The organism is Gimesia algae (assembly GCF_007746795.1).
In the GTDB taxonomy this organism is placed as follows: Bacteria; Planctomycetota; Planctomycetia; order Planctomycetales; family Planctomycetaceae; genus Gimesia; species Gimesia algae.
In genome coordinates, this window is record NZ_CP036343.1 from 2,097,869 (window position 1) to 2,155,539 (window position 57,671).

At 50.9% G+C, this 57,671-nt stretch carries 54 protein-coding genes (1 of these 54 cut by a window edge); 26 read left to right on the forward strand and 28 right to left on the reverse strand.

The window, feature by feature from the left end:
• The first annotated feature begins 259 nt into the window (after positions 1-259).
• The 4 genes from Pan161_RS07590 to Pan161_RS31280 all read left to right on the forward strand — a co-directional run bounded on the left by Pan161_RS07590 (position 260) and on the right by Pan161_RS31280 (position 3,178).
• A complete protein-coding gene (locus Pan161_RS07590) occupies positions 260-1,279 on the forward strand; it encodes a leucine-rich repeat domain-containing protein (RefSeq protein ID WP_145225554.1) in 1,020 nt (339 codons plus the stop codon).
• Between the two features lie 72 nt (positions 1,280-1,351).
• Positions 1,352-2,035, forward strand: a complete 684-nt coding sequence (locus Pan161_RS07595) for a transposase (protein WP_145225556.1) — start codon at positions 1,352-1,354, stop codon at positions 2,033-2,035.
• 110 nt (positions 2,036-2,145) lie between these two features.
• The gene (locus Pan161_RS07600) at positions 2,146-2,439 is read left to right on the forward strand and encodes a hypothetical protein (RefSeq protein ID WP_145225559.1); all 294 of its coding nucleotides are present in this window, start codon (positions 2,146-2,148) and stop codon (positions 2,437-2,439) included.
• A gap of 133 nt (positions 2,440-2,572) precedes the next feature.
• Positions 2,573-3,178: a DUF1294 domain-containing protein gene (locus tag Pan161_RS31280; protein ID WP_145225561.1), complete on the forward strand. Its 606-nt coding sequence runs from the start codon at positions 2,573-2,575 to the stop codon at positions 3,176-3,178.
• A gap of 47 nt (positions 3,179-3,225) precedes the next feature.
• Here Pan161_RS31280 and Pan161_RS07610 read toward each other — a convergent pair whose 3' ends face one another.
• Complete coding sequence (locus Pan161_RS07610) at positions 3,226-3,615, reverse strand: hypothetical protein (RefSeq protein WP_145225563.1); 390 nt, start codon at positions 3,613-3,615, stop codon at positions 3,226-3,228.
• Positions 3,616-3,807: 192 nt separating this feature from the next.
• Positions 3,808-3,972: a hypothetical protein gene (locus tag Pan161_RS30465; RefSeq protein WP_197995752.1), complete on the reverse strand. Its 165-nt coding sequence runs from the start codon at positions 3,970-3,972 to the stop codon at positions 3,808-3,810.
• A gap of 377 nt (positions 3,973-4,349) precedes the next feature.
• On the opposite strand from Pan161_RS30465, the gene Pan161_RS07615 reads away from it, so the two are divergent.
• Entirely contained in the window at positions 4,350-4,949 is a 600-nt protein-coding gene (locus Pan161_RS07615) for a hypothetical protein (RefSeq protein WP_145225565.1), read from the forward strand.
• A 42-nt stretch (positions 4,950-4,991) separates the two neighbouring features.
• Positions 4,992-6,452 (forward strand): outer membrane protein assembly factor BamB family protein, encoded by a 1,461-nt coding sequence (locus tag Pan161_RS07620; protein WP_145225567.1) that lies wholly within the window; start codon positions 4,992-4,994, stop codon positions 6,450-6,452.
• Positions 6,453-6,707: 255 nt separating this feature from the next.
• Here Pan161_RS07620 and Pan161_RS07625 read toward each other — a convergent pair whose 3' ends face one another.
• On the reverse strand, positions 6,708-8,066 hold the full coding sequence (locus tag Pan161_RS07625; RefSeq protein WP_145225569.1) for an alkyl/aryl-sulfatase: 1,359 nt from the start codon (positions 8,064-8,066) through the stop codon (positions 6,708-6,710).
• 257 nt (positions 8,067-8,323) lie between these two features.
• On the opposite strand from Pan161_RS07625, the gene Pan161_RS07630 reads away from it, so the two are divergent.
• Entirely contained in the window at positions 8,324-8,827 is a 504-nt protein-coding gene (locus tag Pan161_RS07630) for a MarR family winged helix-turn-helix transcriptional regulator (protein WP_197995753.1), read from the forward strand.
• A 177-nt stretch (positions 8,828-9,004) separates the two neighbouring features.
• Positions 9,005-9,424 carry a hypothetical protein gene (locus Pan161_RS07635; protein WP_145225573.1) on the forward strand — a complete coding sequence of 140 codons (420 nt, stop codon included), beginning with the start codon at positions 9,005-9,007 and terminating at the stop codon, positions 9,422-9,424.
• A gap of 78 nt (positions 9,425-9,502) precedes the next feature.
• Here Pan161_RS07635 and Pan161_RS07640 read toward each other — a convergent pair whose 3' ends face one another.
• The 7 genes from Pan161_RS07640 to ppsA all read right to left on the reverse strand — a co-directional run bounded on the left by Pan161_RS07640 (position 9,503) and on the right by ppsA (position 21,018).
• The gene (locus tag Pan161_RS07640) at positions 9,503-10,522 is read right to left on the reverse strand and encodes a hypothetical protein (protein ID WP_145225575.1); all 1,020 of its coding nucleotides are present in this window, start codon (positions 10,520-10,522) and stop codon (positions 9,503-9,505) included.
• A 150-nt stretch (positions 10,523-10,672) separates the two neighbouring features.
• Positions 10,673-13,030, reverse strand: coding sequence for a PAS domain S-box protein (locus Pan161_RS07645; protein ID WP_145225577.1), 2,358 nt, complete (start codon positions 13,028-13,030; stop codon positions 10,673-10,675).
• Positions 13,031-13,199: 169 nt separating this feature from the next.
• A complete protein-coding gene (locus tag Pan161_RS07650; RefSeq protein WP_197995754.1) occupies positions 13,200-14,153 on the reverse strand; it encodes an amidohydrolase family protein in 954 nt (317 codons plus the stop codon).
• 149 nt (positions 14,154-14,302) lie between these two features.
• Complete coding sequence (locus Pan161_RS07655) at positions 14,303-16,996, reverse strand: bifunctional acetate--CoA ligase family protein/GNAT family N-acetyltransferase (RefSeq protein ID WP_145225579.1); 2,694 nt, start codon at positions 16,994-16,996, stop codon at positions 14,303-14,305.
• A gap of 52 nt (positions 16,997-17,048) precedes the next feature.
• Complete coding sequence (locus tag Pan161_RS07660) at positions 17,049-17,981, reverse strand: histone deacetylase family protein (RefSeq protein WP_145225580.1); 933 nt, start codon at positions 17,979-17,981, stop codon at positions 17,049-17,051.
• 95 nt (positions 17,982-18,076) lie between these two features.
• Entirely contained in the window at positions 18,077-18,574 is a 498-nt protein-coding gene (locus Pan161_RS07665) for a hemerythrin domain-containing protein (protein ID WP_145225583.1), read from the reverse strand.
• A 23-nt stretch (positions 18,575-18,597) separates the two neighbouring features.
• Positions 18,598-21,018 carry a phosphoenolpyruvate synthase gene (ppsA, locus tag Pan161_RS07670; protein ID WP_145225585.1) on the reverse strand — a complete coding sequence of 807 codons (2,421 nt, stop codon included), beginning with the start codon at positions 21,016-21,018 and terminating at the stop codon, positions 18,598-18,600.
• A 355-nt stretch (positions 21,019-21,373) separates the two neighbouring features.
• On the opposite strand from ppsA, the gene atpD reads away from it, so the two are divergent.
• Genes atpD through Pan161_RS07720 form a run of 10 tightly spaced genes read left to right on the forward strand, consistent with a single transcriptional unit; the run spans position 21,374 to position 28,692 of the window.
• Positions 21,374-22,789, forward strand: coding sequence for a F0F1 ATP synthase subunit beta (gene atpD / locus Pan161_RS07675; protein ID WP_197995756.1), 1,416 nt, complete (start codon positions 21,374-21,376; stop codon positions 22,787-22,789).
• Positions 22,786-23,181: a F0F1 ATP synthase subunit epsilon gene (locus Pan161_RS07680; RefSeq protein WP_145225587.1), complete on the forward strand. Its 396-nt coding sequence runs from the start codon at positions 22,786-22,788 to the stop codon at positions 23,179-23,181. Before atpD ends, Pan161_RS07680 begins: the two co-directional genes overlap by 4 nt.
• Positions 23,174-23,530, forward strand: coding sequence for an AtpZ/AtpI family protein (locus Pan161_RS07685; protein WP_145225589.1), 357 nt, complete (start codon positions 23,174-23,176; stop codon positions 23,528-23,530). The genes Pan161_RS07680 and Pan161_RS07685 overlap by 8 nt, the downstream gene beginning before the upstream one ends.
• Positions 23,527-23,844 (forward strand): ATP synthase subunit I, encoded by a 318-nt coding sequence (locus tag Pan161_RS07690; RefSeq protein ID WP_145225591.1) that lies wholly within the window; start codon positions 23,527-23,529, stop codon positions 23,842-23,844. The genes Pan161_RS07685 and Pan161_RS07690 overlap by 4 nt, the downstream gene beginning before the upstream one ends.
• Entirely contained in the window at positions 23,845-24,552 is a 708-nt protein-coding gene (locus Pan161_RS07695; protein ID WP_145225593.1) for a F0F1 ATP synthase subunit A, read from the forward strand.
• Positions 24,553-24,563: 11 nt separating this feature from the next.
• Positions 24,564-24,842 (forward strand): F0F1 ATP synthase subunit C, encoded by a 279-nt coding sequence (locus Pan161_RS07700; protein ID WP_145225595.1) that lies wholly within the window; start codon positions 24,564-24,566, stop codon positions 24,840-24,842.
• 30 nt (positions 24,843-24,872) lie between these two features.
• A complete protein-coding gene (locus Pan161_RS07705; protein WP_145225597.1) occupies positions 24,873-25,670 on the forward strand; it encodes a F0F1 ATP synthase subunit delta in 798 nt (265 codons plus the stop codon).
• A 33-nt stretch (positions 25,671-25,703) separates the two neighbouring features.
• A complete protein-coding gene (locus Pan161_RS07710) occupies positions 25,704-27,248 on the forward strand; it encodes an alternate F1F0 ATPase, F1 subunit alpha (protein WP_145225599.1) in 1,545 nt (514 codons plus the stop codon).
• A gap of 4 nt (positions 27,249-27,252) precedes the next feature.
• Positions 27,253-28,140, forward strand: coding sequence for a F0F1 ATP synthase subunit gamma (locus Pan161_RS07715; protein WP_145225601.1), 888 nt, complete (start codon positions 27,253-27,255; stop codon positions 28,138-28,140).
• A 45-nt stretch (positions 28,141-28,185) separates the two neighbouring features.
• On the forward strand, positions 28,186-28,692 hold the full coding sequence (locus Pan161_RS07720) for a CBS domain-containing protein (RefSeq protein ID WP_145225603.1): 507 nt from the start codon (positions 28,186-28,188) through the stop codon (positions 28,690-28,692).
• Between the two features lie 26 nt (positions 28,693-28,718).
• Here Pan161_RS07720 and hypE read toward each other — a convergent pair whose 3' ends face one another.
• The 12 genes from hypE to Pan161_RS07780 are packed head-to-tail and all read right to left on the reverse strand — an operon-like array spanning position 28,719 to position 39,579.
• Positions 28,719-29,774 carry a hydrogenase expression/formation protein HypE gene (gene hypE, locus Pan161_RS07725; RefSeq protein ID WP_145232544.1) on the reverse strand — a complete coding sequence of 352 codons (1,056 nt, stop codon included), beginning with the start codon at positions 29,772-29,774 and terminating at the stop codon, positions 28,719-28,721.
• Between the two features lie 59 nt (positions 29,775-29,833).
• Positions 29,834-30,919 (reverse strand): hydrogenase formation protein HypD, encoded by a 1,086-nt coding sequence (gene hypD, locus Pan161_RS07730; RefSeq protein WP_145225605.1) that lies wholly within the window; start codon positions 30,917-30,919, stop codon positions 29,834-29,836.
• Positions 30,916-31,191: a HypC/HybG/HupF family hydrogenase formation chaperone gene (locus Pan161_RS07735; RefSeq protein ID WP_145225607.1), complete on the reverse strand. Its 276-nt coding sequence runs from the start codon at positions 31,189-31,191 to the stop codon at positions 30,916-30,918. The genes hypD and Pan161_RS07735 overlap by 4 nt, the downstream gene beginning before the upstream one ends.
• Positions 31,182-33,524: a carbamoyltransferase HypF gene (gene hypF, locus Pan161_RS07740; RefSeq protein ID WP_197995758.1), complete on the reverse strand. Its 2,343-nt coding sequence runs from the start codon at positions 33,522-33,524 to the stop codon at positions 31,182-31,184. The genes Pan161_RS07735 and hypF overlap by 10 nt, the downstream gene beginning before the upstream one ends.
• A complete protein-coding gene (hypB, locus tag Pan161_RS07745) occupies positions 33,457-34,146 on the reverse strand; it encodes a hydrogenase nickel incorporation protein HypB (protein ID WP_145225611.1) in 690 nt (229 codons plus the stop codon). The genes hypF and hypB overlap by 68 nt, the downstream gene beginning before the upstream one ends.
• Positions 34,143-34,514: a hydrogenase maturation nickel metallochaperone HypA/HybF gene (locus Pan161_RS07750; protein ID WP_197995759.1), complete on the reverse strand. Its 372-nt coding sequence runs from the start codon at positions 34,512-34,514 to the stop codon at positions 34,143-34,145. The genes hypB and Pan161_RS07750 overlap by 4 nt, the downstream gene beginning before the upstream one ends.
• Positions 34,507-34,989 carry a hydrogenase maturation protease gene (locus Pan161_RS07755; RefSeq protein ID WP_197995760.1) on the reverse strand — a complete coding sequence of 161 codons (483 nt, stop codon included), beginning with the start codon at positions 34,987-34,989 and terminating at the stop codon, positions 34,507-34,509. Before Pan161_RS07755 ends, Pan161_RS07750 begins: the two co-directional genes overlap by 8 nt.
• Positions 34,990-35,012: 23 nt before the next feature.
• Entirely contained in the window at positions 35,013-36,305 is a 1,293-nt protein-coding gene (locus Pan161_RS07760; protein ID WP_145225617.1) for a Ni/Fe hydrogenase subunit alpha, read from the reverse strand.
• Positions 36,305-37,099: an NADH-quinone oxidoreductase subunit B family protein gene (locus Pan161_RS07765; RefSeq protein ID WP_145225619.1), complete on the reverse strand. Its 795-nt coding sequence runs from the start codon at positions 37,097-37,099 to the stop codon at positions 36,305-36,307. The genes Pan161_RS07760 and Pan161_RS07765 overlap by 1 nt, the downstream gene beginning before the upstream one ends.
• On the reverse strand, positions 37,096-37,962 hold the full coding sequence (locus tag Pan161_RS07770) for an FAD/NAD(P)-binding protein (protein WP_145225621.1): 867 nt from the start codon (positions 37,960-37,962) through the stop codon (positions 37,096-37,098). Before Pan161_RS07770 ends, Pan161_RS07765 begins: the two co-directional genes overlap by 4 nt.
• A complete protein-coding gene (locus Pan161_RS07775) occupies positions 37,959-39,083 on the reverse strand; it encodes a 4Fe-4S dicluster domain-containing protein (protein ID WP_145225623.1) in 1,125 nt (374 codons plus the stop codon). The genes Pan161_RS07770 and Pan161_RS07775 overlap by 4 nt, the downstream gene beginning before the upstream one ends.
• Positions 39,076-39,579 carry a cyclic nucleotide-binding domain-containing protein gene (locus tag Pan161_RS07780; protein ID WP_145225625.1) on the reverse strand — a complete coding sequence of 168 codons (504 nt, stop codon included), beginning with the start codon at positions 39,577-39,579 and terminating at the stop codon, positions 39,076-39,078. Before Pan161_RS07780 ends, Pan161_RS07775 begins: the two co-directional genes overlap by 8 nt.
• Before the next feature lie 356 nt (positions 39,580-39,935).
• On the opposite strand from Pan161_RS07780, the gene Pan161_RS07785 reads away from it, so the two are divergent.
• Entirely contained in the window at positions 39,936-41,096 is a 1,161-nt protein-coding gene (locus Pan161_RS07785; RefSeq protein ID WP_145225627.1) for a baeRF3 domain-containing protein, read from the forward strand.
• A gap of 61 nt (positions 41,097-41,157) precedes the next feature.
• Here Pan161_RS07785 and Pan161_RS07790 read toward each other — a convergent pair whose 3' ends face one another.
• The 3 genes from Pan161_RS07790 to Pan161_RS07800 form a co-directional block, all read right to left on the reverse strand.
• Positions 41,158-41,856: a Sir2 family NAD-dependent protein deacetylase gene (locus Pan161_RS07790; protein WP_232103655.1), complete on the reverse strand. Its 699-nt coding sequence runs from the start codon at positions 41,854-41,856 to the stop codon at positions 41,158-41,160.
• A 99-nt stretch (positions 41,857-41,955) separates the two neighbouring features.
• Positions 41,956-42,369, reverse strand: a complete 414-nt coding sequence (locus tag Pan161_RS07795; RefSeq protein ID WP_232103656.1) for a hypothetical protein — start codon at positions 42,367-42,369, stop codon at positions 41,956-41,958.
• 9 nt (positions 42,370-42,378) lie between these two features.
• A complete protein-coding gene (locus Pan161_RS07800; RefSeq protein WP_145225631.1) occupies positions 42,379-45,000 on the reverse strand; it encodes a right-handed parallel beta-helix repeat-containing protein in 2,622 nt (873 codons plus the stop codon).
• 302 nt (positions 45,001-45,302) lie between these two features.
• On the opposite strand from Pan161_RS07800, the gene Pan161_RS07805 reads away from it, so the two are divergent.
• Positions 45,303-45,512, forward strand: a complete 210-nt coding sequence (locus Pan161_RS07805) for a hypothetical protein (protein WP_145225633.1) — start codon at positions 45,303-45,305, stop codon at positions 45,510-45,512.
• Here Pan161_RS07805 and Pan161_RS07810 read toward each other — a convergent pair.
• On the reverse strand, positions 45,497-45,811 hold the full coding sequence (locus Pan161_RS07810; protein WP_145225635.1) for a toxin-antitoxin system YwqK family antitoxin: 315 nt from the start codon (positions 45,809-45,811) through the stop codon (positions 45,497-45,499). The genes Pan161_RS07805 and Pan161_RS07810 overlap by 16 nt on opposite strands.
• A gap of 657 nt (positions 45,812-46,468) precedes the next feature.
• Between Pan161_RS07810 and Pan161_RS07815 the strand changes: the two genes are divergently transcribed.
• The 4 genes from Pan161_RS07815 (at position 46,469) to Pan161_RS07830 (ending at position 53,082) form a co-directional block, all read left to right on the forward strand.
• Entirely contained in the window at positions 46,469-47,035 is a 567-nt protein-coding gene (locus tag Pan161_RS07815) for an RNA polymerase sigma factor (RefSeq protein WP_145225637.1), read from the forward strand.
• Positions 47,036-47,145: 110 nt separating this feature from the next.
• Positions 47,146-51,276, forward strand: a complete 4,131-nt coding sequence (locus Pan161_RS07820; RefSeq protein ID WP_145225640.1) for a protein kinase domain-containing protein — start codon at positions 47,146-47,148, stop codon at positions 51,274-51,276.
• 200 nt (positions 51,277-51,476) lie between these two features.
• Positions 51,477-51,848 (forward strand): STAS domain-containing protein, encoded by a 372-nt coding sequence (locus tag Pan161_RS07825; protein WP_145225641.1) that lies wholly within the window; start codon positions 51,477-51,479, stop codon positions 51,846-51,848.
• 298 nt (positions 51,849-52,146) lie between these two features.
• Positions 52,147-53,082, forward strand: a complete 936-nt coding sequence (locus Pan161_RS07830) for an SMP-30/gluconolactonase/LRE family protein (protein ID WP_145225643.1) — start codon at positions 52,147-52,149, stop codon at positions 53,080-53,082.
• Between the two features lie 63 nt (positions 53,083-53,145).
• Here the strand turns inward: Pan161_RS07830 and Pan161_RS07835 are convergent, their stop codons facing one another.
• Entirely contained in the window at positions 53,146-54,192 is a 1,047-nt protein-coding gene (locus tag Pan161_RS07835) for a hypothetical protein (RefSeq protein WP_145225645.1), read from the reverse strand.
• 173 nt (positions 54,193-54,365) lie between these two features.
• The gene (locus Pan161_RS07840) at positions 54,366-55,616 is read right to left on the reverse strand and encodes a mandelate racemase/muconate lactonizing enzyme family protein (RefSeq protein WP_145225647.1); all 1,251 of its coding nucleotides are present in this window, start codon (positions 55,614-55,616) and stop codon (positions 54,366-54,368) included.
• Positions 55,617-56,002: 386 nt separating this feature from the next.
• Here Pan161_RS07840 and Pan161_RS07845 point away from each other — a divergent pair, with 386 nt between their 5' ends.
• Positions 56,003-57,358, forward strand: a complete 1,356-nt coding sequence (locus tag Pan161_RS07845; RefSeq protein WP_145225650.1) for a DUF1501 domain-containing protein — start codon at positions 56,003-56,005, stop codon at positions 57,356-57,358.
• Between the two features lie 232 nt (positions 57,359-57,590).
• Positions 57,591-57,671, forward strand: partial view of a hypothetical protein gene (locus Pan161_RS07850; protein WP_145225652.1) — the 5' end (the start) only. The gene runs 1,281 nt beyond the window's last position; 81 of the gene's 1,362 nt are visible here — the first part of the coding sequence; it begins with the start codon at positions 57,591-57,593; its stop codon lies beyond the right edge, outside the window.

A 57,671-nucleotide genomic window follows, 5' to 3' on the forward strand; every position in this document is an offset into this window, starting at 1 on the left:
AACCCAGAGCCAATAAACGCCGAACCAAAGTGCTGGCTTTGCTGAAGCAACCAAGATACCATTACCATCAACAAAGAAAAGCAACTGTATGAACGCAAACTCTTTCACAACAACAGGCAGTGCCATTCGTTCCTGACACCTTTTTTAATTCGAAGGTGTGAAGTGAAGTTCACGAACATTTCATCCCTGGCGCGCCAGGGATGACTTTAAGTTGGATCTCTAACATTCCAACTGGTACAAGGTTGGGGGCAAGGTCACAATGAAATTAAAGCACAAACCAAAGACTCTTGCCATTCTTTGTGTTTTATTCTCTTTGGTTTTACTCGTTTTCACTTTTAGCTCAAGCATGTTTTCCTACCTAAAGCGTGTCAGAGTTGTAGAAAATTTGACCTCACTTTATAGCATGGGAGCTGTTGAAGAAGAAGGATCTGATTCTTTACCCAGACATTATCTCGTTTATACTCCCAAAACTGGATTACTGAGTCGCCTAAAAATAATGTCACCCATCGGAATGGCTGATACCGTTTCACAGATATCATATGATATTGAGTCTTCAGAAAAAGCCCTTCCAGAGTCGATCGACACTTTTACTGAGGTACAATCTCTTACGCTAAGTAATATTAGCCTCACTTCAAGAGAGGCATTGATTATAGGAAAGTTAAATAATATTTCATCGATCACATTTTATAACTGTGATTTATCAATCCAATTTTGCAGCAACTTTCCAAGTAAGAATAAATTATCCGAAATTAGAATCTACGAATCAACAGCCAGTCCTAGTAGTATGTCCGCCTTATTACGTCGCACCCCTGATTTGAGCACTCTTTCCATTAGTAAGAATAATCAAACATCTGAATTACTAAAGAATGCTCAAGCGCTACCTCTTGAATCATTAAGTCTAAGACGATGCTCAATTGACCAAGAATCTCTATTGTTGATCAGTAAAATTCAAACACTCAAACACTTAGACTTAAGAGACAACAAGTTACCGACTCGCAGTTTCGAATTTCTAGCGACTCTTCCTAAAATATGGGGTATTGATATAAGGAAAACGACATTTTCTCCCAATGAATTAGCTGATCTTTCAACTTCAGAATCACTTACAGCGATTTGGATAAGCGGGCAAAAAATAACCACAAATGATTTGAATTCACTTTTTAAAATCAGAACCCTCCAACAGATAACTGCCGTACTTCCCACTAAAGAGCCTCATCCAAAATCTCACAAAGACGTAAAGGTTATTATTAGGAGATATGATTATGACACTGCTAATGAATAAAAAACGGACAAAATAAGGTGTCAGGAACCTTATATTGACAATTCAGCGAGAGTCCGCTAGTATTCTCTGATTATGGGACGACCAAAACGCGCTGCCCAGGCAGGATATATTTATCATGTGCTGAACCGAGCAAATGCCCGGATGACGATATTTGAGACGGACGAAGACTACGCCGCATTCGAGCGGATCTTGTCGGAAGCGGTCGAGCAGTTCCAAATGCGGCTGCTCAGTTATTGCTTGATGCCCAACCATTGGCATCTGGTCGTTTATCCGAGTGAAGACGGCCAGCTCTCCCGCTTCACAGGCTGGCTCACGTTGACTCATACTCAACGCTGGCACGCCCATCGCAAGAGCACCGGCTCCGGCCACGTTTACCAGGGACGGTTCAAATCATTCCCGATCCAGGAGGACGAGCACTTCTATACGGTGTGCCGTTATGTCGAACGAAATGCGTTAACGGCGAAACTGGTAAAGCGGGCTGAGGACTGGCGTTGGGGCAGCCTGTATCACTGGAATCAGGGAACAACCGAACCGCAGCCTCTGCTATCTCCCTGGCCACAGAGACGCAAACCGGGCTGGCTTGAACATGTTAACCAGTGTCTGACTGATCGCGAAGCACAGGCACTGACACGCAGTATCCAGCGCGGCGCCCCGTTTGGAGATAAAGAGTGGACCGAAAAAACAGTCCAACAACTAGACCTGGGAAGTACTTTAAAACCCCGAGGCAGGCCTCGAAAAGCAGATAAAGGTTCCTGACACCTTTTATCCTCACAAAAAAAGTCGCTGCGGAATTAATGAAACAATTCCCTGCGGAGAAATGAAATGGTAAAGATACAGAGCAGGATTAACGCGAAAAGTTTTCAAAGATGGCAAGAATACAGGATGAGTTCTTAGATAAGAGTGTGATAGACGGGTTCCCCCCCATTCTGAATCCTGTGGATGCGATAGCTCTCGTTCGAAGCTGTCGAACAAGAAAAGCGAAGGTTTTAGGAATCGATGGCTTTCATATTATTGACAGCAAAATGCAACCTGATATGGCAGAGAGTATCGATTATTCTACTAATCGAAAGATTGTAAGTGACTGCTGGACTGAGGCAGAGCATTTTCTACAAGCAAGAATCAAGAGCGAATTGGTTTTTGAAGTCGTTGTCGATGAGTAAAGGGGCTGCGTGGAGAAAAAGGTGCCAGGAACCTTATTTTTAAGGTTCCTGACACCTTTTATCCTCCCCTCCTTTTATCCTCCAGCAATTCATCGCCACTCAGCCGACAGACCATCATGAAAAAGTAATTGAAATGCGTTTACAGGGAAAAATCAGGGAATGGGATGATGAAAAGGGCTTTGGCTTTATCTCATCTCAAGACGACGGCAGTTCGGTTTTTGTGCACATCAGTGCCTTCCCCCGTACGGCACGACGGCCGCAGGCAGGTGATCCTGTTTCGTACGAAATGGCCCACGAGGAGAACGGGAAAGTCAGAGCAGAGAACGTCCGTTTTTCAGATCAGTCGGTTGGCAAACGTCTGCGCAGCGCGCCTGCGGTTTCATTTACGGTACTGTTTGTCATTTTTTTATTGGTCTCTGTCTATTTCCATCGCATCTCCTGGCTGGTACTGGCGGGATACTTCGTCGTGAGCTGTATCACCTTCATCGCCTACGCCTGGGATAAATCTGCGGCACAACGGGGAAAGTGGCGGACAGCAGAATCGACCTTACACGTCATGGCACTGCTGGGTGGCTGGCCCGGCGCGCTGGCAGCACAACGCCTGCTGCGACATAAATCCAGCAAGCAGAAATTCCTGGTTGTGTTCTGGCTGACCGTATTCCTGAATGTGGCAGCAGTCGGTTACTTCGTGTGGAGTGGAAATACAGATTTGATCAATCAACTAATCAATACGTTTTAGAAAAGAATAAATGAGTCGCTGCCCCCTTATATCTGCAAAGATATTGGTCAGATTGAAATCCGCTCGTTGACCCAGGTTCCGAAGTACATGAAACCGTGTCCGCCGTATGGTTTTGCCAGATTCGCGATGTCCACGGCATGTTGACGGTCGGCGACTTCCACAGACACGGCGCAATGTCCCTGCTTCAACTCTCGGATGCCGGTTTGGATGATGCTATCCTCGGAATCTGAGAAGAAGAACCGATGTTCCTGCATCCGTTCCAGGAGGTGAATGCCGTCTTCGCCATAAAGCCAGGTAACCTCCGTTTCGGAATAACCGGCAACCCGCAAAGTATCCGCAAATGATTCAAACTTAACTTTACCATTTAAAAAGCCGATCACCTTACCGGCGGGCCCAGTCAAAGTTTGTCCGTGGTCAACCATCGGTTCACGTGTCATGAGTCTGTTCCTGTTTTAGAAGGTTTCATCGACGGGCCGTTCAATGTCCATCGACTGATCGTGATCGCATTTAATCGTCAAGTCCCAGCGGGTGTGTGGAAATACTTGATCATCGACGAGCAGGAACTCCTGCCTGGCGATTTGGTGATATTCGGTTTCACTCCTTTGTCTACCTGCAGAGGATTGAATCCGTTACTGGCTCTTCTGGTTGCAGTAACACCGGGGATTCAAATCAATGTAAAGCAACTGCAATGCCAGACGATATTTTTCCCGCTGTTTTATGTAGAGCACAAAAGAAATATAAGAACCTCCAATGATCGAAATGCTCTGTCCGGCAGGCTGTTTCATTCTTTCCATTATCAACGCTCCACAACGCTATCAGTAACATGTGTAGGAGACTCTATTTCCATAAACAGATCGACTGTGAGTCGATGACGAATAGAATAAGGGCAGCGATGTTTTCCGCGCGAGAAAATAACCGTTTGACGTTCCCATAAGCGAAACAATGGCAGTCTGTTTGTCTCGCTGATCGCTGCGCCCTCACATTGATCGATGAACTGACGATGCGATAAATCACGGTTTCAGGTCTCTTATTTATTGAATCCAGATCCCTTTATGCACACCATTACAATTTCCACTTTACAATCCACTTCCTGTGAAACAAAATTGCACTAAACAGCTCAAAAGGATCAGCGACTTTTTTATTTCATGCCAGTTTCTGATAGACTTCATCCATGCCTGGAACCAAACGAATTTGTGCTGACGGGGAGGTGTTTCATGCCCTCAACCGGTCCGTTGCGCGGCTCACACTGTTTGAGAATCCCGATGACTACGCCGCATTCATGCCGGTCGTGGATGAGACGTGGCAGAAGATTCCCTTGACGATTTATGCCATGTCCATGATGCCCAATCGCAGGCACACGCATTACGAAACCGGCGGCAGCGGATTCCTCTACCAGGGACGCTTCAATTCGTTTCCAATTCAGACAGACGAACATCTGCTGACGGTCATCGGTTACGTCGAACGTAATCCCTTGCGGGCGAATCTCGTCAACAGAGCTGAGGAGTGGTTCTACGGGTCTGCCTGGTTAAGACATAAGAAGCAGACCACACCAGAGTGGTTGAAGACACCGAAAAAACCAACACTACCACGAAACTGGCGGTCACTGGTGAATAAACCACAGACCGACGCAGAACTAGAAGCCGTCAGAAAAAGCATCGTAGGCAGCACACCTTACGGCTCGGAGAAATCGATCAGCAATACGGCAGCACGGCTCTCTCTGGAAAGCACCACCCGCCCCCGCGGCAGACCCCGTGTAATCATAGAATCCTGACCACTTTAGCATACTCACAACATCTTACCAAGGTTAGAAAAAATGCGATTCATTTGTTTTTTCCAGGTGGTGGTACTTCTCGTTGTTTTCGGAACAAATTTCTCAACTTGTTGTGCGCAACAAGAAGATTTTTCCATTGGTAACATCAGAGCTCCCACATTGCATCTAGGCCAGGATACCAAAGCCATTAAATGGAAACGGAAAGTTGGCGATTATTGCTCTGATGTTTTGGTTGGTTCGAAACAAGTCATCATCTTTGGCAATAACACACTCCAACAACAAGTTCAAAATACGAAAGTACCAAACGGTACAGCCGTTGCCTGCTTTGATCGCAAGACTTCTCAACTGCAATGGATTTCCTCTTTCAAACGAGTAAAATTTTGGCCTTCCGATTTGCCGAATACATCGATTCGAACTTTCTCGCATTTAGACGACAAGCAATTGACGTTCATATCGAACAGGTCAACGTTAGTCTGTTTTGATGTCGTTGGTTTTAAAAACGGAGATGATGGAAAAATCATCGAAACTCGTAAACCAGATCCAACTAAAGGGGATCTACTTTGGGAAATTGATCTAAAAAATGAGCTTCATGTGGAAAGAAGAGAACTAATCGACACTGCGAGTCGAATCGGTGGAGTCATTTTACACGAAGGAATCTATTATGTCGTAACAGGTCATGGAGCTGATTACACGAGCGAGGGGACTCTCGCTCCCGTTTTCATGGCAGTAGATGCGAATAACGGAAATATTGTATGGTCGAAATCAGATCTCAAAATGGGAGCGGCATCTGGACATTTTGCTGCCCCCTCGATGATTAAACAGTTGCAGCGAACATTAGTGGTTTTTCCTGGAGGCGATTGTAGTGTCTATGCATACGACATTGATGGCATGAAACTGGCATGGAAACTGGACTGCAACAACAGAAATTCTACGGTTGAATTTAAGACTGGGAACCAATTACGCTTTTTTTCTCCGCCGACGATTTTGGGCAATACGATGTTGGTGACAACAGCTCAAAGCCCAGAATTAGGGGGCAATCAACATTCGGTCGCCGCTTACAGTTTAGGTGAAAATGGAGAACCGAAGCTGAAATGGCGTTGGGATCCATCGAGCTTTCAAGGGACCTACGCACCGATCGTGGTGAATGACCGTGTCGCTTTTGTGAAAGACGTTTCTGGTAGTCTGTTCGCAATCAACATTGACACCGGCAAAACGCTTTGGCACTTTGATTCTGAAGATGACCAATCATCGAGTTCGATACTTTCGAGCGTTGCGGTTCGTAGCCAGGACGAGAATCGCACTTTCATGCCTCTCAACGAAAGCCTCTACGTCATTTCGCAAGCAGGAACACCAAAATGTACGTTAGAGATTAATTTTCCCGGATCGTCGTCAGTACTAACAACGCCGCGGGTAGACAACGACGAACTGTTTGTTGTTGCCGGCGATGCACTTTACTGCTTGTCGATTTCAGAGTTATTGAAATACGAAACCCCAAAAAAGTAAAAACACTTGGGATAGTGGAGAAACTCAAATGGATCATAAAAGACGTGAAATTAACCAAGGCTGTGTGTGATACTGATTTTTTTCGATACCACGATTAACAGCCGGTTGATTAAAAGAGTTAGACTGTGTCCCGTTTTACTGTAGCGTCTCCAGGGCCATTTGGACCGAGTATCATAGATTGTGAGACGCTATGGTTAAATGTGATGCACTCTAGCGACCGGCGCCCCACCGAGGGTGTGCCAGTCGCTGCCCCCTTTATTCTTTCGATTTCGTCTTTTCATGCAATTCGCGCGCCACAGTCAGGTAGTAGTTGCGTGCGGTGGCGTTGACCATGTTGCGGGCGAGCTTTGTCAGCGCGTCGGCTTTGATCTGTTTCGCCGCCGGGTTGTTCTTGTCGAGTGCCAATAAATAGTCGGCAAGTTGCGCGGCCCACTGATTGTCGTCTGCGGCCAATGCGTCACGGGCCGACGCCAATAGCTTGTCTGTTCCTCCGGCCAACTTTGCGACACGCTCTGCTTCTGATTGCGGCGAGAGTCGAAACAGGTTGGAGGGGTTGCCGTCGAACCAGCCCAGGTATCCATTGAAAACACTGCGGACGCCCCATTCTGGATGACCGTAAAAGGGCTGTAAATAGTCTTTACTGGCAAGCTTTTCGGGAAGCTGCACGTATTCAACCAGCTCGTCGGGCGTCATTCCCTTGTTCATTCCTTCCACGGTTTTGTCGTGAATGAATTGAACGGCATCGCGGTAGTCGTTGAGCACCTGTTTAACCTTGTCGGCTCCGAGTATCGGATTGGTGTGACCACCCACGAGGGCAGCAGCAGCAGCGTTGTCAGCGAGTTTACCCAGGCTCTCCGCCCACAGGCGCACACTGCGATTGGGAGTCCCTCGAATCGCGTACAAATTGGGAAACGAACGGTAAAAGTTATCTCCGGCGAACAGCACTTTCCCAGTGGGATCCCAGACAAACAGTTGATCGTTTGTCTCACCAGGTGATGAGACGAGTTCCAGTTCCACCCCGGCGACTTTAATTGTTGTCCGATCACCTTCAAGGAAGTGCGTCGGTTTGGTCGCATCACCCGAGGCGAACGCCTGGCCGCCCCGTTTGGGATAACGGACCGGCGCGACTCCGTTGTTAATTCGTTGATCAGGCGGCAATTTGAACCCGGCCTGTCTTGCACCACGGAGACTTTGAAAAGTGACGCCACCAGCGATCAGTGGACCCGCTTCGCTGCCAAAGTTTTTGTGAGCCCAGATCTGTGGACGTTCGTTTCCGATGAATGCTGCCGCCCCGCCGGTGTGATCGCCGTGCGAGTGTGTAAAGATAATCGCCTTGACGGGCTTATCGGTCAGCTTGCGGAACTCTACCATAATGCGGTTGGCGTCACCGACCATCATGCCCGTGTCAATAATGATGACGCCGTCATCGCCGACAATCATCGAAACGTTGGAGACACTGAAACCGACCGCCGTGTAAATATTGTCGGCTACTTTGATGACCTGCTCATCAAATTGCTTTGACTGCTCAGTCAGTTTTTGAGTCGCCGCGTTGTCTTGAGCGAATAGCTGGGCCGTCATGAGTAAAAATACAATCGGAAAGTACCATTGCCTCATTATGTATTCCTTTGAGTAAAGTGAGAGATCGTATGCGGGGTAAATCGCGAGAATCCGGGAACATCTCCGGTTTCCGCTGACCTCAACGACAAACAGGATCATGTTTCGTGATCGAATCGTTTCCATTTCGTGCGCCGAGATAGACAGGACTTGTCACAGCACATGTTATGTGTATAATACACGCATCAACAAGAACGTCAACCCCGTGTAGAGTTTTGCACGAAATATTACTCTTTGCCCCTATATTGAGAACACATATGAAGCAGCAGGAACGCCCTGGATTTTTGATCAGCCGTCTGGCCTATCTGTTTCGTCTGCGAATCGAAGCTTTGCTGGCGGAAAACGATTGTGAACTTTCAGCGGAAGAATCAGCTCTGTTGATGGTGCTGGTTGAGTCTGGACAGCCACTACGGCGCGGAGAATTCGCAGAAATCATGCTGCGCGACAAGACCACAATCACACGTCAGCTGGACGGATTGGTTGCAAAAGGGCTTGTACAACGAAAGCAGGATCCAAGTGACGGTCGCGCGTTTTTGATCTACCCGACCTCCAAAGGGACGCGGCAGATTAATAAGATCCTGCCCGCTGCCAAGGCGTTACGGGATAGTTTGAAGCAGGGATTGACGGCGGAAGAATGGGAGATCGGCATGAAAGCCATGCGTCAGATGAAAGATAATTTGATAGCGATGGATTCAAAAAAAGTGACACCAACGCCGCAGCGCGTGCGTCAACCGGAACATACTGACAAATCAACTTCGTAAACTTGACGCGCAGAGAACTGCATCGTCTATGCAGGAACTCCCCGCCAGTCGATTACGAATTGAATAAGAAAGAGCAGTTGCTGGCGGAGTAATCTGCCAGCTGAATAACAGACCACAGTAACGATTTGATTTTGGAGCAGCCACCAGTTGCTATAGGAACGAAAGGCAGACAGATCCATGAGCGAACCCACTCCACGTGCAAAACACGTTCGACATCCAAAACTTGCGACCCCCGCGCGGTTCCTGTTCGCCTTATTCCTGGTGTCGACAGGCCTGATGACGATGATGTTCGGCGTTCAGGGCTACCCACTCCCTGATGATCCATCACCATTCAGCGATTTCATGAAAGCACTGGACGACACCGGCTACATCATCTTCTGGGTGGGACTGGTCAAGTTCATTGCCGGCAGTCTGTTGTTCGCCCGTCGTACAACACCGTTAGCGTTGCTGATCGCCCTGCCCTATACCGTCAACATCCTGCTGTACTGCATTTTTATCGCCAACCAGTACCTGCTGCTGGGGATTCCCGACTTTCTTTGCAACGCGTTTCTCATCTACGCATGGTTCGACTGGTACAAAGGCTGCTTTGAAGATTGACGCCTGGCAGTCTGCATTTTAGCCTCTCGAAGGAATACCACTGGGAACAGATGATTTCTGCCCTTTTTCTTTTACTCTTTAGCGTTTGAGATCTTCTGGAATTTCATATTGGCCGACCTTGGAATCATGCTTTCGCAGGGCATCCATAATCGCCTTGTAGATATAGGGATTATTTTCCAGCGCCCGCGCATTATCTTCCGTCCATGTTTCATATTTCAAATCCTTGAACGCGACATCGTCCAACTTGCCGAGTTCGACAAGGATGTCTCGCATGACTTCCCCCCCTTGAAGAAAACGGTCCCTGAGGACGAGTGTCCCGTCCGCGTAGCGCAGCGTTGACAGTTTTTTCCCGAGCATTTTTCCAGTGAGAAAACCATCACGGTCTGTATGAGCGGCAATCGGGTTCCACAAAACATGCTCGGACTCAGACTTCATTTTAGCCAGTCGCTGGAGGTGCAGAGGTATTTGCGGCCATGGCCCCCGGGGAGAGTATTTGACATCTCCCAGCCCGTCCTTTCCAGTTCCATGTTCCGACCAGCGCGCCATCCCCTCAAGATACCAGGCGTTCTTGAAATACGTTGTGCCATATTGAATGAGGTGGAATGTTTCATGGGTGGGAGTGACGTTTTTAGTAGGGTCGAGCTGGCTGGAGATCGACATCACGATAGCGCGGTCTGTTGGTTTGCCCTCGGGAATTTTCCGGGCCCGTTGCGCACGTGAAAATGCCACTCCGTTGAGGCCTGACATCTCCTTACGGTCACGGATGCTGACCTGAATGCAATTGACTCCCTTGTAGCGCTCGCTCTCAAATGGATCTGGAAATTTCAGGACATGGCAGAACAGTTGATGTGCGGCCCAGACCTGTTTCGCCACGTTTTCAACCTGATCCGATACACCGTTTTTATCAATGTCGACAGGCGAGACTGCGCCGGGCCCCTCCTTGACGTAGAAGACCCGGATGTCGTCATAGACGTAATGTTCCTTCAGATCAGTCTTCTGTGGCTGCTGGGCAGATGTGATCGCAGTAGAAGTAAACGCACCCAGAAGAATAGTGAGTGCAATCATACGACTGTGTGTGTGACTACGATTGTGTCTCATCGGAGCAGACCTTTCGGTAAACGACCAGACTGGCCGAGTTGGCGGACCAACAGAGTCTCCACTGACGCACTAAGAGGTGTTATCAAAAATATAATGTAATCGAAAAAATGATGTTGTCAAACAGAATCGCTCGGTTGACTCATCAACTGATCACGCATGCGTCCGGCGAATTGTGCTGGAGATCAACAAGCCTTCTTCCAGTTCGATGGGATTGAGGCTGATTTCCGCCGGGAATTCGGAACCGTCTTTGTGCAGACCAGACAGGTTCAGCTTGGCATCGAGAGGACGAAAACTGGGGGAGTTTGCATAACGCTCAAATTTTTCAGGGTGTCCTTCCCGAAAACGCGGGGGGATGAGAACTTCAATTTCCTGACCAAGCAATTCCTGGCGCTGGTAACCGAAGAGCCGCTCGGCCTGGAAGTTGACGAATTCGATTTGACGCTGTCGGTTCACAACCACCATCGCATCTGGAGCCGAATCCAGCAACGCTTGAATTTTGTTCTGCTCTTTCATCCGTAGTGTCGTATCACGGACTGCGCATGAGACAAGCAGGCCCTGTTCCGTCTTGACGGGACTCAGACTGATTTCGACCGGGAAGATTGCCCCATCCTTCCGCTCTGCAAACAAATTTAAACCAGAAGCCATCGGCCGGGCACTCGCCTGTTGAATGAAGCTTGCCACTTTTTGCGGATGTTCTGCACGAAACTGTTTCGGGACAAGGTACTCAATTTGGTTGCCCAGTAATTCGGACCGATCGTATCCAAACAGTTTCTCTAACTGTGCGTTCACAAGCACGATCGTTCCCGACTCATTCACCACCACCATGGCATCCGGGGCAGATTCCAGTAGATCATGAAAGGTCTGTTCTGTGCGTTTGCGTTCGGTGATGTCTCGCCCGACGAGATAAATCGATGATTCTCCTGGGATCAATTTAGCATTCCACAGAATCCAGATTGAATTGTGGCTGCCCTCCTTGTGCCGACATTTGTATTCGATTTCGGTCAATGATTCTCCTGAAAGGATACGCTCATGATTTTTCTTAGCTCTCGGATGTTCCGAGGGTTCGATCAACTCCCAAACGGACTTACCCTGAAGTTCCTCAGTGGTCCAGCCCAGAACAGACTCCCACGCAGGATTGGTCAAGGCCAACCGCCCGCCCGCATCCAGGATGGCGAGCAGATCAAGAGACAGGTTGAAGAAACGCTCGCGTTCCTGTTCGGTGCGTTTACGTTCTGCCCGCTCGGCAATCCAGGATTGAATTTCATCCCCAATCTCAATGGCGGACTGTTGCCGATCTTCGCGTTTTTTGGACAACCCGCGCATGCAGATCTGTTCGAGTTCACGCGGCAAGCCATCAACCGACTCCGAAGGGGGCTGCGGTTGATCGTGGATGACGCTCTCCAGGACTGCGATGATGCTGGTTCCCATAAACGGGGGTTGCCCGACAAGAATCTCATACAATATCGCAGCGAGCCCGTAGACATCACTACGTAGATCAACCATCGCGATTTCACCCCGCGCCTGTTCGGGCGACATATAAGCAGGGGTCCCCAGTTTTTCTCCCTGCATGGTATGTGAGGATGTGACACTGTCATCAGGATTACTGATGACGGTCGCGTCGAATTCTGAGACAACAGTTTCGTTAACCGGTTCAACTTCTTCAAGATGTTTGGCCAGGCCCCAGTCGAGTACCGCGACCTCTCCAAAATCGCCGACAATCACGTTTTCCGTTTTTAAATCACGATGAATAATCTGTTTGGAGTGGGCATAGGCGATGGTATTACAGATGCTGACAAATTGATTGAGTAAATGCACTAACCGACTGGTCACCCCGGTCTGATTCTCCTTGATTCGCCATTCATGATAATTTCGGATCTCTTCGGAGAAGGTCCGCCCGCGTACGAACTTCATGGTATAATAGCTGCGTTTGCCATCGTCGACATAGTCATAGACGGGAACAGTGCCTGGATGAGTCAGTTGTGCCGTGATCCGCGCTTCACGAAAGAATCGCTGACGGTTCATTTCGGAGTGAGCCTGATCTGCTTTCAGTTCTTTCAAGGCAATTTCGCGATCGAGCACTTTATCATGCGCAAGCCAGACGTGACCGATCCCGCCAGACGAATGTAAACCACGCCGCGTAATCCGATCTTCAGAAATGTCGGTTGGTGATATCTGAACAGCTGAGGTGAAACGTGGTCCTTGCGATACCCCACTGAGGGTAGTCTGAATCTCTTCGTCCCCCAGACTTTCCAAAGCCGATTTCAGACCTTCCGGCATACTCGACAGCGATTTTCTGACGTCACCGCCGGTTTTTTCAAGTCGTCGTTTGAGCAGATACTCGACGTGATCCCGGTCATCCTCGATGAGCCAGCCCTGCTCCACGAGAATGTCAGCCAGAGAGGACTCTTTTCGTGATCCCCAGAGCGTGCACGCATCGACAAACTGCCGCATGCTGATCAGATCGCTCTGCATGGCAATCAAACCGAAAAGTAAATTATGATCTGTCATCTTTGCAGCCTAAGTGTGTCAGGAGGGGATGAAAGTTGTCAGAGAGCCTTCATTGTAGCGTCCTGTCCCCTCTGACTCACCTGGGTGAGCATCCATATATTACTGCATCCAGATCAAAAATGGCCTGGCACTTTCCTAAGCTCGGCAGGATTTTCCTTGAATGGGAATACTACGCCGTCCCGTTCAAGGCACGTTCGGCATTGTGATAGAATATGTCCTGAAGTGTCGCTTCGTCTTTCACCATCCGCAGTAGAAACTGCTGCAGACGTGTGCTGTAACACACTCCGTTAAAGTTGCCGCCGCGACCGTCAGAACAGGGACAGTCGCTGCCAAACAGCAACTGTTTGGGGTGCCGTTCCAGAAAGCCAGCTGTAAAATCTTCATCGCGGGAGAGCGCAGTGAACCCGCTGCCCGCTGACATGTCCGCATACAGATTGGGATACTCCCCCAGCAGATGGTCCAGCAGACCGCCGGGCTTGACGGGGCCTCGTGGATAAAGCGTTTTGTCAGGCGATGGTACATCGGCACTGATGTGGGACCAGAAGGACTGCGCATGTCCAATGATCCGCACCCGCTGATATTTTTTCAGATAGGTTTCCAGATGTTTTTCGATTCCCTGGTTGAAGCCGTTTTTATCGTCCTGGAAATGAACAGTGATCGGCCAGTTCAGCTCGTCGCACTCCGCAATCACGGCTTCCACACGACGGTCATTTAAAGGCAGATGTTCTTTCTGCTCTCCAATTCCCCGACAACCCAGCAGATGATACGCGCGAATCCGCTCAATCACCTCAGCCTGGCGGATGTCCGTCTGACAAAAGGGAATCAGACGATCCGGGTATTTATGGAAGGCATGCAGGACGGTCTCCGTACGCAGCAGCACGCCTCCCTCGCCCGTCTCCAGAGGCAGAATGAACGCCTTGGCCGTGCCGGTCGCGTCCATATGCTTAATCGTATCTTCAATCGATCTGTCTTTATGATTGATATGCAGGTGGCAGTCCAGCTTTTTATATTGATTCGCGTCTCGCACTGGTTCTGCCGCCTCATTTGATTTGAATGCGGCACTGTAGCAGGCCGCTCCTGTCGCAAGCAGAAATCCGCGTCTCGATAAATTCTGGTTACTCATTCCAAGCCCTTTTTATTCTGGTTGTCGCTGCGCTGGCACGAAGTCTTGTAACGTCGTCTGCTTCATTTCCCCGACTTCAGAGCTCTGCAGTCGACAGCATGTGAAGGTCTGATAAATTGTAAGCTCTGCGCCTTACCAGATCCAGAATCTTAATCCGAATCCAGATTTTTCATCAGCAGGACCGTATCCGTCGAATCCGAATCCTCTTTGATAAAGCCGCGGTTCCGAAATAATTCCAGCATGCGACGGTTCTCCGGAGCCGTTTCGGCAACCATGCGTTTCACTCCCCAGGTACGACAAACTTCCAGACAGTAATCGGTCAACATCGAGCCCAGCCCCAGTCCCTGCCAGTGATCTCCGACCAGCACTGCGTACTCCGCTTCCCGATGATCTGCGTCGGCCACCATGCGTCCCACGCCAATTAACTGTCCGCTGGGATCTTCCACTCTCTCGGCGACAATCGCAATTTCGCGGTCGTAATCAATAAAACAGAATCGGGTTGCCATATCATGTGTTGTGCTTTGAAAAGTAAACCGGAACCGTGCTCGAATGGATTCAGGGGAACAGCCTCGTAGAAGTTCATGCCATTTATCCTCGTCCTCGGGTTGAATCGGCCGCAATCGCACCCGGGTACCATCCTTGAGCGTAATTGTTTTCGTAAATTCTTCCGGATAAGGTCGGATTGCCAGATGCGAATAAGGGCAAGACGAATTCACACTCAGTCCGCGATCAACAACAATCCGTGCGTCAAGTGCCATCGCACCCTCGGGGGTCACCATCAGAGGATTGATATCCAGTTCCACGATTTCCGGTAAATCCGCAACGAAGTAGGACAGTCGGATTAACACCTGGATCAACTGATCCAGGTTCACAGCAGGACGACCACGATAACCATTCAATAAAGGCCAGGAACGCAGCGACTCCAGCGCGTGTCGCGCCAGTCGTTCATTCAAGGGAGGCAGTTCCAACGCACGATCCTGATACAATTCGGCAGAGGTTCCCCCTGCCCCGACCAGCAGGACCATTCCAAATACAGGGTCCCGTTTAACTCCCAAAATCAGCTCATGCCCTTCCGGCTCGGAAACCATCCTTTGGACAGTCACTCCCTCCGCATTCGCATCCGGTCGTGCTTCTTTCACGCGCTGCATGATGCGATTATAGGCTTCACTTATTTCACGATCATCGTACAGATCCAGTTCGACTCCCCCCACATCCGTTTTGTGGGTAATCTGTTCGGAGAATACTTTGAGTACAACCGGCAGGCCCATTTTTTGTGACAGATCCACAGCTTCTGCGGCACTGCGGGCCAGGACTGTTGGGTTCACCGGGATCCCATAGGCTTCGAGGAGTGATTTTGAAGTACACTCAGAGAGGATCTCGTGTCCTTCCTGCAACGCGGCGTCAGCCAACTCCCGCAGACGCTGGCGATCCAGCGAATACTGGACTGGCATCGCCCGCGGAGTTTCATAGAGGAACTCACGATTCCGGGCATAGGTCACCAGATACATAAATGCCCGCACTGCCTGCTCGGGAGTGTTGTAGGTGGGAATGCCGGCGGCAGTCATTCGTGTTATTCCTTCCTGAACTTTCCCACCTCCCATCCAGGAAGTGAGCACTGGTTTCGATGTTGACTTCGCAGCTTTGATGACCACATCGGCGGCTCCTGCCGGATCAGTCATCGCCTGAGGAGACAGTACAACCAGTACCCCATCCACCTGTGAATCAGTGAGTACGATTTCCAGCGCGTTGCCAAATCGTTCCGGCAGCGCATCTCCCAGAATATCCAGCGGATTCCCATGAGACCAGGCAGGTGGTAATACCGTATTGAGCCGTTCAATGGTTGCTTCTGAAAGCGTTGCCAAAACCCCATCTCGCTCCAGCAGCGCATCGGTGGCCATGACACCAGGACCGCCGGCATTGGTGACAATCGCCAGTCGTTCGCCCCGTGGAGGTCGTTGTCGCGCGAGTAATTCGGCACAGTCAAACAGGTCATCGAGTTCAAAAACACGTACGATCCCGGCACGAGCAAATGCCGCTTCATAAACAGCATCCACGCCTGCCATCGCGCCCGTATGTGATGACGCTGCCTTGGCAGACTGCTGAAAACGCCCCGCTTTGTACGCAATAATCGGTTTGTGTTTAGTAAACGCCCGCGCCGCCGACATGAACTGACGTGCTTCGGTAATCGACTCAACATACAGGATGATTGACTTCGTTAGCGGATCCAGCGCAAAGTAGTCGATCAAGTCAGCGATACCGACGTCCAGCATATTCCCCACGGAGACGAAATGCGAAAAACCAACCTTTTCCTGCAACGCCCAATCCAGGACCGCAGTGCACAGCGCTCCTGACTGTGAGATGAAGGCAATATTTCCGGTGAGGGGCATGTCTGTGGCAAAACTGGCATTTAGATTGAAGTAGGGAGCCATGATTCCCAGGCAGTTCGGACCAATAATTCGCATCCCTGAGAACTGTCTGGCGATACTCAAGACCTGCTGTTCCAGCTGGCTGCCTGCGGCACCTGTTTCACGAAAACCGGCCGACAGAATCACAATCCCCCGGATTCCTGCAGTCCCACACTGCTGTATCACTTCGGGAATCGTTTGTGCTGGAGTACAGATCACAGCCAGATCGACGGGTTCAGGCAGTTCCAACACAGATTGATAACAGGGAGACTCGCCGAACCGGGTATGCCGGGGATTGACAGGATAGATTTCTCCGGCAAATCCGCCTGTCATCAGGTTCTGAAATACAGTCTGTCCGACACTCAGTGAACGTTGACTGGCTCCCACGACGGCAATCCGACGGGGACGAAATATCTTATCAAGGTTCCGAATGGGCATGGAAAATTATCTCTGCTGTTTTCTAATCTACCTGAACTGCAATTGTTAATATTCAGGCAGATGCCATTTCCAGTAAATGATGTTCAATACTTTCTGCCAGCGCGCCGGGATTGTATCCCCCTTCCAGAACACTCACGACACGGCCATGGGCGTGAATGTCTGCGATCTCGAGGACGACCCGGGTCAGTCTGGCATAATCTTCACTCTCCAGACCCAACGATCCGATCGGGTCGTCTTTATGAGCATCGAAGCCGGCACTGATCAGCACGAGTTGGGGTCTGATACGCGCAGCCAGTTTTTCAACGCCCGCTGTGAACAACTCAATATATTGTTCCCGGGACGTGCCAGAGTCGACCGGTATGTTCATGGTTGTCCCCAATCCTTTCCCGGCACCTGTTTCAACAGCAGTTCCCGTATTCTGGTAAAAGGACGAACGATGAATCGACAGGAATCCGACCTGACCATCTTCCCAGAAGATTTCCTGCGTGCCATCTCCGTGATGCACATCCCAGTCAATAATCAGAACCCGGTTCAACCCGAGCTCCTCAATCGCCAGACGCGCACCGACGGCCACGCTGTTAAACAGACAAAATCCTAACGCCGATTCAGATGCCGCATGATGTCCGGGTGGTCGTACCAGGCAGAAGGCCCGCTCTGCTTTACCCTTTACGATCTGCTCCACTGCATCACAGGCAGCCCCGACTGCCATTCGCGCCACGCCATAAGACTCAGGGCACACAACAGTATCTTCTGAGATATGCCCACCACCCTGTGCACAGAACTCTTTCACAAAACGAATGTACTGCCGCGTATGTACACGTTCCAGTACGGCATCTGAAACTTCAACCCACGACCGCTGCCGACAATGGCCGTGCATGGCAATCTGACTGGCACGCCTCATTGCTGGCATAATACGGGGGGCGTTTTCCGGAAGATCTCCTGTTTCATGTTTCAGAAACACAGGGTCCGAGTAGAGAATGGTCATGTACAGATCACTTACGTATCAGATTTCAATCGTCATCAAGACGCGACACAAGGAAGCAGTGTGAGAAGTCAACAGTTCAGCCTGCATCTGTTTGGTCATGATGACGAGTCGGGAGAGGATTTTTCAAACGCTTCGCGGACATGTTGGATTTCCTCATTTTCATTAATCCGCAGTTCAGCCAACAATTCCTGCAACTCCTGTAAGGCTTCATTCCAGTTTTGAAACGGAGGCTCTGACTGCTTTAAACGTGCACTGAAATCGTCGATCCGCGTCAGAAATTCTTTATGCTTTTCTCGAAAATCCGGGACCATAATACAGAAGCCGGGCGATTCATCCATGACCGGTTTAAAATACCCCTCCTGCTCCTCATCACGGAAATGCTTGGAGAGCAGATCCCGTAAACCTTCCATGCGGGTTCCCATTTCACCATATTTGGGTAAACCACGTTCATCCAGTTCTCTCCACCAGTCATTCAGTTCCTTAATGTGCACCAGTATCTGTTCATGACCATCCAGAAGATACCGCAAATGCTCGTGTGAATTTTTTTTTGTATCCTCAACACTCTCTGGCTTCCTTCGATCTCGATGTTCCATATCAAACTGTCTCTTTCTATGTCTTAAACAGATTTACATGATGCCAGGTCTGATTCTACTTCCGCGATACGCGTTACCGTTTTGATAACGGCGTCTGGATTCAGTGAGATACTGTCGATCCCCTGCTTCACCAGAAATTCCGCGATTTCGGGGTAATCACTGGGAGCCTGGCCACAAATACCAATCTTTTTCCCCGCGGCTTTCACGCGCTGAATGGCACTCGCGAGCGACTCCATCACGGCCGGATCCCGTTCATCAAAAATCGACGCGACGACTTCGGAATCACGGTCAACGCCGAGTGTCAACTGAGTCAGATCATTAGAACCGATCGAAAATCCATCGAAGATTTCAGCGAATGCTTCCGCCTGAATGACATTACTGGGAATTTCACACATGATATAAATTTCCAGCCCGTCTTTCCCCCTGTGTAAACCATGCCGGGCCATTTCTTCCAGTACTTTTCTGCCTTCCGCTACGGTACGACAGAAGGGAATCATCAGTTTCATATTCGTCAGTCCCATCGTTTCACGCACCTTGCGCATCGCCTGACACTCAAGCGCAAATGCGTCCCGGTAACGGGGATGATAATAACGCGATGCCCCTCGGAAACCGATCATCGGATTCTCTTCGTCGGGCTCGAATTGAGCACCGCCGATCAGGTTGGCATATTCATTCGTCTTAAAGTCACTCATCCGCACGATTACTTCACGTGGATAAAACGCAGCAGCAATCATACCGACCCCTTGCGCCAGTGTGTCCACAAAAAATGCCGGTTTATCTGTGTAGCCGGGAGTCAGTCGATCGATTTCCGACTTTAGAATCGGATCTTTTAACTGGTTATATTCCAGCAATGCCATCGGATGGATTCGAATGAATGAGTTGATAATGAATTCCATTCGCGCCAGTCCCACGCCATCACTGGGAAGCAGGGAAAGCCGAAATGCTTCGTTTGGATTCCCTACGATCATTTTCACGCTGGTCCTGGTTTCCGGTAAGCGATCCAGGTTGACTTCCTGAATTTCGTAATCCAGTTGTCCGTCATACACATAGCCAGTATCGCCTTCGGCACAGCAGACAGTTACCTGTTGACCTGACAGGATAGCAGTGGTGGCTGTTTCTGCGCCCACAATTGCCGGTACCCCCAGTTCCCGGCTGATTATGGCCGCATGACAGGTCCGCCCCCCGCGATTGGTAATGATGGCAGATGCGATTTTCATCACCGGTTCCCAGTCCGGATCGGTGCGGTCTGTGACCAGCACATCACCCGGTTGCACTTCATCCAGATTTTTCGCACTTTCGATGACCCGCGCGATTCCATCGCCGATGCGTTCTCCTACACTGTGCCCCGAAACCAGCACACGCCCCCGTTTTTTCAGATGATACGTCTTCAGAGTCTGTGACTGTGTATTTCCATGAATGGTTTCCGGTCGTGCCTGCACGATAAACAGTTCGTCTGTTTTACCATCCTTGGCCCATTCAATATCCATGGGACAGTAGCGCCCCTGCACCGACGAGTAATGTTCTTCAATTCGGGTCGCCCAGCGGCTGAGCGTGAGAATCTCTTCATCAGTAATCGCAAACCGTTTCCTGTCGGTCGGATCAACGGGAACGTTGCGCGTCATCTTGCCGCCGCCCGCATCGTAGATCAGTTTGAACTCTTTGGAACCCAGCGTTTTTTTCAAAATCGGTTTGAACCCCTCCATTAACGTCGGCTTGAAGACATAAAACTCATCCGGGTTCACACTCCCCTGAACGATATTTTCTCCCAGTCCGTAAGCAGCATTGATCAGCACAGCATCTTTAAAGCCGGTTTCCGTATCAATGGAAAACATGACACCTGAGGCTGCCAGATCCGAACGCACCATGCGCTGAATTCCAATGGAGAGGGCGATGTCGAAATGATCGAACCCCTTTTCTGTCCGATAGGAGATTGCCCGATCTGTAAACAACGAAGCAAAACAGCGACGGCAGGTTTCCAGCAAAGTCGCAGGCCCGCGTACATTCAGGTACGATTCCTGTTGCCCCGCGAAACTGGCATCCGGCAGATCTTCAGCCGTCGCACTGCTGCGGACAGCGACATCGATTCCTCCGGGCAACGCTTCACTCAGTTTCTCATACGCCTGTAGAATTTCTGTTTGAAATGAAGTTGGGATCTCAGCAGAGAGAATCGCATGCCTGACTTCCAGGCCGTGCTGCTGCAGATTGGAAATATCAGCAGTGTCCAGATCCTGCAGGATCTCCCTGATCTGTTGATCCAGGCCGGTTTCTGCCAGAAAATACCGGTAGGCAGCTGCCGTTGTGGCAAAACCGTTGGGGACAGCTATCCCCTCTGAATTTAACTGGCAGTACATTTCCCCCAGTGAAGCGTTCTTACCTCCCACCGCAGGGACGTCTGTAATACCGATTTCATCAAACCACAGAATCAGCGGTTCTTCTAACACCATTCTCCCACTCCCCGTCCTTGTCTTCAGTTTGAAAACAGAATTGATTTTGATTGATATCTGCGTAACACATATCCAGGCGAGAGTCATTCAGACTCAATTATATGTTTTGTGAAAGTACTTTACCAGAAGCCAGCGGAATCCCATACGGGTAGATCCCGGTTCAGGGGTAGGGAAATCCACCAGACGGAACGCGACCAGGCGAAAATTCGCAAAAAGAAATCTGTTTGATTTTCCAGACTCTTGAGTTCTATCGCAAAATCAATCATTGTCAGCCATAATAACTCTGAACTACACAGCGACCGTTGAGTCTTCTTCCAACTGGATTATTGTGAGACACTCCGGTTGTGGAGTAAGGATGCCTGATTTCATGCAGCAGTTGATCGATACAGAGGAGCTGAATTTTGGAACGGTGCTTTCAATTCGGGGAAGCGTTGTCGATGTCAGTTTCCCACAGAATTTACCCCCCGTACAAACAGAACTGCATACCGGCGATCAACAGGAAATCGTCATCGAAGTCCTGACCCAGTTAAACGATCACAAGGTCCGTGGAATCGCTTTGAACTCGACGCGTGGTCTCGCGCGCGGCGCCAGAGTCCTGAATACCGGACATCCGCTGAAAGTTCCCGTCGGACCTCAACTGCTGGGAAGAATGCTGAATGTCTTCGGCCAGACAGTCGATACCGGCGCGCCTGTGGAATGCGAGCTCTGGCGGTCCATCCATCACCAGTCTCCCGCACTGGTGGAACGCCCTCCTCGTTCAGAAATATTCAGCACCGGGATCAAAGCCATCGACCTGCTTTCGCCGCTGGAGCGGGGTGGAAAAGCAGGTCTGTTTGGTGGAGCGGGGGTCGGCAAAACCGTTCTGATTACGGAACTGATCCATAATGTCGTCGGTGCTCACAAAGGGGTCAGCCTGTTCTGTGGAATCGGAGAGCGTTGTCGTGAGGCAGAAGAACTCTACCGCGAAATGCAGGACGCGGGAGTACTCGATAATACCGTCATGGTCTTCGGCCAGATGAATGAACCACCGGGTGCCCGCTACCGCGTGGGGCATGCTGCACTCACGATGGCGGAATATTTCCGGGATGACCAGCGACAGGATGTTCTGCTGCTGATTGACAATATTTTCCGTTTTATTCAGGCAGGAACCGAGGTTTCCGGGTTAATGGGTGAACTCCCTTCCCGGGTAGGTTATCAACCGACACTCGCTTCCGACCTGGCCGAACTCGAAGAACGCATCTGCACGACCAATAGTGGTTCGATCACTTCGGTTCAAGCAGTTTATGTCCCGGCAGATGACTTTACCGACCCGTCCGCAGTACACACATTCGCCCACCTTTCCACATCGGTCGTGCTCTCCCGCAGACGGGCCTCGGAAGGACTTTATCCGGCCATTGACCTGTTGAATTCCAGTTCAAAAATGCTGATGCCCCCGATCGTAGGAGACTACCACTATCAGGTAGCACAATCAGTACGGGAAACACTGGCAAACTACGAAGATTTAAAAGACATTATTGCCATGCTGGGACTCGAAGAACTGTCGCGCGAAGACCGGCGCATTGTCAATCGTGCCCGACGCATTGAACGTTTTCTGACGCAGCCTTTTTTCAGTACAGAACAATTCACCGGTTACCAGGGAAAGTTTGTTACACTGCAGGAAACGTTAGACGGCTGTGAACGCATTTTGAATGATGAATTTTATGATGTGTCAGAGCGGGCGTTGTATATGATCGGCTCCATTGCGGAAGTGAAAAAAGGCAGTGCCACATGAATCTGAAAGTGCTGTTACCAACAGAAATTCTGATTGACCGCCCTGTTCTGAAGGTGATTGCAGAAGCTGAAAATGGTTCATTCTGTCTGCTGCCCCGCCACGTTGATTTTGTATCTGCCCTGCTGCCTGGCATCCTGACTTTTGTGGATGAACAGAACTGCGAAACCTATCTGGGCATCGGGGGAGGCATCCTCACAAAAACCGGTGCTGAAGTTCGGGTTTCCACAATCTATGCCGTCCAGGGGGAAGACCTGGACACACTCCGCCAGAAAGTCTCTGAACAATTTGATGCGCAGCATGAAAGAGAGCGTCTGGTTCGGTCGGCCATTGCGAAACTGGAAGCCGATATCCTCAGGCACTTTGTTAAACAGGGAGTCGGCAGTGATGTCTGAGAATCAGTCCGATCACGAGAACGGATTCGACAATCACGAATTCGAGGGGGATCACCTGCACCTGCATGAACAATCGCATATTGAAAAGCGGATCGCCTCACAGCAAGCACGAAAATTGAAAGCACAACGTGAAAAACATCATACAATCTGGTTTGGGTTCGGGATGTTCGGACTGATTGGCTGGTCCGTCACCGTCCCGGCTGTACTGGGAGTGATGCTGGGGATGTGGATCGATACCCGCTGGCCTGGTCAGTATTCCTGGACTTTGATGCTGATGATGGGAGGAGTCGCATTGGGATGCTTAAATGCCTGGAAATGGATTCATCAAGAAGGAAATATTAAAAAATGAGTTTTGCACTGCTGTTACAACTGTCTGCGAGTCTGACATTTGGCCTGATTCTGGGTGCACTGTTTTTTGGTGGGCTCTGGTTGACCATTCGCAATTTGCAGAAAGTCTCTCATCCAGCCTTATTATTTCTGGCTTCAGCCCTGACCAGAACCATCCTGGCGATTTCCGGTTTCTGGTTCATCGGCGTCTGGCTTGATGAATCAGCACGCTGGCAACGCCTGACGGTTTGCCTGGCCGGTTTCATTCTCGCCCGGATGATTTGCACACGCATGATCAGAACAGATCAACCGACTTTCTCAGGAAAATCCGTCTAAATGAATATGTCACCCGATGAACCGCTCTGGCAGTGGGAATTTCTGATTCTGAACAGAACCATTCTGTTTACCTGGCTGATCATGGGACTGTTGACTTGCGGCTCCTGGCTCGTCACACGCCGACTGAGTACCAGCGCCCGTCTGTCACGTGGTCAGAACCTGCTTGAAGTTCTGGTGTCAGGTTTGAAGAACCAGATCCAGGATGTCAGTCAACAGGATCCCGGCCCCTTCCTCCCTTTTGTCGGAACGCTGTTCTTATTCATTGTTGTCTCCAATATTCTCTCAATCGTCCCGGGTTACGAAGCCCCGACCAGTTCGCTCTCCACGACTGCGGCACTGGCAACCTGTGTGTTTATCGCCGTCCCCATCTATGGGATCGCAAGCCAGGGGCTCGCTGATTATCTGAAGCAGTACCTGCAACCTTCTTTTCTGATGTTGCCATTCAATATTATCGGCGAACTGTCACGAACGTTGGCGTTGGCAGTGCGTCTTTATGGGAACATCATGAGTGGCGGAGTAATCGGTGCGATTTTACTGGGATTCGTCCCCCTGTTTGTTCCGATTCTGATGCAGGCCTTTGGACTGCTCACCGGCGTTATCCAGGCCTATATCTTTGCGGTACTGGCGATGGTCTACATCGCATCAGGCACACAAGCGACTCATACTTTAAGCGAACAACCTGAAGAAAATTCCAAACCAAATACATAAAGGAACAGTCTATGGATTCAAATACTGTCATTGCAGCAGTTTCTATTTTTACAGCAGGGATTACCATCGCCATTGGATCCATGGGTCCGGCACTCGGAGAAGGCAGAGCCCTCGCCCAGGCGTTAAGCGCCATCGCACAACAACCCGATGAGGCCAGCACGATCACGCGAACCCTGTTTGTAGGGCTCGCTATGGTGGAATCGACGGCAATTTACTGTTTTGTGATTTCCATGATCCTGATCTTTGCCAACCCCTTCTGGAATTACTTTCTGCAGGCCACCCCCAAATAATCTTACTGACAGATTCAACAGGAAAACTGAATGTCCATCGACTGGTTTACTTTTACTGCTCAGATCCTTAACTTTCTGGTTCTCGTCTGGCTCTTATCCCATTTCCTCTACAAGCCGGTGCTGAACGCAATGGCGGAGCGGGAAAAACAGATTACGGCCGAACACGAAGCAGCCACCGCTGCGCAACGTGAGGCAAAATCCGAACTGGCACGGTATCAACAACAGACCGAAGACCTCACTCATGCCCGTGAGGAATTACTGGCTGAAGCAGGGAAAGAAATTCAGATCTGGAAGGAACAGCATCTTGAGCAGGCGCGCGCGGAAATCGATCAGGAGAAAACAGACTGGTTTCGTGCCCTGAATCGAGAACGCGAATCTTTTTTAAGGGAAGCCCGCTTGCGCATGGCAGCGCACATGCATCAAATGAGCCATCGGATCCTTAAAGAACTGGCTGACACAGATCTACAACAGCAGACGATTTCCGTCTTCATGAATCGAATCAGGCAGATTGATCAAACCCATAAACAGGAGTTTCTCGCCAAGCTGGAGTCATCGGACCCGCAAATGCTGGTCGAAAGTGCCTTCGAACTGACGCAATCCGACCGTAAGAATATTACAGACTTGATACACGATTATCTCAGCAAGGAAGTGGCGATTCATTTTCGTGAAAATCCCGAATTGATTTGTGGTATCGACCTCCACCTGGCTGGTTATAAAATTTCCTGGAATCTGCAGGAATCGCTGGAAGAACTGGAGGAAGAATTTGTCCGTTCACTCAGTGATGTCATCTCAACCGACTCCGAATCAGAGATCGAACCGCAAGAATAATATTGTAAGTCAAAGACCACTCAGGCAATACCTATGAACCAAAGTCCCGACGTTAAATCATTGATCGACACGACTTTTGATCAATTTCGCGGTGTATTAAGTCAGCATGATTTCGCGCCGCGACTGATCGAAATCGGGAAAATCACCTATGTCGGCCGCAGCCATGCCCGCATTAGTGGCTTACCGAATGTGCAGTCAGAAGAACTCTTGCAGTTCCCCCATCATATACTGGGACTGGCGTTGAACCTGGATGAAGATGAAGTGGGAGTTGTACTGCTCGACCACGGAGAACAACTGACCGCCGGTGATGAAGTCAGGCGAACACACCGCTTACTTGATGTTCCTGTAGGCGAATCGTTAATCGGCCGCGTCATCGACCCGGTCGGGCGTCCACTGGATGGCCATGGTCCAATCACAGCCGCCGAACGCAGACCTTATGAACGTGATCCGGCAGCCATCATTGACCGCGCTCCTGTCACGGAACCTCTACAGACCGGTTTGAAAGTTATTGATGCCCTGATTCCCATCGGCCGCGGTCAGCGCGAACTGATTCTGGGAGATCGTCAGACAGGCAAGACGGCCATCGCCATCGATACGATTCTCAACCAGAAAAATAAAGATGTGATCTGTATCTACTGCGCGATCGGACAGCGAAATACCGCGGTCGCCAAAGTGATTGATGACCTGCGTAATCAAGGCGCATTAGAGTACACGACTGTCGTTGTTGGCGAGAGCGATTCCCCCCCTGGTCTGCAGTTTGTCGCTCCCTATGCGGCGACTACCCTGGGAGAATATTTTATGGACCGGGGACAGGATGTCCTCGTGATCTATGATGACCTGACGTCACACGCCCGCTCTTACCGTGAATTATCTCTGCTCCTCAGACGGCCACCAGGACGGGAAGCATTCCCCGGCGATATCTTCTACCTGCATTCACGTTTGCTGGAACGCTCGACTCATTTAGCGGACCGGCTCGGTGGAGGTTCGCTAACCGCGCTGCCCATCGCCGAAACAGAAGCGCAGAATCTGTCTGCCTATATCCCGACGAACTTAATTTCGATCACCGATGGTCAGGTTTACCTTTCACCACAACTTTTTCAGAAAGGAATCCTGCCCGCCGTCGATGTGGGTCGCTCCGTCTCCCGCGTCGGAGGGAAAACTCAACTCCCCGCCTACCGGGCCGTCGCAGGTGATTTAAGGCTGTCTTACAGTCAATTTGAAGAACTGGAAGCCTTTTCCCGTTTCAGCAGCCGCCTGGATTCAGAAACACTGGCCACACTGGAACGCGGGCGGCGTGTGCGTGAAATCTTCAAACAGACACAATACCAGCCGCTTTCCGTGACTGAGCAACTCTCCGTGTTAATCGGCATGGCAGGGGGCGCGTTTGACAAAACCGACTTGTCACAGATTCATCAACTGGAAGAACCGGTACAACACATACTCGACAATGACTTTCCTGATTTGAGCGAGCAGATCCTCGCAGGTAAAAAGATCACAGCTACTGAGCAGAAATCCGTACTGAACGCTGTGAGCGAGCTGATTCAGCAATCCCAAAATCCACTTTCAGAAACTGACTGAGCTGATGCAGGATTTCGAAACATTAAAACGCAACATCGAAAGTACTAAAGATCTGGAGTCGGTGGTGCGCACTATGAAAACGCTTGCCGCGGTCAGTATTCGGCAGTACGAACAGGCAGTCGACTCCCTGGAAGACTATTCTGATACCGTTTATTGCGGACTGGAAATGGTTTTGTCAAAGACTCAGAGTCGCTCTAAATTACCAGATGGTCCGGCTGCGGACACGATCGGCATGATTCTCTTTGGTTCCGACCAGGGAATGTGCGGTCAATTCAACGAACAGTTGGAAACCTACGCTTCAGAGTATTTCGCTGAGACTGATTTAAGCAAGCGAGATCAGGCCTGGATGGTCGCAGGGACTCGGATGCTGGGGAAAGCTCTGGATGCAAAACATGACGTCGATTTCGACTTCAGCCTGCCCGGTTCAGCCACTGGAATCGCCCCCCTGATCTCTGAAATGCTCGCGAAGATTGATCAATGGCGGCATCAACGACGACTGAGTCAAATCTATATTTTTTACAATCAGCGCGTATCGGCTTCCACCTATAAACCGCATGTCGTACAGCTACTGCCCGTCAACCCGACGAAGTTCCACCGTAAACAACAGAGACTGAGCACATCACGTTCGCTCCCCCTTTACACGATGAACCGCACGAATTTATTGTCCCGGTTGATTCAACAGTACCTGTTCGTGTCGCTGTTTCGTGCCTGCGCGGAATCACTGGCGGGGGAAAATGCCAGCCGGATCGCCTCCATGCAGGCGGCAGAACGAAATATTAAAGAACGCCTGACCAATCTGCAGGCAGAGTTTAATCAACGCAGACAGACTGCCATCACAGAAGAGCTGCTGGATGTCGTTACCGGCTTTGAAGCCTTAAAAGATGCAGAATGAAATTACTCAGATCAATCCAGATCAATTTTACAGGAGATATAAACCATGACTGACCAGCAGAGGACACCATGCGCCGCTGATTTTATGAATCGGCATGTCGAAGTCGTCACCCAGGAGATGACACTGACGGAAGTCATTCGTTTTCTATTAAAACACAAAGTTTCGAATGCCCCCGTTGTCGAGCATCAGGACGAGAAACACATGCTCGTCGGCTTTGTTTCTGAACGGGACTGTCTGTCTGCACTGTCGAATGAGCTGTTCTTCGGAAACCCCAGCCCGGCGCAGACAGTGAGAACCATCATGAGTGCACACCCTATCTGTATTTCTCCCGAAACAGAACTCTTCTCGATCGTTTCGATCTTTGTCAGCCACCACTTGCGACATCTGCCAGTGGTAGAAAACGGGATCCTGATGGGAATCGTCAGTCGACACGAAATTCTGGCAGCCATGGAAACTTACTACGATCACTCACTCCATAACCAGGAGCACGAGCGCCTTCTGCGGGATACATCACAGTCGTTGAACCTACGGTTTTTAATTGACCGGAGTTGAACGGGAATCGAACGCTTCAAAACGGTTCAACAGATTCGTGGCAAAGGACTGCCCAGCGGATCGTGTAGAGGCTGTTCAGGCCCCAGCGTCCGTTTTACCGTCACCGCAGCAACTCCCCGTGCCTTAACAGAACCGATCACCCGGGCCTCTGCCGTCTTGGAGAGTGTCTGTAAAACAGAGACCGCTGCGGGACCGGCTCCCTGCCTGACGGCGATCAGCATGGTCCCCTCATTGGCAATATGCAGGGGATCCAATCCCAGTAATTCACTCATGCCCTTCACCCCGGATGAGACAGGCACACAGCGTTCATCAATACTCAAAGTCAAACCACTGGACTCAGCCCATTCCTGCAACACCGCAGCCACCCCGCCTCGGGTCGCGTCCCGCAGACAGCAAATCCGGTCCCCGAGTGCGCCCCGCAGCAGCGCCACCGCTTTTAACAGAGAACCGCAATCGCTATGTGGCAAAGGATCAAACTGCAATTGTTCGCGTGCTGCCAGGACAGCAATACCATGCTGGCCGATGGGCCCGCTGACGACGAGTTCATCACCCTCCCTCAGACACGCGGGCCCCGGTGGAACAGGCTCTGTCAGTTCGCCGACTCCCGCTGTGTTGATAAACAGACCATCCACGGTGCCCCGGGGAACCACTTTCGTATCACCGGCCACAATCTTTACCGCGGTACTCAATGCTGCTTCAGCCAGACTTTGCAATACGCGATCCAGAATCAGCAGCGGAAAGCCCTCTTCAATGATTAATGACAGTGTGAGCCAGAGCGGACGCGCCCCACTGACTGCCAGATCGTTGACGGTGCCATAAATCGCGAGGCTGCCAATATCGCCTCCCGGAAAAAACAGGGGAGATACAACAAAACTGTCCGTCGTCAGCGCCAGTGGCCCCTCGACGCGAGGCAGTCGGGCTGCATCACCTGCAGTTTCCAGGCTTTCATTTTTCAGAACAGAAATGATACGTTCCTGAATCAGTTTGCGAGAAAGCCTCCCTCCCTCACCATGGGCGAGCGTCACGCAGTCCGTTTCTGCTGGAATCTGGATCGGACAATTCAGCTGCCAGCTGCTGGTCATAATCTGTTGATGGTTTTCCATCGTACTCCGCATTCACTTGGAACAATTAATTTAACTCTTCAGACACCCGCATAACGAAAGTAAGCGGCACAGGCGCCTTCGGAAGAGACCATCGGCGCTCCCAGCGGCGTTTCGGGGGTACACTGCTTACCAAAATGCGGACACTCCGGTGGCTTGAGTTGTCCGGTCATCACATCGAAGCTGCGACACGCACTGTTCAAAATGACCGGCAAACCACACTCGGCAAAACGAGCCCGCGCATCAAACCGCAGCCACGGCTCCCGCAGTGAGAGCCCCCCGGAAGCAATGAGACCAAATCCCCGCCAGCGACAGTCTGATACCTGGTAAACCTCCTGCACGAGGTCCCGCGCTGATTGATTTCCGGCCACCTGGACAGCGCGTGAATAACAATTCTCCAGCCACGCTTCGCCTGCTTCCAGTTGTCTGATACCAGCCAGAATTCCTTGCAGTAAATCGAGCGGTTCAAATCCGGTCACGATAACAGGCAGCTGATAGCGTGCTACAAACCGATCGTAGGATTGATACCCCATCACCGTGCAGACATGCCCGGCTGCCAGAAAGGCCTGCACCCGGTGATCCGGAGACTCAACCAGAGACTCCATCGCGGGTTGGACCCGCACATGCGAAACAATCAGGCTGAAATTATCGAGTTGATACTGCGCGGCCTGTTTCACTGCCAGCGCCGTCGCGGGTGCCGTCGTCTCAAATCCGACCGCGAAAAATACCACCTGTTTCTCAGGTTGCCTGCGCGCCAGTTCCACTGCATCCAGAGGCGAATAAACGATTCTCACCTGCCCCCCTCTGGTCCGGGCATCCAACAAGGAACCCTGGCTGCCGGGTACACGCAGCATGTCGCCGAAACTGGTTAACATTACGTCAGACCGCTTTGCCAGCTGGCAGGCAAAATCAATGTCGGCCTGATCGGTTACACAAACCGGACAACCGGGACCATGAATAAGTTCCACGGTCCCCTGCAACTCGGCTGCAATCCCATGGCGTAACAGGCTATGCGTCTGCCCGCCACACACTTCCATCAATGTCCAGCAGCGGGTGGAAACGCGACGAATTTCATCCAGTAATACCTGCGCTGCAGCCGGATCTCGATATTCATCCAGGTACTTCATGATTCGTGCTCTCCCCCCTCAGGCAGAGATTCATGCCAGCCTTCATCGTCACCCCACTCAGCCAGTGTCTCAAAAATCCGTTCTGCCTCTCGCGCGTCAATCCGGTTGATCGCAATACCAGCGTGGACCAGAATGTAATCACCCACTTCCGCCTCAGTCACGCAGGCCATATGTACGACGCGGCGAACGCCATCGAATTCGATCTCTGCCTGCGAAAAGATCCCTTCCCGTTCCACCCAGCGGACCAGTTGACCAGGAATTCCTAAACACATCGACCGTCTCCTTTCTGTCTCGAACGGGCAATCGCAACCGCCAGTTGACCGGCGGCCAGCCCTCCATCATTGGGAGGAATTCTGCCAGGCAACCCCAGCCGCTGGTTCTTCTGTTTCAGTTCTTCCGCCAGAAATTCGACCAGGCAGCGGTTCTGAAATACTCCGCCTCCCAACACAACCGGCAGGGATGAAAACTGCTGACACAACTGCGCCGTTCCCCGGGCCAGACCGCGATGAAACCGCATGGCAATCGCTCCTGGTGACACTCCCGCATCCCGATCTCGTAGAATCGAGGTAATACAAGGTCGCCAGTCCAGCTGAATCGGCGTTTCCTGTAAGAGTGGCATTTCATAACCGCCAGATTCCGACAGGTCGCAACTCGCTTCCAGCAGCATCGCTGCCTGCCCTTCATAATCAGAGTGAGTCACTCCCAGTACCAGAGCCGCCACTCCATCAAACAACCGTCCGACACTGGTAGTGAGAGGAGCGAGAGTCTTTGACTTGATGATCTGCAAGACGGGATTGATCAGTTCTGCCTTCATCCCAGTCTTCAGCGCAGCCTCTGGCCCCAGCGCTGCCACCAGTAAAGAAACGGCAACACGATAAGGTTCGCGGGCGGCCGCTTCCCCTCCCGGCAGAGAGAACGGTTTTAAATGACCGACCCGAGTATACTGATCCGCCGTGGAGAGTAAAAACTCGCCTCCCCAGATGGTCTGATCGTCGCCCCAGCCTGTCCCGTCAAAAGCGACTCCCAGTACCTCACGATCCAACCAGCCTTGATCCAGCATACCCGCCACGATATGTGCATGATGATGCTGGACGCTCTCAACGTTTGAAACCTGTAGAGAAGCACGATTCGAAGTATAATAATCGGGATGCTCATCGCAGATGAAATTAGCCTTTGAAATGGCATAGAGCTGCTGTAGAGATTCCAGTTGCTCCTCGTAACGCGCGCAGGCAGGCAGGCTCTCCAGATCGCCGATATGCGGTGCGAGAACAGCTTGAGCACCGTTGTGCAAAGCAATCGCGACTTTCTGATGCCCCCCCAGCGCAATGGCGTGTCGGGAATGTTTCAGATCCAGAGACAACGGTGCCAGTCCCCGCGCCAGTCGAATGGTCACCAGGCGACCTGCCATCCAGCGAACAACACTGTCATCAATGGGGTGTTCAATCGGACGGTCATGCTCCAGCCAGCAGTCTGCCAGTGTGTTGATTTTCTCTGAATGACTTCGATCCTGATAATACAGCGGTTCGTCTTCCCGGTTGGCGCTGGTGACGATTACGGGAAAATCGCATTGCTGGAGTAACAACCAGTGTAACGGTGTCGTGGGCAGCATCACTCCCAATGTATTTAAGCCAGAATTCACGTTACCGGCAATCGGTGAATCTTCCCGTACCTGTAACAGCACAATCGGCGCCGCGGGACTTACCAGCGCTGCGGCTTCCGCATCATTCAATACAGCCAGTTTTCGCGCCGCAGCGAGGTCGGTCACCATCACCGCCAGCGGTTTACCCGGACGTTGTTTCCTGTTTCTTAATTTCTGAACGGCTGTCTGACTGGTGGCATCCACCAGCAGTTGATAACCGCCCAGCCCTTTCAGACCGACAATCGTTCCCTGCTGCAGCGCGCGGGCCGTGTTTTGAATTGCCTCTGAATCGAATCCGCTGATTTCTCCTGCTGCACTGGTACTCCAGACGCGGGGACCACAGTTCTGACAGGCGATTGTCTGGGCATGAAAACGGCGATCCACGGGCGCCGCATATTCGCTCTGACAGTGCGAACAGAGTTCAAATTCGGACATGCCTGTTTGACCGCGTTCATAAGGCATCGATTGCAGCAGGGAATACCGGGGGCCACAATGCGTGCAACTGGTGAAAGCATAGCCGAATCGATGATCTGCCGGATCAGCAAGTTCAGCCAGACAATCCGGGCAGACAGCGATATCAGGTGGAACACGAGCCGCCAGGGGACCGCTGGTCTGTTTTTCGATGATGTCAAACTGCTCTAACCCGTATATTTCTGTCATTTCACGGGTTTTCTGGTGAATTACCGTTTCATCAGGCAGATAAGTTTCCAGGTCCCGCTCGAATTCCTGTACGACCTTTGCAGGTCCTTCAATCAGCAGTTCAATCCCCGTCGTCGTATTACAGATTGAACCTGCCAGTCGTAAATCACAGGCACGCCGCGCAACGGCAGGGCGCAATCCGATCCCTTGTACGTGGCCACTCAATGTGATCTTGAGTGCCATTTTCCGTTCCGTGCTCTCAACGATTGCCCGCGGGTTCATGGTATGCTGCCAGTTGAAGTTGATGTTGCTCTTCCAGAAAATCACACCATTCCTGAATTCCACTTCCTGTCAGAGAACAACAGGCAAAAACCTGCAGCGCAGATTGAATCCTCTGTGCATCTGCGGTCACCGCTTCCACAGAAAAAGGAACGTGTGGCAATAAATCCAGTTTGGTGATCAGCATGGCCTGGCTGGTGCGGAACATTTTGGGATATTTTCCCGGCTTATCGTCCCCTTCTGTCGTGCTGATAAGAACGACGCGCAGGTGTTCTGCCAGATCATGCGAAGCGGGACAGACCAGATTTCCCACATTCTCGATAAACAGAAAATCGACTGCAGGGTCCCCCAGCGCTGTCAGACCCCGCTGCACCAGCGGCAGTTCCAGATGACAGGCGCCCCCCGTCGTCAGTTGCGCGACCGGAACCAGAGGGGCCAGCCGCTGCGCATCGCGGTCGGTTTCCAGATCACCCACCAGAACCGCCATTGACCGGCGACCGGCAAAGTGCCGCGCTGTCTCTTCCAGTAAACTTGTTTTTCCCGATCCCGGAGAGGACAGCAGATTCACCACCAGAGTGCCACGCCGCCCCAGACGTACGCGTTCCACTTCCGCATCGGCTTTTTGCTCCGCTTGCACATCACGTTTGACGATGATCGTTTGCTGACTCATGCCGACACTCCTTCATGTGAATCTTTTGGTTCCAGTGTGATACTGATCAGTTGCAGATCATCCCCCTGAATGACGTCAACGCTTCCTGACTGACATTCAGGACAGTGAAACTGAAAATCGAGGACTTCAAACTCATGTTGACAGTGAGCACAAACGGCAGTGACAGGAACCAGATCCAGTTTCAACTGACATTCCTCAGAGAAGACAGCCGGGACCATCTCCTCAAACGCGGCTGCAAATAACAGCGGCTCAACCCCCGACAGATCGCCCGCCTGCACGCAGATTTCAGAAACACAACCGCCCCCCTGTTCAGCAACGATTTGTCTGACCTGTTTTAACAGATTCTGAACCAGCGACCGTTCATGCATGTTCAATCTCCCCTTGCCTGACAGACGGGCTGAGATCCTCACAGAGGGATTCGACAGCAGCGACAACTCCTGCCTGCACTGCTTCTGACATAGTCTCTCCCGAATGATTCGACTGCAGTTCGACTCCACAGATCCGAACATGCTGCGGGAGTCTTCCCAACTGCGCTGCCAGCGCAAGCACGCCCGTTAAAGACATCTGATGCGTCCCTGACCAGTGAATCTCATCCAGTTGCCCGCAAGGCCACTCCCATTGATGAACACTTCCCGCTTCACCGGCTCCCTGGCAGGCATCACAAATCAGCAGGTCCATCGCAGGCTCGATCCAGTCCAGTAAATCAGCCGGTGTCCGAGCCAGTTTCACACGCACGTAATGGAACCTGCGCTGTTCAATCTGTCTGGCCATCTCCCAGCCTGCCTGATCGTCACCATGCGGACTGCCAATTCCAGCAATCATGATCTGTGACCCGTTTTTCATTCCCACTTCCTTCCTGCTGTCTCTCAGTGTCGGTCGATTGTGACCTTGAGAAAATGAGTGGAACAACTGATACAGGGATCATAGGCTCTCACCAGATTTTCACATTTCCGCGCCAGTTCTGTTTCTTCATTACCCATTGACTCTGACACCACATGTTTGAGGTCCACTTCAATCTGTGCCTGATTCTGAGACGTCGGCGGGACAATACAGGCTTCGACGATCTTGCCTTGATCATCGATCTCATAGCGATGATACAGCGTTCCCCGGGGTGCTTCGGTCGCAGACTTACCGGTTCCCGCCTGCGGCGTATACGTTTCGCGTGGTTTACCGGCAAGATGTTGATCCCGCAGGATCGATAACCCTTCTTCATACGCGTGGACGATTTCTAGCCCGCGCGCAATGATCGCCTTGTGAGGATTCCGACAGACCGGTTCCCATCCGATTTCATCTGCCAGTTTCCGTGCCTGGGGAAACAGTTGATCACGATTCAGGTTGATACGCGATAACGGCCCGAGCAGATAAGGGCGCCCCGTTGACTTACGAAACGCCTGCAGCGCGGTGGAGTGGGGTACCTGCCGCTCTTCAAATTCCTCTTCGTACTGTTCTACTTCAATCACGTCTCCCAGGCTGGATTTCATCACTCCCTCATTCATGGGATATTCATCCGGGTGAGACAGCGATACAAATTCGCAATCTGATACCATTTCCGGAAAATCGAAACCAGCCACCCAGCGTGTAGTCTCCATCGCGGCATTCAGGCCCCATTCAAAATCCGGTATCAGTTTCTGAAATTCATTCCGACGGGGGATACGATAGAAACCACCCACGCAGACATTCACCGGATGAATGGCCCTCCCCCCCAGCAGGTCGACTAGCTGGTTGCCATGTTTTTTCAATCGCAGTCCACGATTGACTGCTTCGGGAAACTGCTTCGCCATCTCCAGCCCGCTCTCAAAGCCCAGAAAATCAGGGGCATGCAGTAAATGCATATGTAAACCATGGCTTTCAATCCATTCACCACAATAGAGCAGACGACGCAGTCGGCGAATCTCTGGGGATACGGTCACTTCCAATGCGGACTCCAGGGCATGCACACTACTCATCTGGTATGCCACCGGACAGATTCCACAGATACGGGCCGTGATATCCGGTGCGTCTTCAAGCGGTCGTCCCCGCAATAACGCTTCAAACAGACGAGGCGGTTCATAAATTTCCAGGCGGACTTCTTCAATCGTTTCACCACTCATGCGGATGAACAATCCCCCTTCCCCTTCCACCCGGGTCAATGTTTCCACTTTGATCTTGCGGTCACCCATCAGTCTGGCTCCCCGTTTCGATCCTGTAAACGCCGACTTTCCTCGCGAAATGCGGGCGCATTGTTATTGAAATTCTGCAGGCTGTTTGAAATTTCCTGCCTGGATGCCCCGTCCTGCTCCATCTGTGAAGTCAGGCTCACCAGATTGATCTGCGAGGCTGGTCCAAAACAGCCGTAACAACCCCGGTTATAACTCGGGCAGAGTGCATTACACCCCGACTGCGTTACCGGTCCCAGGCAGGCAATTCCCTGTGCCACCGTCACACACACCGTTCCGCGGCGTTTACAATCCAGGCAGACACTGTGTCCGGGGGTGCGAGGAGTCCGTCCTGCTAACAGTGACTGAATGACTTCGATCAGCTGATATTGATTGATCGGGCAGCCTCGCAATTCGAAGTCGACGGCCACATGGTCTGCTATAGGCGTTGAGTGTTCTAACACCTCGATATATCCAGGAGTGGCATACACTGACCGCATGAATTCTGCAGAATCAGCCCCGTTTCTCAATGCCTGAATTCCACCAGAGGTCGCACAGGCACCGATGGTCATCAGAAAGCGGGAGTCTCTGCGAATCTGCTGGATCCGGGTGGCATCGTGGGGTGTCGTAATAGATCCCTCAATCAGCGAAATATCATACGGGCCTGCTTCCATGCGACTCGTGGCCTCGGGAAAATATACGATCTCTAAGGCATCCGCGACGGACAACAGCTGATCCTCGGCATCCAGCAGAGAAAGCTGACAACCATCACAGGAAGCAAATTTGAAAACAGCCAGTCTGGGTTTTCCCACGCTCAGAGTCCTTCCACTTTTAAATAGGGTGAAATCTGATCATAGCGAAAGACCGGCCCATCCTTGCAGATGAATTCGGGTCCCAGCTGACAGTGACCACACAAACCAACCGCGCACTGCATATTTCGTTCGGTTGAAACCCAGATCTGCGCGCCGGTCATTCCCCGCTGGAGCGCAGCACGGGCGGTAAAACGCATCATCAAATCCGGGCCACAGATCAACAGAACCGTCTGCGCGGGATCGAATCCGGTAAGCCGTTCCAGTAACTGGGGCACAACTCCCACATTCCCGCGCCAACCGGGGCTCGATCGGTCGACGGTTTCTCTGATCTCCAGCCCTTCTGCTCGCCAGCGGTCATATTCCCGCGTATAAACCCGCATCTCAGGTGTACGTGCCCCGTATAATAAATGCAGACTCCCATACTCGTCTCTCTGCGCCAGCAGTTGATAAATCAACGGACGCAAGGGAGGCAGGCCGATTCCGCCCGCCACCAGAATTACATTCTTTCCCCGACAGGCCTCGCGCGGCCAACTGGTACCAAAGGGGCCGCGCAGTCCCAGGGTATCTCCCACTTTCAACGCGGCGATACTGCGCGTCACATTGCCCGCAACCCGTATCGTATGAATCAGGGTCTCACAGTCAGCAGGATCACCGCTCATGGAAATTGCCGACTCTCCGGCACCGGGAAGATACAGCATATTGAACTGACCTGGTTCAAAACGATATGACTGCGCAGCCGCTGCATCGATCAGTGCCAGCTGGTAAGTGGTAACCCCGCTGACTTCGGCTGTGATCTCACGAATGACAGCCGTTTTCGCGACCCAGAAGCTGGCTGGTTTCTCGGGCTGTTTTCTGACGGTCGAATTCATGACTGCGATTCCCGTATCGCCTTCACTTCCTGCGTCAGGTCAATTCCGACAGGACACCAGGTAATACATCTTCCACAACCGACGCACCCTGAAGTGCCAAACTGATCGATCCAGGTCGCCAGTTTATGTGTTAACCACTGGCGATAACGATTGCGAATGCTGTTGCGGACCAGTCCCCCGTTCATGTAACTGAAATCCAGGTTAAAACAGGAGTCCCACTCCCGCTGCCGTTCCACATGATCTCCGGTCAGATCACTGACTTCTTCGACCGAACTGCAGAAACAGGTCGGACAGACCATCGTGCAATTCGTGCAGGACAAACAACGCTCTGCCACATCATCCCACTGGGAATGCTCCAGGTTGGACATGAGCAGGTCTTTAATGTCCGTCGTGTCAAATCGTCGTTCAATCTGGTCGACTGCCTGCTGTCGCGCCGTATTCGCCTGCAGATCCTGTTCAGGTGAAACGTCTACCGTCTTCAGTTCCTGCAGTATCTCTGTACCGGCGGCAGTGGCGACCTCAACCAGAAAGCCGTCCGGCAATTCGGTGAGCGCCAGATCAAAGCCTGCTTTGCAGCGAGGTCCCGTCTGCATGGAAGTACAAAAACAGGTTGACGCTGCCTGCGTACAATTCACCGCAATAATCAGTGCTTGACTGCGACGCTCGTCATAAATCGAATCGACATAAGGCCCTCCCGTGAAAACTCGATCCTGTATTTTCATTGCAGCCAGTTCACAGGCACGAACACCCAGAAATGCATAGCGGGGCGTTTCTTCTTCCGCTTCCTCGAACTGCCAGCCTGCCTCCGTGCGGTCAGCTGTCGCCAGCGTGCTGACCGGTGGAAACAGCTGCTTCTTCCAGGAACTCGGACCCACAACATAACCAAAGAGTGCCTCATCATCGCGTTTAACCAGTCGGTATTTGCCTGGCTCCTGGTGATCGGTCCAGCCGCGTGGTAAATCATCAATCGATGAGAGTTGATCATAGACGATGGCTTCCTGGTCAATTGTAGGACCAATCACTTGGTAACCACGGGAAATCAGCACATCAAAGAGTCTGGCAAATTCATCCAGCGCTAAAAAACAGGTTTGTGGATTGCTCGACTGCACAGAATCACTCACTTGCGTCTCCCTGCTTCAGAGTATGTGCTTCATCAGTAACAGCATACATGTCGAGTACCTGCAGGCGACTGGCAACCAACCGCTGAGATAACGCCAGAGCCACCCGTCGCATAATCTGGTAACCGATATCATGATCCTGCTCGCAGACGACCGCCAGGGCATCTGCATCAATGGCAATCAAACGAGTCTCTTCCACTGCGACGACGGTCGCTGTCATCTCTCCCTGTTTGAGAATGGACGACCAGCCAACCAGATCGCCTTCTTCCAATGTCAAAACGGGCAAACAGCCACGGGCGGAAATGGTCATGCATATTTCTACGCGACCACTGAGAATGATATAAAGATCCCGATGCTCGGTTCCTTCCGTAAAGATCGTCGCGTTGCGGGGATAATCCTGAAATCGGGAGATGGCTGCTAACTTCTTCAAATCCTCTACCGACAACCCGGAAGTAAAGCGGAGCTGTTGCAGATGTTCCTGGAGCTGTTGAATCTCCATCGCAGCCTCTCAGTCAGCATGTAATACAGTGGACAGGACATTTCGATTCTAGCCTGCCTGTTCGGAATCGTCCAGCGACCTGGATTTTGGATCCACTCCTTTATTCCTGTTTCAGACTGACATCAGGGATTCCCCTATCTAAAAATACGAAATCATCCCATGCTGGATCACCCTGCTCTCCTGATTACGATTCAGGCACAGGCTTTTAGAATGATCCACGCAGTCAAGATTTGAGATCATGATTCTGTTTTATGCACCATATTGGGTTCATGAAATGGAATCGGTCAAATCGTAATTCCTGCAGACCTTCGACCGTGAATCAGTTACATTTGAATTAAATCAACAAGGAGCGTTCGATGAAGACCTTAACACATGATGAGCTCAAATCACTGACGGAATGGGAAAAAGGGCCCTGCGTTTCCATATATTTACCCCGGCATCAGGCTGTCTCTGAACTGGGAAAAGATTCCATTGAACTGCGAAACAGATTAGATGAAGCGGAAACCTCACTCCAGCAAATGGGGCTGGGCACTGCGGAAGCTACCCAGTTTCTGAAATCGGCGCGAATGCTGCAGAATGATCCTTCCTTCTGGAAACAGGGAGCGGCTCAGGGACTCTGCCTGCTGATAGCTCCGGAAATGTTCCAGCAGTACGACTTGCCCTACCAATGTCCCCCCATGCTGTCTGTTGCAGAAACGTTCTATCTCAGTCCGTTATTCTATAAAGCATATGAAGATGATCGATTTGATCTGCTGGCAATCTGCCCGAATTCGGTCAGGATGATCCGTCATCAAAACGGTGATTTCACAGAGGTAGAACTTCCTGAAAATATCCCCGCTCATCTGGATGATTTTGCGGGGGGAATCGAACTTGAAGAATCATTACAGTACCATACGACTTCTTCCGGAAGCCAGGGTGGAGAAATCGCCGGTGTTCAACATGGACATGGTGTGACGAAAGAACAACATGAAAAAGTCCTGACGGATTACTATCAGTTTCTCGCCCGACAACTCGATCAGTACCTGGAAGACAATGGGCCTCCTCTGGTACTTGTCTGTGCGGAAAAACAGCAGAGCCTGTTTCGCAAACACTTCCACGGGAGTCAACTTCTGCCAGACGGAGTCACCACTTCCCCGGACCAGCTCTCTGCGAGAGAACTGGTAGATCTTGCATTACCAGTAGCGGAATCCTGCTTTCAGACATCCCTGCACAAAGCGCAAGAGAAATTTCAGAAGCATATGGGAACGTCTCGTATTTCGCATCAACTTGAAGAAATCCTGCAGGCAGCAGCACAGGGACGCGTCGAGACTCTGTTTACTCCCATTGGATCAGAACTCTATGGTCATCTGCCTCAGGATGGAGAATTACTGCAAACACACGCCCAACAGGAATCTGACGACATTGCGCTCCTGAACTGGGCAATCCGGAACACATACCGACATGGTGGGACTCCTTACGTCATTCAGCCGGATGACATGCCCGACCAACACTCTGTACTCGCCAGTTTTCGCTGGTAAGCAGGGTCTGGGGAGAATGAAAGGTGTCAACGACGAATGGTACTGCCGCTGATACCTTTTTTCATTCTTCCAGCCAGCGATTCACAATTTGAGGCACGTGTTCCACCGCGGTCCCTTTGATCCAGTGGAATGCGACAGGCTCCGATTCCAGGTCCGGGCTTACGATCAGTTTTTCCGCGCTGGCTTGTGCTTTTGTCAGCAGGCCGGCAGCCGGGTAGACCGAAAGCGAGGTGCCGACCACGAGCACTTTCCCGGCACTACTCACATGTCGAGCCGCGACGTCAAAGTTGTGAATGGCTTCTCCAAACCAGACGATGTGCGGCCGTAACTGGGCTCCCTGTTCGCAGAGATCACCCAGCTGGATTTCTTTTCCGCCCATTTCATAGAGGAGAGACGCATCGGCAGTACTGCGGGCTTTCACCAGTTCCCCATGCACGTGAATCACATTCGTGGAACCTCCCCGTTCATGCAGGTCGTCCACGTTCTGTGTAATCACGACCACCTCGTAACGACTCTCCAGTTCCGCCAGCGCCTGATGCGCCGCATTGGGTAAAGCCGCGACCGCTTTCGTTCTCCGTTCGTTATAGAAATCCAGCACCAGCTGCGGATTCGCTTCCCACGCCTGGGGCGAAGCCACTTCGGTAATCTCATACTGCTCCCACAGCCCGCCCATATCGCGAAACGTCGGTAACCCGCTCTCGGCACTGATGCCGGCCCCCGTCAGCACGACGACTTTATTGTGATCAATGGGGTCAGACATCTGTGGTCTCAATTTCACTTTCATGGGGATTCACCGGCATAAGATTTTCTCTGTTTTCACTCCAGACACAAACCACGGAGTGAAAGTTCAGCCCCCCGGTTACGCATCCTGCTCTCCCCCATCGGCGTCATAGGCTTCTCGTTCAAATGGATTATCGCGATAGAACCGGCGACCGACCAGCCACATATAGATAGACGACAGATAATAGGCGGGCAAAAACAAAGGCCCCCAGCGCTCATACTGCCTGACATGAACCATTTCATGTTCGTGGGAAATGTCCAGGGAGGCATCAGTCTGGCCAAGTATAGTATGCCCTAATGTCAAAGCGAGTGTAAACTGACCATGAGGCAATCGTTGGATGAACCACTTCGTGCCCCCGTCATAAAACTCAATCGCCGGCCCACGAATCCGCGCTCGTCCGCCGAAGCACATTCCCACGCTACCGATCAGCAGACCCATCAGTGTATTCGGCGACGCCCAGAGCACACGTAACAGAAATGAAATATGATCCATGGATTATGCTCACTGCGTCAATTCAAGATCGTCAATCCAGATCTCGGCATTCGTGTCACCCTGGCTGATGAAACCCAGCCAGTCGAGCGTGTTCCATTCGGAGTGTACGCAGGGCAGATCTTTGAAATGTTGTGGCTGCTGTCCCGGCAGTGTCACAGCCAGATTCCATTTACCTGCCTGCGCGCCGAGCGGTGCCGTGATCTCCAGCTTTACCCACTGATCGATGGGGAAATCGATCAATTCTTTCCGGTTCGCTGCGCGGAGTTTGCCTTTTTCAATCCAGAGTGAGGGACCGATCCGATACGGGTTGGACTGATCGCGCCACTCATGTTGAAAGATGGCAGCGGAACTCAGCTTGACTGCAAACGCACAGCGACTGACGCCTTCACTGTGATGCGGCGAGACCACAAACATCGGGTAATAGCGATGCTTCTGTCCCGGCGTATCAAGCAGCAGTAACGCCTGCGAACCGGACGGAGCCCCCTTGACTTGTCTGACTTCGACACCACCCAGCTTCTCATCTTTACTGACCGAAGTGCTCGGCGGCAGCGCGCCTGCTTCGAAGTCTTCCACGAACGACAGCAGAGGCGTTGGCGGCGGATCTTTCATTTCCGGTAAAACCAGATCGCGCGCTTTAGCGATCCAGTCCGGAGCTCCGTAGAGCCCCGCCTTTTCATAGTCGAACGGTTTGAATCCGATTTTGAACGCGGGGGAATTTTTCGCCAGCTGGAAATTATCATTCGCCGGATCGATAAAATGAGGATTGGCAATGAGCGATCCCTGGTCTTTTCCCGTAGCCTGCCATTCCGCAAACGTTTTTCCCTGGAAATCAATCGGCTTGTCGTCAGTACGCCAATACAGATTGTGATCCACCTTCACATTCTTGTCTTTCCAGTTCCCGTGAAACAGCTCGCCGGAATTGAAAGCGACAATGTTATGTGCGAACGTGAACGAGAGATGCTCTTCCACCCGACTGCGTTTCACCTGGTACTCGCGCGAGTAGGCGAAGATATTGTTTCGGATCAGATTATTCCGTCCGTAGTGCTGGTGATATCCGCCCGAGCGGGTGCGATAGACCAGGTTGTTTTCCATCAGAATATCGGTGCTGCCTTCGTCATTGTAGAGCCCCCAGCCGCCGTAGCTCCAGGAAAGAACATCGTGGATCACATTGTTACTGACAGTCGTACCGGGTGAAGGTCCGAGGGTGTAGACGCCGCCCATGTCACTCAGCCAGCCCCAGCCCAGGTGATGGATGTGATTAAATTCGATCTCGTTCCGAACGGCGAGGCTGTCACTGTAACCCCAGCGCCAACCAACTGAGATGCCGGTATAATAGAAGTCGGCAATCTCATTATGGGTCACAGCGTTGTCGCCGGACTGACCAATCCAGACACCGACCGCACAGGGAAACAGACGGCCTCCGTGCCGAATCAGGTTATTATCAACCTTGATCTTTTCGGTCCGTTCGGCTGCTTTGGAGGCAATTCGGGTTTCTCCTATCCGAACGCCGCCAGCCCCCAGATCGTGCAGGTCGCAATGCGTGACAATGCTGTCCCGACATCCTTTGCGAAACCAGATTCCATAGGTAGCAACGTGACCAATTTCACAATCCTCGAACAATAGAGAACGTCCGCCGTCGATCATCACTGCCGCTTCGATGGGCGAAGCAGCCTGGGAAGGTTCGAACCCTTGTGGAGGTGTGCGCCAGTCTGTGTGTTGAAAGCTAAGTCCGCGAAAGGTGAGATGTTCCACAAAATTTCCAGCGGCAGCATCTCCTTTAAGAATCAGTAACTGTTCAGCGACGGGCGCAAACACTTCAGCATTCTCGAGCGTCTCACCCGGTCGGGGAACATAGTGGAGTTTCCCCCCCGGCGCAAGATACCATTCCCCTGGCGAATCGAGGGCGGCCCGGTAATTCTCCAGGAAAAATGCCGTATTCCGGGTCAGCGGATTCCAGTGTTTCATCTGCCTGCCGGACGTCAAGAGTTTGCCCGTCTTGACGTCGAACCCGTCGAGGAATTTTCGAGTGTTGTCCCACTTGTGGAAGAAGAGCGCCTGAACTCCCGCCCGCTCGGATTCCGGAACCTTCTCTAAAGAAACCAGGTCCGCAGGATCAGCGTACAGCGTCTGTCGGGCAATGGTCTTCGGTTTCGAACCGTCGGTTTTTCCCATCGTCTCCCGGCCGTTACGCAGGTAGAAGAAGAATTCATCAGGTTCCCGGGCCCGTACCGCCCGCTTCCCGTTGACCCAGAGTTGCTCGAAGTTCCAGTTCGAATCGACATTCGCGCTCCACGTGCCATCCGCTTCCACTTTGAAACCGGTGATTGGTTTGCCGCCGGATATCACGGGGCGACTTCCGGGAGCCGCTTCGTAAGTGATCGGCGCTGCTGCGGTGCCGGAATCTTCAGGGGTGAAATTCAGAGGATCTGAGATCGGGTAGACTCCCCCCTTCACGACCACTCGTATCGGTTCGTTGGTCTGACGCTTCCGAATTTCATCACGGGCAGCAGCGAGCGAGGGGAACGGTCCTTCGGGAGACACTTCGAGCACGATTTCAGCGTCGACTCTCGCACTCCCAAGGGTAAATACAGTAATCAGGACAGTAAACAGGGATGCGTGAAACCTTTTCATATTTATTCCATCTGATGCATCCCCGAGGTCAGCATCTGTTGTTAAGTTTTCATTTTGAGTTTCAACCTTCTTCTGTCATAAGATACTTCCAACCTGACATTCAAGAATACAACTGACAAAAATAATAGATACCTCATAACTTTTTATTCCAGATACAGCTTGAATCAGTCTAAGCAGCGATGTTCCTCAATCGATCCTTGAGCGATCATGAGTGCTGCTGCGTAACTTCTCTGTCGAGACAAAGCCCCAACTGGAAACACCCCACGTCGAAACCGGTCCCCCTCTTTCCCGCTGATCCACACGTGACAGCAAACCCACGGCTTCAAGGCAACGGTAAAACCATCGTCTTTGTATCAAAGCGGCCTGGTGGCTACGGTGCGAATGACATCTGGTTGGCAAAACTGGTCAAGAAAAGCGAGGAACATGGATCCGGTTCAGCCATTGAGAGCACGACGTCGGAAGAACAGAAGATATCAGGGCAAAATCGGAAAACCGTCTATTGTCGGGAATAAGTCTGAACCAGTCTATAGTTCTCATCCTCACGCAATTCATGCAGCAACTTACCATCGGAGTCATACCTGATTAGATATGTGCACTCACCGTGATCATATTCTGCTACTACCAGCAAATTCCCTGCTTCGTCATGCAATGTATAACGACCGTGTTGTCTGCCATCTTCATCATGCGCGCCTGTCGAGACATGACCTGAAACCTGATTCACATGCTTTACCACGGGATAAACTTTCATCGAGGGAATGGCCGCGACAGAAATGACGATCAGCAACAACCAAAACAACGCATTCGTTCGCATGTGATTCCCCCCTGAACTGATACCGCCTGAATCATTTCAACGCAGCGCGTCATACTTCAATATTAAATTTTCTGTCTCTGTTGATTGACTGTCTGTTTTCTGTTGGAACTTTCCGATCCACTGCCTGGCACTTCCCGTCAAAATAACCCTCTGAAACCCTGTGAGGAGAACAGCGTTCCAGAGGGCAGGCACACAATACCTGTTACAACAGATCACCCTCACTGATTCTGTCATAATCAGGTCGTCAAACATCAATCCATCACATCTCAACAAAACTTACTGCCAGGTGGGCTATTTCGTAACATCAATCAGCTCAGTAATAATCGATTCAACAGCTCCTCAAAGTTTTTTCCTGGAACGACTTCGGAGCGAAACAATAGCTGTCCGCGCCCTTCTGCGAGCGTTGCCTTGAAAATCTAAACTCTGTTCTTGCACTCAGCCTCCCGTATGAGTAAAAAAGTATATTAAAGAACACTTAAACCGCCCTCCGTATATACATGGAAACAGCCCCGCCTGATTAATCACATTTCTATTCGAATTCATTTAACGAGCCTCCACATTTAATAGGTGTTGTTCCGTACCACAGTTGTGACAGAAAAATTGTTTCCTCAACCTTTTTTTGAAATTTAACTCCAGTTAGAACGCAGAAAACGGACCATGAAAATTGAGTCAATTTCGACCACACTGATCCATCGCGCCTCCCATGGAGATTCCGCAGCCTCTAACAGGCTGATGGAGCTCTCGGCCTGGCTTTTACAACGGATGACAAGCCGGATTATGGAGAACAGGGAGGACGCGGAAGACGTTGTTCAGGAAGCATTAGCCGCTGTGGTTGAGATCATGGCCAAAGAAGATCTGCGACTGAAACATGGGCGTCACAGCTATACCCGGCTCCTGAAAACATGTCTGCGTAATGTTTCCGCCAACCGATTTCGCAAAAAACAGGTGATGGCAGCCACCGGGGGTACAGATAACCTGAACCACATTCAGAATCTGATTGACGACAATATCGAGACGGTCGAGGAAAAGAGAGATATCGCCGAAGGTGTCATTGAATTTGCTGGATTGACAGATACGGAAAAACAGGTTTTGAGATTGTTATTCCTGTCTGGAATGTCCACCAGGGAAATCGCGGATCAATTAGAGATGACGGCTGTCAATATTCGGCAAATACAGTCACGTGAACTCCGAAAAATCCGAGATTTACTGGGGGAAGATCTATAAAGTTTATCGTTCAGGGCATTTAGCTGTCACACTTTGCCCTGGAACCAACACATTAATTATAAGGATACGTTGGAGAAATCAATCTTAGCATGTACTGAGGACACACTTTTGTGGTTGAGTCAAACTCTTCTATTTGCCCGAATCTCATGGAGATCTCAGATTACAGCCTGGGCAAACTCGATTTTACTCAAATTGAAACTCTCTCCAGCCATTTCAATATCTGCGAGGTTTGTCGAGATAAACTCGAAAGACTGGACGATGAACCCGATGAACTGATCAACCGACTCAGAGTGCCCCCACTCTCGATTGGCCAGATCTCGCTCGAATACGAGATCGGCTCAGGGGGGATGGGTCGCGTTTTTAAAGGTTACGACGCAAGGCTGATCCGACCGGTTGCTGTGAAACTCATCAACACGGAACGGCAAAAAGAATGGAAAGATCTGGCTGAGCGATTTGAACGGGAAGTGCAAATACTGGCGAGGGTGGAATCCCCTTTTGTCGTGAAAGCGCTCTTTGCGGGTGAAGAAAACGGATTCACCTATTTTGTACAAGAGTACGTGGACGGCAAAAATCTGAAAGAGAGAATGGATGAGTTGCGCTTTTCCATGCCCGCGCGCGCCTCGGCCAGTATCGTGTATCAGGTCGCTTCCGGGCTCACTGCAGTACACAAACTGGGGATCGTTCATCGAGATATCCACCCGGGAAACCTCCTGCTCAATACCCGGGGATTCGTTCAGATTGCCGACTTCGGACTGGCCTTTGAAGAAGGCCGATCGGACGGCTCGGAATTAACCTCGATGCGACAAGGCTTCGGGCAGGTCAATTATGTTGCCCCGGAACAATGGAATTCAGCACGCAACGCCACATCAAGTTCGGACATCTATTCCCTCGGATGCATCTGGTTTTTCCTGATCACAGGGCTCCCTCTCAATCGGAATCCGAAAACACTGGAAATTATTCATCCGTCCAGCCAGTTCCAGATGATCAGTCGGGCAGATCGAAAACTGTTGATATCCATGCTGCATCAGAACCCTCAGTTGAGACCAACTGCGGAGAATGTCGTAGCTGCATTAAAGAGCCGGGTGGGGACTGTCAATTCTGTTGAAGACATCCTGAAAAAACAGTCAGATCATGCTCCCGCAAAATGGAAACGGACTGCGTTATTTTCATCAGCAACACTAATCGCCTTATGTTTTCTCCTGTATCTGGTATTGCTTCCCGGTGAGAACAACATCTCCCAGGATGTCAGACCCACTGCATCTACAGTTGGACCACCTCTTCCGGAATCGAATCCTGTCCCGCAGGATCCGTTCGCACTCAGGTTTGATGGCGTCGATGATTTTGTGGAAACTCCTTTTGTATACGATGATGGTGACCCTGTCACTTTTGAAGTCTGGCTCACCCCAGATTGTGTAAAAGAGCCACGATCGATGGAAATCGTCTCGAACGCCGAGACTGCGGGGATCGCATTAAAACTTTATGAGGGAACCAGGCCTCAATTTCTATTTCATCAGGGAACCACTTATGCGGCACATAACAGAGCCAAACCAATTAGCTGCGGCAGCCTGATCCATCTCGCCGGCGTGTATGACGGCATCAGCATTTGTGTGTATGTCAACGGAAAGAAACAGGGGCTGAGCTTCCCTGTGAGACAAAGACATCGACAATCCCCCATTCCCATTCATCTCGGTGCCAATCCGGACCCGGCTCTGATTGGACGTACGATTGCAGAAAAGAGTCGCTGTTTTGCAGGTTTACTCCACCAATGTCGCTTCTCGAAAGGGGCCATCTATCAGGCTGACTTTGCACCGGAAAAACTGCTTTCATCCACGGATTCCACCATTCTCCTGTATCACTTCAACACAGATACTGGCGAGATTGCGAAAGATAAAAGTGGAAACGAGCATGATGGAAAGATTGTCGGAGCGACCTGGGAAAAATACGACCCCCTGGATATTCCTGAGAAAAAGGAGCAGTATCAATGGCACGCCGAACGACCAGATCCTGTCCTGGTAAACGATAGCCCCGCTCGCATCCAGGAACTCCAACGGGCCTGGGCAGAGCATCTGAAACTTCCCGCACAGATAGCAGTTCCTGTAGGAGAAAATGTTAATATCGATCTGGTATTGATTCCACCGGGTGAATTTATGCTGGGTACCCTCGAAGAGACACTCCAGAAGCCGGATCCTCCATCCATTCCCGATGGTCCCAATCCCCGAAAGTTAACTGCTGATCTGCCTCAGCAGCTGGCACGAATTACAAGCCCCTACTATCTCAGCAAGACTGAAATTTCACGAAAACAGTTTCGCAATTTTGTCAGTCAGACCCGTTACACGACGGACGCGGAAATTGACAGATCAGGCGGCTCTGACTTTAAGTCAACCCAAAATAATTCCCAGATCACCTGGGCCAGTGACCTGGATGGCGCACTGAGTGAAGACCATCCCGTTGCCAATCTGAGCTGGTATGACGCAAATAATTATTGTGGATGGTTAACCCGTAACCAGTCTCGATTTGTGTTCAGCTTGCCAGCAGAAGCACAATGGGAATACGCCTGCCGCGCGGGAACGACTTCAAACTGGTACACATCCGCTGAATCAGAGCTATCGAAGTATGCCTGGTTTCAATCGACGACAACTCATCCCTGTGGCCAGCTTCAACCCAATGCATTTGGTCTGTTAGATATGCATGGAAACGTCTCAGAATGGTGTCAGGACTATTTCTCAGACAAGGACAGTTTCTCCAACTCGGTGAATAATCCCTCGGAACCCAACACTGGTGTCCATCGCATCATTCGAGGTGGTTCCGCCGGTGGGGAAGCAGAACATTGCCGCTCTGCTGCTCGTGAAGGCCTTAAACCGATTTTACGTGATGCACTGACTGGTTTCCGTGTTTGCGCCAAAATCAGATCCCTGACCGCTGACGTGGAAAAGCGGGACCAGTTTTCATTACACTTCAATGGGACGGATGATTATGCGGAAGCGACCTATGAATATCGAAATCCGGCTGCCCCACTGACAATCGAATGCTGGGTTAATATTCCCGAAGCAACAATCAAAGACCAGTTTGCCTCATCGGTCATCTTTGATCTCCATTCCCACATGCGCGCGTTTTTCTGCGTACTTCGAAATCACCGCATCCATATGTATTTTCACGAAGGCGAATGGGTCTGGCACTCCTTCTCAGCTGAAATATCATCAGGCAAACACCACATCGCAGGTGTGTTCGATGGAACAACGCTGAACACATTTGTTGACGGCAGTATTCCTGAAAAGGTAACAAAGAACCCGGCACAGCGCGTAGCGCGATTTTTAAGATCGACCTTTCGGATCGGTTCCGGTTCGACTTATGAGAATTCGCAGCACCGTGGATTTCAGGGAAATGTTTCCCAATTTCGGATCAGTGAACAGGAGGTTTATCACAACGAATTCCAGCCTCCCCCCCTGCTCACAAAACGTTATTCGACAGTCGTTTTATATCGATTTGAAGAAGGGAAAGGAAAAGTCCTGCATGACCTCAGCGGTATGTTTAATCATGCAAGAATTTCGGGAGCCGAATGGTCCGTCAATTTGCAACCCGACAAACAACTTACCAGTCGGGGAGTTCAATTTGATGGCGACGACTGGATCGAAGCGAAATTTCCTGATCAATCTACAGATAATTTCACGATTGAAGCCTGGGTCTCACCTGAAACAAAAAAGAAACTCGCTCATCAGCTGATCTTTCAGCTCGGCAATCTCAGCCTGAAATATCATGTCAATAACGGCGAATACTGGACCTGGTCTCTGCTGGACCCACACTCCCAGGAAATCCCTGTCTCCGCAGTTTCCAGCAAGGATATCGCCCTGAATCATCCTGTGCATATCGCGTGTCACTGGAATGGTCCATCGTGGAGAATGTTTGTAAATGGACTGCCCTGCCGCACGCTTCGGATGCGTGGCGTGCAGAAGGAACGCCTGGCAGAAATCATCAGTACAAGCCTTAATAATAAATTACTGATTGGCGGCACTTCCCCCACAGAAAACGTTCAGTCCCATTGCTTTGAAGGTAAAATCCATGCTTTTAGAATATCCGGTGTGGAACGCTATAGAAATTCGTTTACACCTCAGAATAGATTTGCAGTCGATCAAGAGACACTTCTCCTCTACCGCTTTGATGGAAATACGGATGAAACAGTACAAGACTCATCCGGCAATAGTTTTCATGGAATTCTGCATGGCGCTAACGGGCTCCTCCAATGAGCGTTTGCCCGCCAATCAGAGTGGTTATGTTTTTTCAGGCCATCATTCCTGAAGCGTTTTTTCCTGAAATTAAACTTTTTTAAACAGCATGACGATCTGGTAGAATCACATTCAATATTTTGAATATATAAAGTAAAATGCAGATTTGTGACACTTTATTCTCGATTCTTCTTGAGACGTTTTCCAGTCTGGATACATTCATGGTAGATCAATTTGAAATTTTTAAAGTGGAACTGTGTGGTCCCAACCTGATTGTCATTCCTCAGGGATCCACACTTCATTTTTTATACAGCAACGTTCAGATCGAATCGAACAAGGTATTAAAACTCCTCAGTTCGCCGGAATTAAAGAATGTCATTGTCGATCTTTTCAAAGTCAATCATTTGGATTCCATCATTATCAGTTCGCTCATTCGTCTTCTGCAACATGCAAGGCAGACCGGAGGACAGGCCGTCTTCTGCAATGCCTGCGAAAATATGCAGGACCTGCTCCGATGCATTAAAGTAGGATCCTATTGGCCTCTGTTCGAGTCACGCGAGGCTGCAATCCAAGGCGTCTCCTCTCTGTCATAAATCAACGTACCGATAAACGGCAAAAGAACAGTACTTTCCGTCGCTGATAATTTTTTCTACTCGGTTCATCTTGCCGGAATTCAACTGTCCTCACCACAAAAGAAACAGTTCTAAACTGGGTTCTTTTCAGACTGCAGACCGAACTTTCCGACCTGCCCCCGGATGCAGCGATCAGGCACGCCAACAACCACATGCAGTGAAGCGGCCTGAACCTTCCCTGTAAAATGAAAATCGGGTACCTTGGTGATCAACAGGATCTTTGTGATCCCCAGGCCATTAACAACAGGAGTGACTACTGATGAAAGCGTTCTTTGTATTGACCCTCGCCGCGATGTCCCTGATGAGCAACATCGCTCTCGCACAGAAATCTTCGACGAAACCGTTTCAGGCGGGAAAACCACTGGGAGCCGTCAACGAAGCCGGCAAGTTCGTTCCCCTCTCGGACAACGTAAAAGTCTATGGCAGTTTCCGTTTTGCTGAAAGCTGTGTTTACGATGCGACCCGCGATCTGATTGTCGTCATGAATGCCGGAGTACCGCAAACCCAGGAGGAAAATGATGGCTACGTCTCACTGTTGAACCCGGACGGATCTGTTCACACTACGAAATGGATTGGCGCGACGCGCGACGGACTAACGCTCAACCATCCGCTCGGCAGCGCGATTCATAACGGGACCCTGTATACCGCTGACATCAACGTGGTCCGCACGTTTGATCTCGCAACCGGCAAGCCGGGCAAAGCCTACCCGGTAGAAGGTTCCACATTTCTGAACGGCATCGCCGTCAATAAGGAAGGAACCATCTTTGTTTCCAATTCGCGTCCCGAGTTCCGCGTCTATCAAATCACGGCCGACGGCAAAGTTTCGCTCTTTGTAGACGGTGATCCGCTCAACATCCCCAACGGCGTCGCCATTGATGCGGACGGGAACGTCGTGGTCGTGAACGTCGGTAACAACGATGTGATGACCTTCGATCCTGCCAGTGGAAAACTGATCCGCACCGAACATGCCGCCGAAGGGGGCAACGATGGACTGGTGATTCTCCCGGATGGAACAAAGTATGTCAGCAGTGTCCGATTCGGGAGCGTTTCCAAGATCAGCCCCGGTAAACCCGCCGAGGTCATTGCCTCGGGAATCCCCAGCGCCGCTTCGATGGGATACGATTCAAAACACAAGCAGTTGATCATTCCGATGAATAACAATAACGCCGTGGCGTTTCTCAAGCTGAAGGACTAAGCCAGCAAACCGTGATTTAAAACAAAGATGTCAGGTCGAATTAATTAATGGACCTGGCATCTTTTACTTTTCTTCAGGTTTTACTTTTCTTTTTTTCGAAATCAAACTAGCGTAAATATTCGAAGTAAATGCACGCGACCACGGAGGCTTATTTGTCACTGGCCAGACTGGTTTCTTATCTTTAGATTCGTTTGGAGTTAAGTCAATGTATCCCGTTTCATAGGCTCTCATCGTCCATTCCTCACCGATTAACGACGAAGGTCTTTGATAATCTAAATATGCATCAAAATACTCTTTTCCCGCGGAGATTGGCAATTTTTTTGTTGTGACGTGTAATTGACCTTTGTGCAAAACAATTGGCTTATCGAGCTTCACTCCATCGACGTTTGTGATCGAAAATAGGGGAGGCTCTCCCTCCACTTTATCTGCGACCCATGTTCCCTTGATTTGCATTACCGTGGCGAGCGGCTTCCCAAGTCTGCCAATCAGAGTGACGGAGCTTCCAATCTTGCTCGCATCAATCTGGCACGCTTTCTCAGACGCCTGATCAACTTGCTTTACACTTTCATCATTCGAAATCACCACACCAACAAGTTCTGAAGTAAATGGACGAGACCAGACTGGCATTGCGGGGTGAACCTCTTCCTGTGGATTGAAGTCGCTGTGGGTTAGACTAATGTATCCCGTTTCGTAGGCAATCATCGTCCATTTCTCACCGATTAATGACGAATACGAATAGTTTGGATCATAATCTGAAAATGCATTAAAAGATTTGAGGTCCTCAAACTTGGCAGCTGGTCGCCTGACTGAGGTCCCTTTGGTTGTGGCCTGTATCTGATCTTTATAGAAGATAACGGGCATAGTGAGCTTTACTCCATCGACGTTTGTGATCGAAAATAGTGGAGGCTCTCCCACCGGTTCGTCTGCTACCCATGTCCCCTTGATTTGCATTTTCGTGCCGAGCGGCTTCCCAAGTCTGCCAATCAGAGTGACGGAGCTTCCAATCTTGCTCACATCGATCTGGGACGGTGTGTCAGTTGCCTGACTGATGACTGCAAATGAATGTTGAAACAGAAGACACACCAGGATGAGCTTAATGGAAGATTGCATTGACAAGCGTCCTTATTTTGTGAGAAGGCGATTTAAAAGATCTCAAACCTTTATTGTGTGAAAGAGAGCAGATCCCGATAGTGGTTTAGAAATCGGTAAGCCCGAAGAGTATTAAAAGTATCAGTTCTAATATATTATCGTTTTACTTCTTCATAATATTACCAGTCACAGTCTTAAATCGCATACCGCTTGACGATTTCTTCGTTCACTTCGATGCCGAGTCCGGGTCGGGTGGGAACGTTCACAAACCCCTCCTTTAACTGGAATGGTTCTTTGACGATCTCAGTCCGCCAGGGATTCTCCGACTGATCCAGTTCCAGCATGGGGGTATCGGTGGGAAAGCCCCAGTGGGGATCAGGCATCAGTGACAGTGTCTGCACGGTCGCCGCGATCAGAATCGCTCCTCCCCAGCAATGCGGGATACAACGGATTCCTGACAGCGCCGCCAGTTCAGAGATAAACAGGGCTTCGCCGATCCCGCCGCACAGACTGACGTCCGGCTGGATGATGTGCATGCACTGCCGGTCGATCAGTTCTTTAGCGCTGCCCCGCGAATCAACGCCTTCACCGGCCGCCAGAGGCAGAGGGAGCTTGCGTCTCAGTTCTTCGTAACCGGCATAGTGGGGAGATTGCGGCAGGGGCTCTTCAAAATATTCAAAATTCAGATCGTGCAGTACCTCTCCCATCTGCAGTGCCGACGAAAGCGTATAAGCGGCGTTTCCGTCCGCCATTAATTTGATATCAAGCCCGACTGCTTCACGAACTGCAGCAGCGACCGCCGCCTCGCGAAACACCGGATAACGACCGATTCGCATCTTCAAAGCCTTGAACCCCTGCTTTACCAGTTGTTCCGCTTCGCGAGGATACTGTTCTTCCGGCTGTTCATCTTCCAGGTAGTTCATCGCCGAGGCATACGCGGGAACGCGGTCGCGGAGTCTGCCGCCAAACAATTCTGCGACCGACAGATTCAATGCCTGTCCGCGGACATCGTTGATCGCCATATCCAGCGCGGCCACCGCCAGCGCATTGCCGAAATTCGGTCCCCACATCATCCGCCACAATTTTCGTTGTTCCAGCGGATTCTGACCGATCAGCCGTGGTCCGATTTGATCGTCGATCGTCCCGCGGGCACCTCCGACCGGAGCCGTTTCCCCCCAACCGATCAACCCGGCGTCAGTCTCAATTTTGACTAACAGCGTCTTCCGGAATTGATCGAGGGGAACCGAAACTGAAACGCCAAAAGGACGCTTCAGTTTATGTTGCAGGAGATAGGTTTTGACGCCGGTAATCTTCAGTTTCGGCGGGTCTGCCTGCGGTTCCGGTTCAGCAGATCGCAAGACAGCCGGCCCCCCGGCAAGACAACCGGCCGCCAGCAGCGCCCCCTTCTGCAGCAACTCCCGCCGATTCGTATGCGTTACGGACATCACAAAACTCCTTATTGGCTGACTCACTCATTAACTGGCGTGCAGTGAAATCTACCGACGTCGACTGTGACCAGCGGGCATGCATCTGGAAGCGATCAGATACAGATTAAGAATGAAAGCAATTCTAACAAAGGCACACCGCCGTAAGCCAGCACCGTATGAATTTCATTGCAGAGAAGATTAAAGGTGTCGGGTCCATTAAGTATTAGATCTGACCAACTCCGTAAAAACGTCGTGTTTTTCAACATCATGATGTGATGAGACTAAACTCTTCTGAACCAACTCATCAAAAAGTGTTGATATTTCTGAGCATTCCCCTTATCGTGTATAAACCATGGTTTAAATGATATTTTCTCGGAACGACGTCCCTCCAGGAAACTTGCCTTATGCTGACCATTGAGAGTGGCAAACAACACCGTTTTTGTGATGGCATCTCCCGGCGGAATTTCCTGCAGATCGGTTCTCTGGCAATGGGAGGACTTTCGCTGCCCCAAATTCTGCGGGCGCAGGATCTCTCGGGCAAACGGGACTCTCATAAATCCGTCATCATGATTTTTCTCTCGGGTGGTCCTCCACACCAGGACTGGTTTGATCTCAAACCCGAAGCTCCCGCCGAAATTCGTGGCCCGCGTGTGCCCATCGCCACCAACGTTCCAGGCCTTGAAGTTTGCGAATTGATGCCGCAGTTAGCCAACATGGCCGACAAGTTTTCCTTTATTCGTTCCATTGTCGGAGCGGAGGGGCGACACGCTTCGTTCCAGTGTATGACAGGCAGAAAAACCAGTCGTCAACCACAGGGAGGCTGGCCGTCGCTGGGAGCAACAGTGTCGAAACTCCAGGGAGGAAGCGATCCAGCCGTTCCTCCGTTTGTCGGATTATCGCCGAAGATGCGCCACTACCCCTGGGCGGATGCAGGGCAACCCGGGTTTCTGGGGGTCGCGCATGCTCCCTTCAAGCCGAGCGCAGAAGGCAAACAAGATATGATCTTGAACGCGGTGAATGCAGAGCGACTGGATGATCGCAAATCACTGTTGGCCTCGCTCGATAGTATGCGTCGGCAGGCAGAAGTGATTGAAGAGATGCAGGGCATCGATGCGTACACAAAACAGGCATTTGGTATTCTGACTTCGAGCAAACTGGCTCAGGCGCTGGACCTTTCAAAAGAAGATCCGAAGTTGCGCGACCGTTATGGTCGTGGCTCAACAAAACCGGCCGGTTACGGAGACGCAGGACCTTTATTGAACGATTATTTTCTGATGGCCCGACGCCTGGTTGAAGTCGGAGTCCGTTGCGTCACACTGGCCTACGGTCGCTGGGACTGGCACGGCAAACCGCACGGTACCATCTTCGAACATGAAGAAGAACATTTTCCGATGCTCGACCAGGGACTGACTGCTTTGATGGAGGATCTGCAGAACCGGGGAATGGATAAGGATGTTTCTATAGTCGTGTGGGGAGAATTTGGCCGTACGCCACGAATCAGCCCCAAAGTCGGTCGGGATCATTGGCCGAAAGTTTCCTGTGCCATGCTGGCCGGGGGTGGAATGCAAACCGGACAGGTGATTGGTTCCACGAACCGTTTCGCTGAACATGTCGAGAGTCGACCGGTCGGTTTTAATGAGGTCTTCGCCACCCTGTATCACAATCTGGGAATTGACGTGAATTCAGCAACGGTGACCGATCTGTCCGGACGTCCCATGTATCTTGTCGATGAAGGACAACCAATTCGGGAGCTGATTTAAAAGGTTTCCGTTTTTCGGATTATAGGCCAGTATTGAAGAATCGAACGGGCATTCTCTATGGGAATTGCTTTATAATATCTAACTTGAAGGCGGGAGTGATCTGTACCTGATCCGATTTCATTCTCAGCTTGCCGAAGAGAAAAATCCTGAGACCGGGAAAATTATATCCTCCCCCTGCGCCAGAAGATGGCTGATTCCCCCCTACTTTTTATCATGAAATGAAACCTGAACCATGCACCTGATATACCGAAAGCTTTGTATTGCTTTGCTGCTGACCACCAGTCTGACTTTTATCACTCCTGCCGCTGAAGGC

What these genes read in the sequence shown, in the direction of transcription:
- Pan161_RS07590 (WP_145225554.1), top strand. Translation starts at nt 260, where the DNA reads ATGAAATTAAAGCACAAACCAAAGACTCTTGCCATTCTTTGTGTTTTA.
- Pan161_RS07595 (WP_145225556.1), top strand. Translation starts at nt 1,352, where the DNA reads ATGGGACGACCAAAACGCGCTGCCCAGGCAGGATATATTTATCATGTG.
- Pan161_RS07600 (WP_145225559.1), top strand. Translation starts at nt 2,146, where the DNA reads ATGGCAAGAATACAGGATGAGTTCTTAGATAAGAGTGTGATAGACGGG.
- Pan161_RS31280 (WP_145225561.1), top strand. Translation starts at nt 2,573, where the DNA reads ATGCGTTTACAGGGAAAAATCAGGGAATGGGATGATGAAAAGGGCTTT.
- Pan161_RS07610 (WP_145225563.1), bottom strand. Translation starts at nt 3,615, where the DNA reads ATGACACGTGAACCGATGGTTGACCACGGACAAACTTTGACTGGGCCC.
- Pan161_RS30465 (WP_197995752.1), bottom strand. Translation starts at nt 3,972, where the DNA reads ATGGAAAGAATGAAACAGCCTGCCGGACAGAGCATTTCGATCATTGGA.
- Pan161_RS07615 (WP_145225565.1), top strand. Translation starts at nt 4,350, where the DNA reads ATGCCTGGAACCAAACGAATTTGTGCTGACGGGGAGGTGTTTCATGCC.
- Pan161_RS07620 (WP_145225567.1), top strand. Translation starts at nt 4,992, where the DNA reads ATGCGATTCATTTGTTTTTTCCAGGTGGTGGTACTTCTCGTTGTTTTC.
- Pan161_RS07625 (WP_145225569.1), bottom strand. Translation starts at nt 8,066, where the DNA reads ATGAGGCAATGGTACTTTCCGATTGTATTTTTACTCATGACGGCCCAG.
- Pan161_RS07630 (WP_197995753.1), top strand. Translation starts at nt 8,324, where the DNA reads ATGAAGCAGCAGGAACGCCCTGGATTTTTGATCAGCCGTCTGGCCTAT.
- Pan161_RS07635 (WP_145225573.1), top strand. Translation starts at nt 9,005, where the DNA reads ATGAGCGAACCCACTCCACGTGCAAAACACGTTCGACATCCAAAACTT.
- Pan161_RS07640 (WP_145225575.1), bottom strand. Translation starts at nt 10,522, where the DNA reads ATGAGACACAATCGTAGTCACACACACAGTCGTATGATTGCACTCACT.
- Pan161_RS07645 (WP_145225577.1), bottom strand. Translation starts at nt 13,030, where the DNA reads ATGACAGATCATAATTTACTTTTCGGTTTGATTGCCATGCAGAGCGAT.
- Pan161_RS07650 (WP_197995754.1), bottom strand. Translation starts at nt 14,153, where the DNA reads ATGAGTAACCAGAATTTATCGAGACGCGGATTTCTGCTTGCGACAGGA.
- Pan161_RS07655 (WP_145225579.1), bottom strand. Translation starts at nt 16,996, where the DNA reads ATGCCCATTCGGAACCTTGATAAGATATTTCGTCCCCGTCGGATTGCC.
- Pan161_RS07660 (WP_145225580.1), bottom strand. Translation starts at nt 17,981, where the DNA reads ATGACCATTCTCTACTCGGACCCTGTGTTTCTGAAACATGAAACAGGA.
- Pan161_RS07665 (WP_145225583.1), bottom strand. Translation starts at nt 18,574, where the DNA reads ATGGAACATCGAGATCGAAGGAAGCCAGAGAGTGTTGAGGATACAAAA.
- ppsA (WP_145225585.1), bottom strand. Translation starts at nt 21,018, where the DNA reads ATGGTGTTAGAAGAACCGCTGATTCTGTGGTTTGATGAAATCGGTATT.
- atpD (WP_197995756.1), top strand. Translation starts at nt 21,374, where the DNA reads ATGCCTGATTTCATGCAGCAGTTGATCGATACAGAGGAGCTGAATTTT.
- Pan161_RS07680 (WP_145225587.1), top strand. Translation starts at nt 22,786, where the DNA reads ATGAATCTGAAAGTGCTGTTACCAACAGAAATTCTGATTGACCGCCCT.
- Pan161_RS07685 (WP_145225589.1), top strand. Translation starts at nt 23,174, where the DNA reads ATGTCTGAGAATCAGTCCGATCACGAGAACGGATTCGACAATCACGAA.
- Pan161_RS07690 (WP_145225591.1), top strand. Translation starts at nt 23,527, where the DNA reads ATGAGTTTTGCACTGCTGTTACAACTGTCTGCGAGTCTGACATTTGGC.
- Pan161_RS07695 (WP_145225593.1), top strand. Translation starts at nt 23,845, where the DNA reads ATGAATATGTCACCCGATGAACCGCTCTGGCAGTGGGAATTTCTGATT.
- Pan161_RS07700 (WP_145225595.1), top strand. Translation starts at nt 24,564, where the DNA reads ATGGATTCAAATACTGTCATTGCAGCAGTTTCTATTTTTACAGCAGGG.
- Pan161_RS07705 (WP_145225597.1), top strand. Translation starts at nt 24,873, where the DNA reads ATGTCCATCGACTGGTTTACTTTTACTGCTCAGATCCTTAACTTTCTG.
- Pan161_RS07710 (WP_145225599.1), top strand. Translation starts at nt 25,704, where the DNA reads ATGAACCAAAGTCCCGACGTTAAATCATTGATCGACACGACTTTTGAT.
- Pan161_RS07715 (WP_145225601.1), top strand. Translation starts at nt 27,253, where the DNA reads ATGCAGGATTTCGAAACATTAAAACGCAACATCGAAAGTACTAAAGAT.
- Pan161_RS07720 (WP_145225603.1), top strand. Translation starts at nt 28,186, where the DNA reads ATGACTGACCAGCAGAGGACACCATGCGCCGCTGATTTTATGAATCGG.
- hypE (WP_145232544.1), bottom strand. Translation starts at nt 29,774, where the DNA reads ATGACCAGCAGCTGGCAGCTGAATTGTCCGATCCAGATTCCAGCAGAA.
- hypD (WP_145225605.1), bottom strand. Translation starts at nt 30,919, where the DNA reads ATGAAGTACCTGGATGAATATCGAGATCCGGCTGCAGCGCAGGTATTA.
- Pan161_RS07735 (WP_145225607.1), bottom strand. Translation starts at nt 31,191, where the DNA reads ATGTGTTTAGGAATTCCTGGTCAACTGGTCCGCTGGGTGGAACGGGAA.
- hypB (WP_145225611.1), bottom strand. Translation starts at nt 34,146, where the DNA reads ATGAGTCAGCAAACGATCATCGTCAAACGTGATGTGCAAGCGGAGCAA.
- Pan161_RS07750 (WP_197995759.1), bottom strand. Translation starts at nt 34,514, where the DNA reads ATGCATGAACGGTCGCTGGTTCAGAATCTGTTAAAACAGGTCAGACAA.
- Pan161_RS07755 (WP_197995760.1), bottom strand. Translation starts at nt 34,989, where the DNA reads ATGAAAAACGGGTCACAGATCATGATTGCTGGAATTGGCAGTCCGCAT.
- Pan161_RS07760 (WP_145225617.1), bottom strand. Translation starts at nt 36,305, where the DNA reads ATGGGTGACCGCAAGATCAAAGTGGAAACATTGACCCGGGTGGAAGGG.
- Pan161_RS07770 (WP_145225621.1), bottom strand. Translation starts at nt 37,962, where the DNA reads ATGAATTCGACCGTCAGAAAACAGCCCGAGAAACCAGCCAGCTTCTGG.
- Pan161_RS07780 (WP_145225625.1), bottom strand. Translation starts at nt 39,579, where the DNA reads ATGGAGATTCAACAGCTCCAGGAACATCTGCAACAGCTCCGCTTTACT.
- Pan161_RS07785 (WP_145225627.1), top strand. Translation starts at nt 39,936, where the DNA reads ATGAAGACCTTAACACATGATGAGCTCAAATCACTGACGGAATGGGAA.
- Pan161_RS07790 (WP_232103655.1), bottom strand. Translation starts at nt 41,856, where the DNA reads ATGTCTGACCCCATTGATCACAATAAAGTCGTCGTGCTGACGGGGGCC.
- Pan161_RS07795 (WP_232103656.1), bottom strand. Translation starts at nt 42,369, where the DNA reads ATGGATCATATTTCATTTCTGTTACGTGTGCTCTGGGCGTCGCCGAAT.
- Pan161_RS07800 (WP_145225631.1), bottom strand. Translation starts at nt 45,000, where the DNA reads ATGAAAAGGTTTCACGCATCCCTGTTTACTGTCCTGATTACTGTATTT.
- Pan161_RS07810 (WP_145225635.1), bottom strand. Translation starts at nt 45,811, where the DNA reads ATGCGAACGAATGCGTTGTTTTGGTTGTTGCTGATCGTCATTTCTGTC.
- Pan161_RS07815 (WP_145225637.1), top strand. Translation starts at nt 46,469, where the DNA reads ATGAAAATTGAGTCAATTTCGACCACACTGATCCATCGCGCCTCCCAT.
- Pan161_RS07825 (WP_145225641.1), top strand. Translation starts at nt 51,477, where the DNA reads ATGGTAGATCAATTTGAAATTTTTAAAGTGGAACTGTGTGGTCCCAAC.
- Pan161_RS07830 (WP_145225643.1), top strand. Translation starts at nt 52,147, where the DNA reads ATGAAAGCGTTCTTTGTATTGACCCTCGCCGCGATGTCCCTGATGAGC.
- Pan161_RS07835 (WP_145225645.1), bottom strand. Translation starts at nt 54,192, where the DNA reads ATGCAATCTTCCATTAAGCTCATCCTGGTGTGTCTTCTGTTTCAACAT.
- Pan161_RS07840 (WP_145225647.1), bottom strand. Translation starts at nt 55,616, where the DNA reads ATGTCCGTAACGCATACGAATCGGCGGGAGTTGCTGCAGAAGGGGGCG.
- Pan161_RS07845 (WP_145225650.1), top strand. Translation starts at nt 56,003, where the DNA reads ATGCTGACCATTGAGAGTGGCAAACAACACCGTTTTTGTGATGGCATC.